66 protein-coding genes and 1 riboswitch (2 of these 67 only partly in view) are annotated in these 56887 nt (G+C 35.3%); of the genes, 15 read left to right on the forward strand and 51 right to left on the reverse strand.

Going from position 1 to position 56887, the window contains the following annotated elements; all coding sequences use genetic code 11:
* The 4 genes in view from ATE49_RS14815 to ATE49_RS14830 are tightly spaced (each overlapping or abutting the next) and all read right to left on the reverse strand, a layout consistent with a single transcriptional unit that may run on beyond the window.
* A protein-coding gene (locus tag ATE49_RS14815; protein WP_065082800.1) for a DUF4350 domain-containing protein crosses the window boundary here: on the reverse strand, positions 1–957 show its 5' portion. 210 nt of this gene lie to the left of the window's left edge; 957 of the gene's 1167 nt are visible here — the first part of the coding sequence; the start codon lies at positions 955–957; its stop codon lies beyond the left edge, outside the window.
* A complete protein-coding gene (locus ATE49_RS14820; protein ID WP_260256189.1) occupies positions 954–1742 on the reverse strand; it encodes a DUF4129 domain-containing protein in 789 nt (262 codons plus the stop codon). Before ATE49_RS14820 ends, ATE49_RS14815 begins: the two co-directional genes overlap by 4 nt.
* The gene (locus tag ATE49_RS14825) at positions 1735–2679 is read right to left on the reverse strand and encodes a hypothetical protein (RefSeq protein ID WP_065082802.1); all 945 of its coding nucleotides are present in this window, start codon (positions 2677–2679) and stop codon (positions 1735–1737) included. The genes ATE49_RS14820 and ATE49_RS14825 overlap by 8 nt, the downstream gene beginning before the upstream one ends.
* A complete protein-coding gene (locus tag ATE49_RS14830) occupies positions 2663–3637 on the reverse strand; it encodes a stage II sporulation protein M (RefSeq protein WP_059155883.1) in 975 nt (324 codons plus the stop codon). Before ATE49_RS14830 ends, ATE49_RS14825 begins: the two co-directional genes overlap by 17 nt.
* A 25-nt stretch (positions 3638–3662) precedes the next feature.
* Here ATE49_RS14830 and ATE49_RS14835 point away from each other — a divergent pair, with 25 nt between their 5' ends.
* The gene (locus ATE49_RS14835) at positions 3663–4397 is read left to right on the forward strand and encodes an RDD family protein (protein WP_065082803.1); all 735 of its coding nucleotides are present in this window, start codon (positions 3663–3665) and stop codon (positions 4395–4397) included.
* 29 nt (positions 4398–4426) lie between these two features.
* The gene (locus ATE49_RS14840; protein ID WP_059155885.1) at positions 4427–4723 is read left to right on the forward strand and encodes a GNAT family N-acetyltransferase; all 297 of its coding nucleotides are present in this window, start codon (positions 4427–4429) and stop codon (positions 4721–4723) included.
* A gap of 55 nt (positions 4724–4778) precedes the next feature.
* On the opposite strand, the gene ATE49_RS14845 is transcribed toward ATE49_RS14840, so the two are convergent.
* The 3 genes from ATE49_RS14845 to smpB form a co-directional block, all read right to left on the reverse strand.
* Positions 4779–5516 (reverse strand): YebC/PmpR family DNA-binding transcriptional regulator, encoded by a 738-nt coding sequence (locus ATE49_RS14845; protein WP_065082805.1) that lies wholly within the window; start codon positions 5514–5516, stop codon positions 4779–4781.
* A gap of 113 nt (positions 5517–5629) precedes the next feature.
* Positions 5630–7099, reverse strand: a complete 1470-nt coding sequence (locus ATE49_RS14850) for an OmpA family protein (protein WP_065082806.1) — start codon at positions 7097–7099, stop codon at positions 5630–5632.
* A 67-nt stretch (positions 7100–7166) separates the two neighbouring features.
* Entirely contained in the window at positions 7167–7625 is a 459-nt protein-coding gene (gene smpB, locus ATE49_RS14855) for an SsrA-binding protein SmpB (RefSeq protein WP_024565639.1), read from the reverse strand.
* 88 nt (positions 7626–7713) lie between these two features.
* Here smpB and ATE49_RS14860 point away from each other — a divergent pair, with 88 nt between their 5' ends.
* On the forward strand, positions 7714–9336 hold the full coding sequence (locus tag ATE49_RS14860) for an ABC-F family ATP-binding cassette domain-containing protein (RefSeq protein ID WP_065082807.1): 1623 nt from the start codon (positions 7714–7716) through the stop codon (positions 9334–9336).
* Positions 9337–9400: 64 nt separating this feature from the next.
* On the opposite strand, the gene ATE49_RS14865 is transcribed toward ATE49_RS14860, so the two are convergent.
* On the reverse strand, positions 9401–10213 hold the full coding sequence (locus tag ATE49_RS14865) for a M48 family metallopeptidase (RefSeq protein ID WP_065082808.1): 813 nt from the start codon (positions 10211–10213) through the stop codon (positions 9401–9403).
* 145 nt (positions 10214–10358) lie between these two features.
* Here ATE49_RS14865 and recJ point away from each other — a divergent pair, with 145 nt between their 5' ends.
* The 4 genes from recJ to ATE49_RS14885 all read left to right on the forward strand — a co-directional run bounded on the left by recJ (position 10359) and on the right by ATE49_RS14885 (position 15616).
* Entirely contained in the window at positions 10359–12068 is a 1710-nt protein-coding gene (gene recJ, locus ATE49_RS14870) for a single-stranded-DNA-specific exonuclease RecJ (protein WP_065082809.1), read from the forward strand.
* A gap of 19 nt (positions 12069–12087) precedes the next feature.
* The gene (gene nadD, locus ATE49_RS14875; RefSeq protein ID WP_065082810.1) at positions 12088–12672 is read left to right on the forward strand and encodes a nicotinate (nicotinamide) nucleotide adenylyltransferase; all 585 of its coding nucleotides are present in this window, start codon (positions 12088–12090) and stop codon (positions 12670–12672) included.
* A gap of 89 nt (positions 12673–12761) precedes the next feature.
* The gene (locus ATE49_RS14880; protein WP_035591022.1) at positions 12762–13106 is read left to right on the forward strand and encodes a DUF3817 domain-containing protein; all 345 of its coding nucleotides are present in this window, start codon (positions 12762–12764) and stop codon (positions 13104–13106) included.
* Positions 13107–13336: 230 nt separating this feature from the next.
* Positions 13337–15616: an outer membrane beta-barrel family protein gene (locus tag ATE49_RS14885; RefSeq protein ID WP_065082811.1), complete on the forward strand. Its 2280-nt coding sequence runs from the start codon at positions 13337–13339 to the stop codon at positions 15614–15616.
* A gap of 78 nt (positions 15617–15694) precedes the next feature.
* Here the strand turns inward: ATE49_RS14885 and ATE49_RS14890 are convergent, their stop codons facing one another.
* The 15 genes from ATE49_RS14890 to ATE49_RS14955 all read right to left on the reverse strand — a co-directional run bounded on the left by ATE49_RS14890 (position 15695) and on the right by ATE49_RS14955 (position 34019).
* Positions 15695–16717: a hypothetical protein gene (locus ATE49_RS14890; RefSeq protein ID WP_065082812.1), complete on the reverse strand. Its 1023-nt coding sequence runs from the start codon at positions 16715–16717 to the stop codon at positions 15695–15697.
* Positions 16714–18309 carry an FAD-dependent oxidoreductase gene (locus ATE49_RS14895; RefSeq protein WP_233174435.1) on the reverse strand — a complete coding sequence of 532 codons (1596 nt, stop codon included), beginning with the start codon at positions 18307–18309 and terminating at the stop codon, positions 16714–16716. The genes ATE49_RS14890 and ATE49_RS14895 overlap by 4 nt, the downstream gene beginning before the upstream one ends.
* Positions 18284–19798 (reverse strand): polyamine aminopropyltransferase, encoded by a 1515-nt coding sequence (locus ATE49_RS14900; RefSeq protein ID WP_065082813.1) that lies wholly within the window; start codon positions 19796–19798, stop codon positions 18284–18286. The genes ATE49_RS14895 and ATE49_RS14900 overlap by 26 nt, the downstream gene beginning before the upstream one ends.
* Complete coding sequence (locus ATE49_RS14905) at positions 19791–20006, reverse strand: DUF350 domain-containing protein (RefSeq protein ID WP_009087265.1); 216 nt, start codon at positions 20004–20006, stop codon at positions 19791–19793. Before ATE49_RS14905 ends, ATE49_RS14900 begins: the two co-directional genes overlap by 8 nt.
* An 11-nt stretch (positions 20007–20017) precedes the next feature.
* Positions 20018–20209, reverse strand: a complete 192-nt coding sequence (locus ATE49_RS20060) for a hypothetical protein (protein ID WP_078406370.1) — start codon at positions 20207–20209, stop codon at positions 20018–20020.
* Positions 20210–20219: 10 nt separating this feature from the next.
* Entirely contained in the window at positions 20220–21623 is a 1404-nt protein-coding gene (locus ATE49_RS14910) for a DUF4178 domain-containing protein (protein ID WP_065082814.1), read from the reverse strand.
* Position 21624: 1 nt separating this feature from the next.
* Entirely contained in the window at positions 21625–21984 is a 360-nt protein-coding gene (locus tag ATE49_RS14915) for an S-adenosylmethionine decarboxylase family protein (protein ID WP_065082815.1), read from the reverse strand.
* Between the two features lie 33 nt (positions 21985–22017).
* Positions 22018–22941 (reverse strand): citrulline utilization hydrolase CtlX, encoded by a 924-nt coding sequence (gene ctlX / locus ATE49_RS14920; RefSeq protein ID WP_065082816.1) that lies wholly within the window; start codon positions 22939–22941, stop codon positions 22018–22020.
* 86 nt (positions 22942–23027) lie between these two features.
* The gene (locus tag ATE49_RS14925; protein WP_065082817.1) at positions 23028–24314 is read right to left on the reverse strand and encodes an O-acetylhomoserine aminocarboxypropyltransferase/cysteine synthase family protein; all 1287 of its coding nucleotides are present in this window, start codon (positions 24312–24314) and stop codon (positions 23028–23030) included.
* 134 nt (positions 24315–24448) lie between these two features.
* Positions 24449–24546: riboswitch (SAM riboswitch) on the reverse strand.
* 65 nt (positions 24547–24611) lie between these two features.
* Positions 24612–25529, reverse strand: a complete 918-nt coding sequence (locus ATE49_RS14930) for a dimethylarginine dimethylaminohydrolase family protein (protein ID WP_065082818.1) — start codon at positions 25527–25529, stop codon at positions 24612–24614.
* 223 nt (positions 25530–25752) lie between these two features.
* Complete coding sequence (locus tag ATE49_RS14935; protein ID WP_081278492.1) at positions 25753–28104, reverse strand: TonB-dependent receptor domain-containing protein; 2352 nt, start codon at positions 28102–28104, stop codon at positions 25753–25755.
* A gap of 108 nt (positions 28105–28212) precedes the next feature.
* Positions 28213–29244 carry a helix-turn-helix domain-containing protein gene (locus ATE49_RS14940; protein ID WP_065082819.1) on the reverse strand — a complete coding sequence of 344 codons (1032 nt, stop codon included), beginning with the start codon at positions 29242–29244 and terminating at the stop codon, positions 28213–28215.
* Between the two features lie 144 nt (positions 29245–29388).
* Positions 29389–30675 carry a citrate synthase gene (locus ATE49_RS14945; protein WP_034871574.1) on the reverse strand — a complete coding sequence of 429 codons (1287 nt, stop codon included), beginning with the start codon at positions 30673–30675 and terminating at the stop codon, positions 29389–29391.
* Positions 30676–30745: 70 nt separating this feature from the next.
* Complete coding sequence (eno, locus tag ATE49_RS14950; protein WP_059155895.1) at positions 30746–32041, reverse strand: phosphopyruvate hydratase; 1296 nt, start codon at positions 32039–32041, stop codon at positions 30746–30748.
* Between the two features lie 91 nt (positions 32042–32132).
* The gene (locus ATE49_RS14955) at positions 32133–34019 is read right to left on the reverse strand and encodes a glycoside hydrolase family 35 protein (RefSeq protein ID WP_065082820.1); all 1887 of its coding nucleotides are present in this window, start codon (positions 34017–34019) and stop codon (positions 32133–32135) included.
* A gap of 218 nt (positions 34020–34237) precedes the next feature.
* Here ATE49_RS14955 and ATE49_RS20260 point away from each other — a divergent pair, with 218 nt between their 5' ends.
* Positions 34238–34408: a hypothetical protein gene (locus tag ATE49_RS20260; RefSeq protein ID WP_155759311.1), complete on the forward strand. Its 171-nt coding sequence runs from the start codon at positions 34238–34240 to the stop codon at positions 34406–34408.
* Positions 34409–34476: 68 nt separating this feature from the next.
* Here the strand turns inward: ATE49_RS20260 and rplQ are convergent, their stop codons facing one another.
* The 28 genes from rplQ to rplC form a co-directional block, all read right to left on the reverse strand.
* Complete coding sequence (rplQ, locus tag ATE49_RS14965) at positions 34477–34992, reverse strand: 50S ribosomal protein L17 (protein ID WP_059155897.1); 516 nt, start codon at positions 34990–34992, stop codon at positions 34477–34479.
* Positions 34993–35001: 9 nt separating this feature from the next.
* Entirely contained in the window at positions 35002–35997 is a 996-nt protein-coding gene (locus ATE49_RS14970) for a DNA-directed RNA polymerase subunit alpha (RefSeq protein WP_034871578.1), read from the reverse strand.
* 30 nt (positions 35998–36027) lie between these two features.
* Positions 36028–36633, reverse strand: coding sequence for a 30S ribosomal protein S4 (gene rpsD, locus ATE49_RS14975; protein ID WP_034871579.1), 606 nt, complete (start codon positions 36631–36633; stop codon positions 36028–36030).
* A gap of 24 nt (positions 36634–36657) precedes the next feature.
* On the reverse strand, positions 36658–37047 hold the full coding sequence (gene rpsK, locus ATE49_RS14980; protein ID WP_009087288.1) for a 30S ribosomal protein S11: 390 nt from the start codon (positions 37045–37047) through the stop codon (positions 36658–36660).
* Positions 37048–37058: 11 nt separating this feature from the next.
* A complete protein-coding gene (gene rpsM, locus ATE49_RS14985) occupies positions 37059–37436 on the reverse strand; it encodes a 30S ribosomal protein S13 (RefSeq protein WP_009087290.1) in 378 nt (125 codons plus the stop codon).
* Positions 37437–37449: 13 nt separating this feature from the next.
* Positions 37450–37566: a type B 50S ribosomal protein L36 gene (gene ykgO / locus ATE49_RS20065; protein ID WP_004917354.1), complete on the reverse strand. Its 117-nt coding sequence runs from the start codon at positions 37564–37566 to the stop codon at positions 37450–37452.
* A gap of 27 nt (positions 37567–37593) precedes the next feature.
* Complete coding sequence (infA, locus tag ATE49_RS14990; RefSeq protein WP_009087306.1) at positions 37594–37809, reverse strand: translation initiation factor IF-1; 216 nt, start codon at positions 37807–37809, stop codon at positions 37594–37596.
* 16 nt (positions 37810–37825) lie between these two features.
* Positions 37826–39205, reverse strand: coding sequence for a preprotein translocase subunit SecY (secY, locus tag ATE49_RS14995; protein WP_009094461.1), 1380 nt, complete (start codon positions 39203–39205; stop codon positions 37826–37828).
* Between the two features lie 8 nt (positions 39206–39213).
* The gene (gene rplO / locus ATE49_RS15000; RefSeq protein WP_034871580.1) at positions 39214–39663 is read right to left on the reverse strand and encodes a 50S ribosomal protein L15; all 450 of its coding nucleotides are present in this window, start codon (positions 39661–39663) and stop codon (positions 39214–39216) included.
* Positions 39664–39812: 149 nt separating this feature from the next.
* A complete protein-coding gene (gene rpmD, locus ATE49_RS15005; protein WP_034871581.1) occupies positions 39813–39992 on the reverse strand; it encodes a 50S ribosomal protein L30 in 180 nt (59 codons plus the stop codon).
* Between the two features lie 11 nt (positions 39993–40003).
* Complete coding sequence (gene rpsE, locus ATE49_RS15010) at positions 40004–40525, reverse strand: 30S ribosomal protein S5 (protein WP_034871582.1); 522 nt, start codon at positions 40523–40525, stop codon at positions 40004–40006.
* Between the two features lie 18 nt (positions 40526–40543).
* A complete protein-coding gene (gene rplR, locus ATE49_RS15015; protein ID WP_034871584.1) occupies positions 40544–40900 on the reverse strand; it encodes a 50S ribosomal protein L18 in 357 nt (118 codons plus the stop codon).
* An 11-nt stretch (positions 40901–40911) separates the two neighbouring features.
* Entirely contained in the window at positions 40912–41457 is a 546-nt protein-coding gene (rplF, locus tag ATE49_RS15020) for a 50S ribosomal protein L6 (protein ID WP_065082822.1), read from the reverse strand.
* 17 nt (positions 41458–41474) lie between these two features.
* On the reverse strand, positions 41475–41873 hold the full coding sequence (gene rpsH, locus ATE49_RS15025) for a 30S ribosomal protein S8 (RefSeq protein ID WP_034871586.1): 399 nt from the start codon (positions 41871–41873) through the stop codon (positions 41475–41477).
* Positions 41874–42030: 157 nt separating this feature from the next.
* The gene (rpsN, locus tag ATE49_RS15030; protein WP_009087322.1) at positions 42031–42300 is read right to left on the reverse strand and encodes a 30S ribosomal protein S14; all 270 of its coding nucleotides are present in this window, start codon (positions 42298–42300) and stop codon (positions 42031–42033) included.
* Between the two features lie 3 nt (positions 42301–42303).
* Complete coding sequence (rplE, locus tag ATE49_RS15035; RefSeq protein ID WP_059155898.1) at positions 42304–42855, reverse strand: 50S ribosomal protein L5; 552 nt, start codon at positions 42853–42855, stop codon at positions 42304–42306.
* Positions 42856–42869: 14 nt separating this feature from the next.
* A complete protein-coding gene (gene rplX / locus ATE49_RS15040) occupies positions 42870–43190 on the reverse strand; it encodes a 50S ribosomal protein L24 (RefSeq protein WP_034871587.1) in 321 nt (106 codons plus the stop codon).
* Positions 43191–43210: 20 nt separating this feature from the next.
* Entirely contained in the window at positions 43211–43579 is a 369-nt protein-coding gene (rplN, locus tag ATE49_RS15045) for a 50S ribosomal protein L14 (RefSeq protein WP_009087327.1), read from the reverse strand.
* Positions 43579–43833, reverse strand: a complete 255-nt coding sequence (rpsQ, locus tag ATE49_RS15050; protein WP_009087328.1) for a 30S ribosomal protein S17 — start codon at positions 43831–43833, stop codon at positions 43579–43581. Before rpsQ ends, rplN begins: the two co-directional genes overlap by 1 nt.
* 14 nt (positions 43834–43847) lie before the next feature.
* Positions 43848–44033, reverse strand: a complete 186-nt coding sequence (gene rpmC, locus ATE49_RS15055; RefSeq protein ID WP_009087330.1) for a 50S ribosomal protein L29 — start codon at positions 44031–44033, stop codon at positions 43848–43850.
* A gap of 15 nt (positions 44034–44048) precedes the next feature.
* Complete coding sequence (gene rplP / locus ATE49_RS15060; protein WP_034871588.1) at positions 44049–44474, reverse strand: 50S ribosomal protein L16; 426 nt, start codon at positions 44472–44474, stop codon at positions 44049–44051.
* An 85-nt stretch (positions 44475–44559) separates the two neighbouring features.
* Entirely contained in the window at positions 44560–45288 is a 729-nt protein-coding gene (gene rpsC, locus ATE49_RS15065; RefSeq protein ID WP_034871590.1) for a 30S ribosomal protein S3, read from the reverse strand.
* Positions 45289–45295: 7 nt separating this feature from the next.
* Positions 45296–45700, reverse strand: a complete 405-nt coding sequence (gene rplV, locus ATE49_RS15070; RefSeq protein ID WP_009094463.1) for a 50S ribosomal protein L22 — start codon at positions 45698–45700, stop codon at positions 45296–45298.
* Positions 45701–45711: 11 nt separating this feature from the next.
* A complete protein-coding gene (gene rpsS, locus ATE49_RS15075; RefSeq protein WP_009087336.1) occupies positions 45712–45990 on the reverse strand; it encodes a 30S ribosomal protein S19 in 279 nt (92 codons plus the stop codon).
* Positions 45991–45992: 2 nt separating this feature from the next.
* Positions 45993–46814: a 50S ribosomal protein L2 gene (rplB, locus tag ATE49_RS15080; RefSeq protein ID WP_034871592.1), complete on the reverse strand. Its 822-nt coding sequence runs from the start codon at positions 46812–46814 to the stop codon at positions 45993–45995.
* A 19-nt stretch (positions 46815–46833) separates the two neighbouring features.
* Entirely contained in the window at positions 46834–47124 is a 291-nt protein-coding gene (rplW, locus tag ATE49_RS15085; RefSeq protein WP_034871593.1) for a 50S ribosomal protein L23, read from the reverse strand.
* Between the two features lie 9 nt (positions 47125–47133).
* The gene (gene rplD / locus ATE49_RS15090) at positions 47134–47763 is read right to left on the reverse strand and encodes a 50S ribosomal protein L4 (protein ID WP_009087341.1); all 630 of its coding nucleotides are present in this window, start codon (positions 47761–47763) and stop codon (positions 47134–47136) included.
* Positions 47754–48380 carry a 50S ribosomal protein L3 gene (gene rplC, locus ATE49_RS15095; protein ID WP_034871595.1) on the reverse strand — a complete coding sequence of 209 codons (627 nt, stop codon included), beginning with the start codon at positions 48378–48380 and terminating at the stop codon, positions 47754–47756. The genes rplD and rplC overlap by 10 nt, the downstream gene beginning before the upstream one ends.
* 281 nt (positions 48381–48661) lie before the next feature.
* Here rplC and ATE49_RS15105 point away from each other — a divergent pair, with 281 nt between their 5' ends.
* From ATE49_RS15105 to ATE49_RS15135, 7 genes are all read left to right on the forward strand, one after another.
* Positions 48662–49945, forward strand: a complete 1284-nt coding sequence (locus ATE49_RS15105; protein ID WP_065082823.1) for a DUF3472 domain-containing protein — start codon at positions 48662–48664, stop codon at positions 49943–49945.
* Between the two features lie 122 nt (positions 49946–50067).
* A complete protein-coding gene (locus ATE49_RS15110) occupies positions 50068–50997 on the forward strand; it encodes a DUF3078 domain-containing protein (RefSeq protein WP_059325859.1) in 930 nt (309 codons plus the stop codon).
* Positions 50998–51253: 256 nt separating this feature from the next.
* Positions 51254–51940 carry a hypothetical protein gene (locus tag ATE49_RS15115; protein WP_065082824.1) on the forward strand — a complete coding sequence of 229 codons (687 nt, stop codon included), beginning with the start codon at positions 51254–51256 and terminating at the stop codon, positions 51938–51940.
* A 322-nt stretch (positions 51941–52262) separates the two neighbouring features.
* A complete protein-coding gene (locus ATE49_RS15120) occupies positions 52263–53732 on the forward strand; it encodes an ankyrin repeat domain-containing protein (RefSeq protein ID WP_065082825.1) in 1470 nt (489 codons plus the stop codon).
* Between the two features lie 72 nt (positions 53733–53804).
* The gene (locus ATE49_RS15125; protein ID WP_059346146.1) at positions 53805–54287 is read left to right on the forward strand and encodes a DUF2271 domain-containing protein; all 483 of its coding nucleotides are present in this window, start codon (positions 53805–53807) and stop codon (positions 54285–54287) included.
* Positions 54288–54302: 15 nt separating this feature from the next.
* Positions 54303–56498 carry a PepSY domain-containing protein gene (locus ATE49_RS15130; protein WP_065082826.1) on the forward strand — a complete coding sequence of 732 codons (2196 nt, stop codon included), beginning with the start codon at positions 54303–54305 and terminating at the stop codon, positions 56496–56498.
* Between the two features lie 5 nt (positions 56499–56503).
* A protein-coding gene (locus ATE49_RS15135) for an FAD:protein FMN transferase (RefSeq protein WP_179124256.1) crosses the window boundary here: on the forward strand, positions 56504–56887 show its 5' portion. It continues 588 nt past the right edge of the window; 384 of the gene's 972 nt are visible here — the first part of the coding sequence; its start codon is at positions 56504–56506; its stop codon lies off the right edge, out of view.

Raw genomic sequence — 56887 nt, forward strand, 5'->3', positions numbered from 1 at the left:
ATAGGTAACTTTCTTCTGCATCATATCTTTTGCGTCTCCTTCATTCAGATAAAGATTGCCTATACTTCTCACAAATTCTACAGAGGTATTTTCCAATGGCTTTATTATAGGAATAATACGCTGTTTTCTTTTAGCATGGAATATTATGAATACAAAAAAACCAACTAAAAATATATACCAGGCATAGCGTAATGGAGGATTTCTTAAGATAAAACGTAATGGTGATATAGATTGCAAATTTTGGTTTTCCATAAACCATAAAGTATCTCTGTCTTTCGGCAGATATGAGAACATTTCCTCCACATATTTTTCATTTCCTTTTTGTAAAAGGTAATAATTAGTCAAAACTAATGGCTCTGTGTGAATAAAAATATTTCCCTTACCTGTTTTTACCTTTACAAAGTTCGCATAGGATTGATTACGACCTTTCAAAAGGTTACTTCCAAGAATCTCTGTCGTTTTTATATCAATCATCGGGATCACATTTCCGTTTGGAAGTCTATTGAGTTTTATGCTTCCTTTGCGGTTTTTATCTGTAAATGTCAGATAATTTATAGTGTCAGAACTTAGAAGTCTTGTTGTGAGATTTAAAGTATCTACTAAATCATATGGTATATTTTCGGAAACAACCATCACATCACTTCCTCTTTTAGCCTGTTTCAGTATCTTAATCCATGATTGTTTATCCAGCTCTCTTTCAATAATCAATATATTATGCGGACGCTGAAGAGAGTCCTTAGTGTAGTAACGATAAGGCGACAGACCAATTTTTTTTAATTTCTTATTGAATAAAAGGTTAGCTTCCTGATTAAATATATATAAATCGAAAGGTTTTTTATCTATCACAGAATAAGTTTTCCGCCAGTCAATCAGCGGTTTTTTATTCACCTGTAATACTGCCAGAAGTCCTACAACCACAGCAAAAATAATAAGATATAACTTTAGTGTCTTATTCATATTTTTTGTTGTGTCTGTTGATATTGTCTTCTAAAAACAGCATACTCATGCTCGGTAATACTTCGCTCTCCATACCATACATTCTCGAATACGAAAGAAAGCTTCTGAAAATCCGATTGCAGAGCATTACCATTAAGCATACGGATATAATCCCTGTTTGTCTTTTCCGGATCCCATTCCAGCATATTCTTATCAGTCATAAGCTTCAGCAGGTAGAGGAACTGATATCTTATAGCAGATCTGTATTCCTTTTTTTCTTCATAGTTTTTAATTAAAGAAGGAATGTCCAATTCATGAATATTTTCTGTTATTGTTCTGTCTTCAGGATTTAGTTTTTTACTTTTCTTACTGAATACCCAATTACCATTTCGGGAAAGAACAAACTTCACAATAAGATACAATGCAAAACCGAGAAGAACTATAGCGACAATTCTTAACAAAATATATAAGGCATCATTAGCCCCCTGTAAACTTTTACTTTGGATCCAGTCACTCAATAACTCCCCCAACCATTTTTTGAATTTTTGCCATAAAGATTCTTTTGGCTTATTTAAAGAATAATCAAAATCACTTCCCCGGTATTTTTCTTTAAACTTTGCATCAAATGTTCCCGGATAGACAGCATTTTCAGTAGCATATCCTTTTCGGAGCAGAGAATCTGTTTTTAGCTGATCTTTACCTTTTATATTCTTCTCTAATACCTCAGCGGATACAATGGTATCTACTTGCTGCGCATGTACAGAAAGTGTAAAAAGAAAAATAATATAAAGGATTCTATTATTCACCAGACCCAATAGTATCAATTTCGGAAAAAGTAACATTGCGGTGTAAATCTGTTCTGCTGTCATAATACATAAAACCAGCATTCACATAAATCAGATTATTGAGTACAATAGTACAGGCAATTGATACAGCATACACAATGGCCATAAGTGTCATAAAAAATGAGGAATCTGATCCAAGTGCATCCGGAGTAGTTCTTACAGTGGTAAGAATATATCCATATAAAAACATCATAGGAATAAAAGCAAAAATACTTGTCACTACATTAATCAGTAAGTAAATGATAAAGGTAGAACCTATATATTTCCAGAAGCTTTTGGAAAACTGCATGCGAAATGCTTTACCAATGGACGCAAAAAAACCATCATTGGTATTGTACATATTGAACAGGGTGAAGTTTATAATATTAACCATTACCGGAATACAAGCCATAATCAACAAGAAACCGATAAGAATAATCATAAGAAAGGATGAAATAATAAATGCAAAAATAAATAATGGTGTCAGGATAAAAATAGAACCAATGAAGAAGACAAAAAACTTCTTCAGATTTTTTTTCATATCCTCGATCATTTCATTCATAGTCACTTTAGAATTACCTGTCTCGGCAAGTCGCTTCATGTAGAGCACAGGAAATGAATATGAAATTAGTGACAACAGAATAATTAATACAATTGAAAGTACCGAAGCCCCTATTAATAGACCTTGATTTTGTTGAAAATAATCCTGAAACAAATAGGCTTCACCGTTTATATTGGATCCGAAAGCCTGCTTAAAAAAATCACCAAAACCTATTACAATTACAACAACCAGTAGAATAATAATTCCACCGTTCAGTGTAAGGTAATTTTTGAAATAATTTTTCCCATATAGCTTGAAGAAATTAAGCGTATCTGATACCAGCGCTCCAAAATCTCTTTTTTTATAAAATTGCATCATGTTTTAGTTTTTTATGAACCCTGTAAGGGAAAATAGCGTAGTAAAAGATTATAAATCCTAGTGTTCCGAAGATAATTACCAGATCAATAATTAGCGGCATTTGCAGTGCGTATCTTGTTACAAAACCTTCTAAAATTCCGGCAAATATGGTAAACGGAATAGTACTTACAAATATTTTAAATGAATTCCTAAATCCTATTTTAAATGAATTCAACCTCGAATAAGTTTTTGGAAAAAGCAAAGAAGCACCAAGTATAAAACCTGCAGTAGCCTCTATCACCATTGCTGATATTTCAAAAGCACCGTGTATCCATATTCCACGCATACTGTCTCCTAGTACACCTTGCTGCTGAAAAAAATACTGAAAGGTCCCCAGCATAATACTATTCTGCATTAACACTAATAGTGTTCCAATACCACCGAAAATACCATAAGCATAAAGCTTGGCACCTACTTCTAGGTTATTCTGAATAATTCCAATGGCACTTCCCCAGTTAGATCCACTTCCGTAAATAGCAACAGCATTGCCTTTTTTAATATTCTCCAAGGTTTGATTGACATAATCTTCCCCTAATATCAATTTGACAAAATCCAGATCATAATGGGTAGAAGTAGCACCTATAGTAGTAAACATAGCAAAAACCAAAAAGGCAAGCAATAAATACTTTCTGTATTCATACATGATCAGAGGAACCTCTTTCATAAAAAATGCTTTTAGCCTGTTTTGCTGTATTCTTTTGGTTTTATAGATCTTTTGGAAAATCTGTGATGAGAGATAGTTAAGATATACCGTTGTTTTACTTTTGGGATAATAAGTCTGAGAAAAAGACAGATCATTAATCAGGTTAATATATAGCGAAGACAGGTCATCAGGATTTTTTTTAATTTTTCCTAATACCACCTGCTCTATATCCAGCCATTTTTCTTTATTTTGTTTGATGAAAGCGATTTCTCTCATATATTTGCTAATGTAACAAAAAATTATGAATTCAATAGATATAAATACATCACAAAATGTAAATATCAGTTTCGATCCTGCCAGTATTGGCGAGAGAATTCTTGCATTCATAATTGACAATATAATTAAAATTGCCTATTCCGTTATTATCTACATTATTATCGCTTATGTATTCGGGTTTAAACTTTTAAAAATAACCGATCAATGGTCATTGATAGCTATTTTTGCTATTATATCTCTTCCTGTAAATCTTTATACACTTTTGTTCGAAAGTTTTATGGAAGGGCAAACCCCGGGAAAAAGAATAATGAAAATAAAAGTTGTAAAAACGGATGGCTACCAAGCCAGTTTCGGCGATTATTTTATGCGGTGGTTTTTCAGGATTATTGATATTGGCATTATTGGTATTATAACGATAGTAGTCAATAAACACAATAAACGTTTGGGAGACCTGGCGGCTGGTACTGCTGTTATTACACTAAAAAGTAAATACAATATCAATCATACAATACTTGTAAATTTATCACAGGATTATATTGCAAGATATCCGCAGGTTATAGCCTTATCCGATAATGACATGCGGATTATTAAGGAAAATTATGTTAAAGCCAAGAATACCTTCGACCAAGGTATCATCAAAAAATTAGCTGAAAAAATACGCCAGACTACCGGCATTACATACAACACTCAGGAGATTACAGATCAACAGTTTATCACTATCGTTATTCAGGACTACAACTATTATACAGGTATACAATAATTTCGTATATTTAGTAAAACATGTTGTATATGGAAAATCTAAGATTTGAAAAGACACAAAGCCAGAACGGCGGATTCATCAGTGCCTTTAACCAGAATAATGAAGAAATAGGGAAATTAACATATACCATTCAGCCTGAAAAAAGTATTCTTATTATTTCCTATGTAATGGTATTTCCTAAGCATGAAGGAAATGGATATGGACAAATGCTCGTAGCTGAGGCCATAAGTTTTGCCAGAGAAAATAATTGGAAGATATATCCACATTGCAGCTTCTCACGAAGTGTATTGGTCAATATGAAAGATGTTAGTGATGTATATCCTTAGAAAAAACAAAAGAGCCTGAAAAATCAGGCTCTTTTTAGTTATATAAAATCACTTCTTAGCTCTGAAGTAATTCTTCTGTCATTTCCATGTTATGGTAAACGTTTTGTACATCATCATCCTCTTCAAAACGATCTAACATTTTCAGGTTAGCTAAGCCTTGCTCCAGGTTTACACCTTTATGCATGTTAGGAATTCTTTGCAATTCTGCATTCTGAACTTCTAATTTCATCTCTTCAAGCTTATGAGACATTGTACCAAAGTCTTCAAAAGCTGTTGTAACCATTACGATCTCTTCGTCCTGATCTATTTCTTCAGCTCCACCATCAATCATTTCCATTTCGAAATCATCCCACTCCATTTTGATCTGAGATTTTTCTATGGTAAAAATACCTTTTCTATCAAATAGAAAAGAAAGCTCTCCGTTCTTACCAAGATTACCATCAAACTTATTGAAGATAGCTCTTACATTGGCAACTGTCCTTGTAGGATTATTTGTTGTACATTCAATGAAGAAAGCCACACCTCCTTGTCCATATCCTTCATATGTGATTTCTTCATAGGTTTCTGCATCTGCACCAGAAGCTTTTTTAATAGCTCTTTCAACATTATCTTTCGGCATGTTAGCTCCTTTAGCATTCTGAATACACCTTCTTAATGCAGGGTTGGAATCCGGGTCAGTTCCTCCGGCTTTTACTGCCAAAGCAATATCTTTTCCTATTCTGGAAAATGTTTTTGCCATTTTATCCCATCTGGCCATCTTAGAGGCCTTTCTATATTCAAATGCTCTTCCCATTTCTGAATTTATTTACGTGCAAAAATATCACTAATCAGCAAATTATACAACGTACATACATAAAAAAACACCCCCACTAGGTGGAGGTGTTTATTATATTGAAAAAATTTTAATTATTTTTTCTTTTTGATAACTTTTTTAGAAGATTTTTTCACTCCTTTTTTTACTGGTTTAGCAACAGTAACGTCATCTTTTTTGTAAGTAGCCCATTCAGTATCAGCAGAGATAGCTCTTACTTCAACTTTTCTGTCTGCTTGTCTAGCCTCGTTAGAAGCAGTAGCTGGTACAGTAGCTTCTTTAGCACCTACACCTACAGATTTCAATTGAGATCCGTTTACACCTCTAGCTTCAAGAGCTTTAACTACAGAAGCAGCTCTTTCTCTTGATAGTTTCAAGTTGTAAGCAGCATTACCTTTAGCATCTGTGTGACCAGTTACTAAGAAGTTTTCAGCTTTAGCTCCTTTAATAATTGTAGCGGCAGCATCTACTTTAGATAGAGATCCAGACTGGATAGTAGCTTTGTTGAAATCGAATAAGATATCTTTAAGCTCAGCTTTTACTCTATCATCAGTTCTTGGACATCCGTTGTATTCTGGAAGACCTGGTACATCTGGACAAGCATCATCTTTATCAGGGATACCATCACCATCTCTATCTGGCCAAGGACAACCGTTGTTTTCTTTTGGACCTGGTACGTTAATACACTGATCGTCTTTGTCTAACACACCGTCACCATCTGTATCTGGCCAAGGACAACCTTTGTTTTCTTTTGGACCAGCGACCTCAGGGCAATTATCATCGATATCTGGAATACCATCACCGTCTGTATCTGGACATCCTTGGAACTCAGGTAATCCTGGAGTATCTGGACATCTGTCATCTTTATCAGGGATACCATCCTTATCTCTGTCTCTGTTACCAAATCTGAATAATAGAGATGCAGAAGCTTGCCAGAAGTTAGCAACGTTAGACTTGTTACCTGGAGTAGTTACATAATCTCCTTGGATACCAAGACCGAAGTTTTTAGTAATCCAGAAGTTAGATCCTAAACCTGTAGATAATGCAAAGAAATCTTTCTTCCCAGTTGCATCAGTACCATTATAACTTCCGTAATAGTTACCAAAAGCATCTGTTTTAGGGAAAGTTAATCCAGAATAATCATGTCTTAGGTAGTTAGCACCAACTCTTGCATATGGATCGAACCAAGACTCTTCATTCCATAAACTGTTGAATTTGAACTGAAGACCTAAACCAGCCATCAAGAAAAATTCTTTGTCCATGTCAAATCTCTTATTACCAACGTTACCTACAGAAGCCTGTAAATCAACAACTAAGTACTTGTTGATGTTTCTAGCAACAGTTAATTTAGATAATGGAGGAGTAATAGAGAAATTATTCAAATTGAATAACCTTTTAGTCAAATTTTGAGCTGAAAAGGTATTCGAGAAATTTGTAGATTGAGCTTTGTGGTTTTCACCATGTGCCCCCACACCGATTAACCACGGATTGCTCGTAGTCTGTGCGAACGCAGTAGTGGCTACCGTAAGTGCCAATGCTGTAATTCCTAGTTTTAAATTTTTCATAGAATTAAATGATTAAATAATTGATAATGCAAAATAAATATAAAAATACGTATTAAACAAAGTTTTTTTAAAAATTCTTTCGAATTCTGCTTAGATTTCTATCAGATTCACGTTTTTTAATAGATTCACGTTTGTCAAATAGTTTCTTTCCTCTTCCAAACCCAATAAGAAGTTTAGCTCTACCTTTATCATTTATATATAATTTTAAAGGTATTATTGTAAACCCTACATCTTTTACTTTTTTCTCCAAACGGGAAAGTTCTCCTTTATGTAGTAATAACTTCCGATCGCGTTTCGCCTTGTGATTATAAAATGATCCCATCTTATATTCATCTATCATCATATTGACTACCCAAAGCTCACCGTCTTTCATCTGGCAAAAGCTTTCAGCTATTGATGCTTTAGAAGAGCGCAATGACTTTATTTCTGTTCCGTATAAAACAATACCTGCTTCATATTCTTCAAGTATTTCATACTCGAAGCGAGCTCTTCTGTTTACAATATTAACAGTTCTTTCAATTTTCATACCAAAATTTAACAAAACACTAACATTTTTCCTCGAAGACATATAATCGGGAAATCTTTCGTATTTTTGCACAAATTTACAAAAGTATATGTTAACAGTTTCAAATTTATCTTTACAGTTCGGAAAAAGAGTACTTTTTGATGACGTCAATATAAAATTCACCAAAGGAAATTGCTATGGTATCATTGGTGCTAATGGTGCAGGTAAGTCTACTTTCCTGAAAATACTTAGTGGAAAGCAGGAAGCCACAACAGGTAATGTATCTCTGGAACCAGGGAAGAGAATGTCAGTTTTGGAGCAGGATCACTTTGCTTATGACAACTTCACTGTACTGGAAACTATCATGCGTGGAAACAAAAAGTTATTTGACATCAAAGAAGAAATGGATGCTTTATATGCTAAACCAGATTTCTCTGATGAAGACGGGATTAAAGCAGGAGAACTAGGTGTTATTTATGATGAAATGGGTGGTTGGACTGCAGAAACCGATGCACAAACCATGCTTTCTAATGTTGGGATTAAAGAAGACATGCATTATAAAATGATGTCTGAATTAGAAAACCAGGATAAAGTACGTGTTTTATTAGCACAAGCTCTTTTCGGAAACCCGGATGTGCTTATTCTGGATGAGCCTACCAATGATCTTGATATCGATACTATTGCATGGTTAGAAGATTTCTTAGCTGGTTATGAAAATACCGTTATCGTTGTATCTCATGACCGTCACTTCTTAGATGCAGTTTGTACACACATCGGAGATTTAGATTATTCTAAACTTAACCTTTATACAGGTAATTATAGCTTCTGGTATCAGGCATCACAATTAGCAACAAAGCAGAGAGCTCAGGCTAATAAGAAGGCTGAAGAGAAGAAAAAAGAATTACAGGACTTCATCGCCCGATTCAGTTCTAATGTGGCAAAAGCTAAGCAAGCTACAGCACGTAAGAAAATGATCGACAAGTTGAATATTGAAGATATTAAGCCTTCCTCCAGAAGATACCCTGCAATTATCTTTGAACAGGAAAGAGAAGCGGGAGATCAGATTCTTGAGGTAAAAGATCTTGAAAAAACGAAAGATGGTGAGTTATTATTCTCCGGAATTAACCTAAACTTAAAGAAAGGTGATAAAATTGCTGTTCTTTCAAGAAACTCTATGGCTATTACTGAGTTCATGGAGATTATTACCGGAAATGATACTGCAGATAAAGGTACATTCAACTGGGGCGTAACGACTAAGCAGAGTTATATGCCACTGGATAACACAGAATTCTTTAAAGAAAACATTAGCCTTGTAGACTGGTTACGTCAGTTCGTTCAAACCGATGAAGAAAGACATGAGGAATATGTAAGAGGGTTCTTAGGGAAAATGTTATTCTCTGGTGATGAAGCATTAAAATCATCTACTGTTCTTTCCGGAGGTGAAAAAATGCGTTGTATGTTTAGTAGAATGATGTTGCAGAAAGCAAACATCTTAGTTCTTGATGAACCTACCAACCACTTAGACCTTGAAAGTATTACAACATTGAACAACACTTTAGAAAACTTTAAAGGCACTGTTCTACTTTCATCTCATGACCACGAAATGCTTCAGACAGTCTGTAACCGTATTATTGAATTAACTCCGAAAGGAATTATTGACAGATACATGACTTATGATGAGTATCTTGAAGATAAAAAAGTTAAAGAACTGAGAGAGCAATACTACGCTTAATCAATTCTATCATAAGAGAAAAATTAAAAGGATGATCAGTTGATCATCCTTTTTTATTTCAAGTTTATTTTGTCAGTTTTGTTGTTGGAATTGTAACTGTTCCCGGATCTTTCCATAATCCATCTTTTTCAGCTTTTTTCTTAATCACATCAGCTCTCTTTACGCTATCAGGATGTGAGTTAAACATTTTCTGAAAACCACTTTGCTTATCTCCCTGCTCGGATAATAATGCTAATTTTTTGAATGCAGTATACTCTGCAACAACATTATAACCATTCTTTTTCATAAAATCATATGAATAAAGATCTGCTTCAGATTCCTGTTTTTTGCTATGGGCAGCATCCATCATCTCGTTGGCCATCTTTCCTAATTGGCTTTCATTTAAAGTTGCCACTGTTCTTGATGTTGCAGATGCAGCATCAAGAGCAGCAGCCTTCATGTATGCACTCTTCATAGCATCTTTAGTATCTTCATTCTTCACGTGCCCAATTTCATGACCTATCACTGCAAGAATTTCATCATCAGTCATAATATCCATTAGAGAAGAGAAAACTCTTACACTTCCGTCTGCACAGGCAAAAGCATTAATATCTTTTACTTTATAAACCTTATAGTTCAGGTTTAATCCGTCTTGTGTTTTATGTTTACCGAAAAGCTTATTCAACCTGATTGTATATGGATCTTTTGGTCCTGCTACTGCATTATTTTTATCCATCCATTCTACCGCTTCTTTGGAAAGATTAATAGCATCTGCATTACTAAAAGTTAGAGCTTTCAGTCCCTTTCCCGCAACATCTGTGATTTTACCCAAACTAATCTGAGCATTTGACATAGAAAAAGCGCCCAGTATTAATGCGCCTGCAATAATTTTTTTCATTTTATAGTATTTTTAAGTTATCCGGCGCAAGATACAATTTTTAAACACCACGCGGTGATTTAAATAAGCAGTTTTCTAATCCTCAAAATTAATTTTGGTAAAACTATTAAGACATACACTTTTTATTTCCTATATTTGTTACCCTATGATGCAACGATGGATCTACAAACCGACCCCTTCCGAAGACGTAATAGATAGTATCAGCTCTTCGCTGGGATTTGGTTATTTAGCATCCAAAATTCTGGTTATGCGGGGTGTAGATTCTTACCAGAAAGCCAGAGAATTCTTCAAGCCAAAAGCTTCTGATATTCACAATCCTTTTCTGATGGCAGATATGCAAAAAGCGGTGGAGAGAATTGCCACAGCTATCGAAAACGGAGAAAAAATATTAGTCTTTGGAGATTATGATGTAGACGGTACAACTGCCGTTGCATTAATGTACCTGTACCTTAGCAAAATCTGCGACAAAAAATATTTGGATTTTTATATTCCTGACAGAAATCTGGAGGGCTATGGTGTTTCCACTGAGGGGATTGATTATGCAAAAGAAAATGATTTCTCATTAATCATTGCATTAGACTGTGGGATAAAGTCTGCAGACAAAGTTGACTATGCCAATAGTCTGGGAGTTGACTTTATAATTTGTGACCATCACCTTCCCGGTGATGAGATTCCTAAAGCAGCAGCAGTCCTTGATCCCAAACGAAAAGACTGTGAATATCCTTATAAGGATCTTAGCGGCTGCGGTGTTGGTTATAAACTTTGCCAGGCACTGAATACCATTTATAAAATTTCGGATCACGAATTACAAGACTTAACCGATCTTTTGGCGATAAGTATTGCTGCAGATATTGTTCCTATCACTGGTGAAAACAGAGTGTTTGCCAAAATGGGGCTCAATAAACTGCGCAAAACAAAAAGACAAGGATTGAAGATTTTAATTCCTTATGAAAAGCTTCAAAATTTCACAATCTCGAATATTGTTTTTGAAATTGCTCCTAAAATAAATGCTGCTGGTAGAATTTCCCACGGGAAAGCAGCTGTAGAGCTGATGATTGCAGAAAATGCAAAACAGGCACACCTCATCGCTGATCAGATCGTTAATCTAAATGATGAAAGAAAAGAGTTGGACAGCAATATGACTCAGCAGGCGATAGATCAGGTTATTGAGACAAAACAAGAGAAAACATTCAGTACAATTGTTTATCAGTCTGAATGGAATAAAGGCGTAATTGGTATTGTTGCTTCTAGACTTATCGAATTATATTACAAACCAACATTGGTATTTACCGATGGAACCAACGGTGAAATGGTAGCTTCTGCTCGTTCTGTAGCAGACTTCGATCTTCACAATGCATTAGATGTATGTTCAGATTTATTTTTAAAATTTGGGGGACACCGTGCAGCAGCAGGGCTGTCTATGGAGAAAAAACATTTCGAAGCATTTAAAACAAAATTTGAAGAGACTGTAAAAAACTCTATAAAGGAACATCAGAAAACGCCAAGTATTGAAATTGATGCTGAAATTTCTCTGAATGATCTAACTAATGATTTTTTCCAGTTTCATCGATGGCTGGCTCCTTTTGGCCCTGAAAATATGAAACCTGTTTTGGTAGTCAAAAATGCCAGAGTAAGTGGTCATGTAAGGAAAATTGGAAAGCAAAGTTCCCATTTGAAATTCAATATTGTTCAGGATTCTTCCAGAAAAGGAATAGAATGCTTAGCCTTCAAAATGGGTGAACATGCCACCGATTTCAAAACCAAAACTTTTGATATTGCGTTTACTATTGAAGAGAATCATTGGAAAGATAATCTTACCTACTATCTCAATGTAAGAGATGTTATTTTCCATTAATTTTTTCTAAAATTGCATCATGAAAAAAGTAGGTTTATTTTTTGGCTCTTTTAATCCTATTCATATTGGGCATCTTATTTTATCCAATTATATACTGGAAAATACAGATCTGGAAGAAATATGGTTTGTTGTCAGCCCGCAGAATCCTTTTAAGTCTAAAACCAGTTTACTGGATGAATACAATCGTCTGGAAATGGTAAATCTTGCGGTACAAAGCTATCCAAAACTAAAGGCTTCGGATATTGAATTCAGCCTTCCCCGCCCGTCTTATACAATAGACACTTTAACTTATCTTCACGAAAAATATCCAGATCATGGATTTTGTCTTATTATGGGAGAAGACAATCTGGAGAGCCTTCCTAAATGGAAAAATTACGAACAATTAATCGCTAATCATGAATTAATTGTTTATCCTCGAGTGTTTGCAGAAAAGAAAAATACAGATCAGTATCTTCAGGATGTTAATATACACCTTGTAAAAGCTCCTATTGTAGAACTTTCTGCTACGGAAATAAGAGACATGATTAAGGCCGGTAAAAATGTACGCCCTATGCTACCACCAGAAGTTTTTGAATATCTGGAAGGAAGTAATTTTTATAAATAAATTAGAGCCGGAGCTATCTCTTCAATTACAAAGAAGCTAATAACAATCAGCTGCATATTCTGACAACTAATCATTATCTTTGCAGCAGAATGGAATTTATCAATCGCTATTTCAGTAAATACCCCGAGGAAACAATTATCAGATGGTTTAAAAACATTTGTATTGCAGAAGCTGTTTCATGTTTTCTGCTTTATTGTATAGCCATGGTATGGAAGCGTTATGATCCGGACGGATTATTATCCACAATTTTCATTATTGTTGTTGGTAACATTCACGGTCTATTTTTTACACTCTACTTACTCTTATGTCTTCCTTCCAGAAAAATTTATAACTGGGATGATGAGGATTTTGTTTTCGCACTTTTAGCTGCTCTATTCCCTTTCGCAACCATTTGGGTAGACAAATCTCTGGCGAAAAAAAACAGAGAAGAATAATTTTTTCACTTTAACATGTAACAATTTTAGCCTCTCAATTGTCTAATTGATAAAGAGGTAATTTTCCGTAATCAATTTTTATAACTGATAATCAACTAGTTAAATTCAGTATTAAAAATATTTTACTACTTTGTATTGCATAATACTAATTTATAATTATATCTTTGCCATGTAAAATATTAGATAATAAAAAATACTAAGCACTAATTAACACCTAAAATAAACTTGCTATGAAACGATTAATCTTCTCTATAGGAATTCTGGGGAGTATCCTGGTAACAGCACAGCAATCCAAAAAAGATACAGCCAGCACAAAAAAAATTGAGGAAGTAACACTTACAAAGAAAGTCTTTCAGAAAAAAACAGACAGATTTGTATACGACGTAGCAGCATCTCCTGTAGCAAAAGGAAATACAGCTTTTAATCTATTAAAAGAAACTCCTCTGATATCATCGACAGATGATAAAACACTAAGAATAGCTGGAAAATCTAATGCAGTAATCTATATCAACGGTAGAAAAACACAAATGGATGCTGATGGCCTTGTGGCTTTTCTTAAAAACACACCAGCAGAAAACATCCAGAAAATAGAGGTTATTACTATGCCTGGAAGTGAATTCCAGGTAGAATCTTCAGATGGAATTATAAACATTATACTAAAAAAAAGAACAGATAACGGACTGAATGGAAACCTGAGAATGGCTAATAATCAGGGGTATTATAATAATCCCAGCGCTGGTGTTTCAATTAACTATCGCAAAAATAAATTAGGTATAAGTTCCAGTATCAATACCAATGATTACACACAAAGACAATATTATATTCTAAGAAACGGAAATAGTACTTCCAACAATCAGTCCGAAGGAGGTATGTCAGATCCTAACAAAGGAATTGGTGGTTATCTTAATATTGATTATGCTCTGACTGAAAAAAGTAATCTTGCATTAAGTTATAATACCCGATATAATAAGAGTTTTAATTCTGTCTCAAACCTATTCAACACCTTAAAGGTCCAAGACAAAAACGGAGACTGGCAAACAGGCTACAACATGACAAAAAACCATGAAAATGCACAGTCATATAACAATTCGGTAAACCTGAATTACGAGTTAAAAACAGACTCTCTTGGTAGTAAACTTAATCTGAATGCGGCATATTTTAATTATCACAGAGGACAAAATAGTACCAATACAACTCTGGATGCAGATCAATACGGAAATACATATTCAACTTCTAAAAGAATCATACAGGCAACACCACAGATGATTAATAATTTCTCAGGTATGGTGGACTATATAAAAAAATTCAAAAATGATTTTACCTTTTCTGTAGGCGGTAACTACAGTAATACAAAAACAGATAATGATACAAAAACCACAACTTACAAAAGAGATCCTCTAGCCCCGACTAAGTATAATATAACAGATACTCCTAACCATTTCATATATACTGAGAATATATATGCAGTATATATGACTTTTGATAAAAAATTCTCGGATAAATTCAGTGGAAAGGTTGGAGCCCGCTATGAGATAACTAATAGCCTCGGCACATCAGACAATGCCCAGACGCCTGAATACAAAAGAATTGAAAGAAATTATAATAACCTTCTTCCATATCTTAGTTTAAATTATGCAATCAACAAAGATCATAATCTTTCTTATTCATTTTCCAGCAGAATGAGAAGACCATCATTTTGGGAACTCAATCCTGTAAAAGAGTATCTTACTGATTTTAATTATGTACAAAACAATCCATTCGTAAAGGCATCTTCTGTATATAATCAGGAACTTACCTATATGTATAAAAATTCGTATTTTATAATTATCGGGCACAAGTATATTAAAGATGTATTAAACCAAATTCCATTGCAAGGTTATCCTGTACATCCTGATGGAACAGTAGGAACTCAGAATGTTTTGCGGTATATCCGAACTAATTTTGGAGACAAACAAGAGCTTTCTGCAATGTTTGGCATTCAGAAATCTTTCTTTAATCAATACTGGACAACCAGCTTTAACATTGGAATGCAACGAAATATAAATAATGGAACTCTCTCTATAGATCCTACGACCGGAGATAGCTTTCAGGATGCTAAAAAAAAACCTATAACTTATGTTAACAATATAAAGTCTAACAGCTTACTCATCCAAACTAATAATACATTCCGTCTGGACAAAGCAAAAACATGGTATCTGGGGGTAAATTATTTCTTTGTAGACAAACAACAAATTGAATTAGGTCAGTTAAAAGCTTTGAGCAGTCTCGATGTCAATATCAAAAAACTTTGGAATGACTGGACTTTTGCTTTAGAAGTAAGAGATCTTCTGAGAACAAATAAAGTAGTTATTACTGATCCACAGTCTAACGGAAATTTTAATTATGTAAATCAAAATGGTTACCAACAACAACTAGAGCTTTCTATCACTTATAACTTCGGAAATAAAAAAGTAAAAAAAATGCGGGATATAGAATCTGCAAATGATGCTATAAAAAACAGAACGAAGTAAATCAAACCAATATCAAATTATATTTTTCACGAAACGCGCCGCAGGCAATGCCTGCGGCGCGTTTAATTTTTATATATTTTAAATTTTGTTTCTTCTCCATATAAATCCATCCAGTAGATAATGGGTAAGCTGTGGCACAACTAAAAGAGGAACAAGTATATAATAAATCCATGCAGGAAAACTGATCTCAGCAAAGTTAAAGTGTTCTTTCCAGACCATAACTTCCCAAAGCATTTCCTCAGAAAACGCAAATCCTGCTACAACAATAATAAAGAGAAGAATCCCAACACTACTCCTGAATATTTTAAGCTTATTAAGCTGTTCTTTATCTTTATGTCTGATCTCTTGAATATAGATTAAAGCCATGTATGGTATTCCATGTGAAATAACATTAAGCAATGTGAAAATCAAATCATTATTATAGTATACGATTCCGAAATACCAAGACATAAAAGTTCCGATAATCAACATATTTTTAGGAATATTAAAGACTTTATCTTTTATGAAGTAATAGGTTGTCTTCCCTATCCAGCATAATAAAATCAGAAAATACAGAATTCTAAACATTGGTAGTGCAGAACTAAAATCTGCCAGCCATGAAAACTCATCTTCAACAAACCACGTAAAGCTTCTGGGGGTACAAAACCAGAATAACATTGGATAAATAGTGGCTGTATAAATGGCAATTTTATCAATATACCCAGATACTCTATCTTTTTCAAAACGCGAATAAATCCTCGTAAACCCGTATTGCTGCCTTATAAAATGGAATACAGCAACCAAAGCAAGTGCAGACCAGAAAAACAGATCTCCTATCTGAAAAAAAATAATCCCAATAAGTAAGCTTAATAATGGTATTGTAATAAAAAGCTTTTTCCGCTTTATAAACTCATCTTTAATAAAATAAGTTTTAAATAATGTAGAATACACGTGTGCTACATCTATAAATACAATGAGAAATAACCATGTAAAAAAAGAATATTTGTTTTCTATGTTCTGTAGTTTTCCATGAAATAAAACAACAAAAGCTAAAACAAGAAACGGAGGCATTAGTATGCTCCAAAAATCAGTCTTAGCATTATGTATCCAAGGTTGCTTCATGATAATATTTGTTTTGCAGCATTGATTCCCTGATGGAAAGCTTCTTCAAATATAGAAATTCCAGATAAGTCTGAATGGGCAAAGAAAACTTTTCCATCTATATTTTCTTTTGCTTTTTGGGATTCTTCGCCAAAAATCTGATTAGGAACTGGAGAAATCATTGCGTGTCCTACCCTGTTGAATTCCATATCCAATACATAATCTTCTATTTCCGGGTGTGCTTTTTTAAGATCATTAAGAACCAGCTTTTTTAATTCATCTTCTGTCTGGCGCAATAATTTCTTTCGGGCAGCTTTGCAGTTATCTGTAGAAAAACTTCTGTAATAAGTAATAACTTTTGGCCCCGTATTTTGAGAAATATTCTGGTGTAAATCATCGATGTACCCCAGGCCATCTGAACCATAAATAACATTATCCCAGGCTAATTCTTCCTGACCCCCAAATTCATTTTTTAAAGTTATAGTTGTCAATAACCAGGGAACATAATTAAAGTTTTTAATTTTTCTGGTTTTAAGTATATAATTGTTGATAAACTGAGGTGTTGCAAACAGAACCTTATCAGCATTAATCTTTATTGATTTCTTGTTCACATCGTCATAAACTAAAACCTCAGCATTTTCACGTTTAATATCTAACTGATAAGCCAAATGTTTTTTCAATATCTTTCCTATTGAATATTTAGCTAGATACTGAGTAAGGCGGGCATTTCCCTCCGGCCATGTAAAAACCTGGTCGTTATGATCCACTGCCCAGTTATGTTTTCTTCCTGCAAAATAATGAATCCCAGCCCATGCAGAAACATAATCTATACCTAATCCATAATCATCTCTGCATGAGTAATCCAAATACCATAAAAGTTCTTCAGAAGAAAACTGATTATTGCTCAGCCATTTTTTAAAGGAATAAGTTTCTAATTCCCTAGCCTCTTCCGCAGAACTTGATTCCTGTACCGGTATCATAAACCAATATTTACCTGCAGAATCTTTCTTTTCTTTAAAATCTTTTGTTATTCTAAAAAAACGCATAAACTCTTCCTGGACTTCTTTAGAAACACCTTTTTGAGGAACAAGATCATTTTGCCAGGAATTTTTAAAAAACAGCCTTTCATTTTGTGGAAAAACAAGCTGATAGTCGTCTAAAATAGGTTTCCCGGATTCATTATCTCCCAGATACATCCCGGATTCTTTTAGAAATGAGATTACCTCAACATCTTCTTTGTTGGGAAGAGGCAGATAATGTGCGCCTCGTGGGTATTTTGAGAACTGGTTCTGTCCGGCAGAAGAATTTCCACCAATATATTGTTCCATTTCGCAAATCAGAAAATTATTTTTATCGTTTTGTGAAAGGTAACGTGCCGCAGATAATCCGGATACCCCACCTCCTACAATCAATATCTCTATATTTATTTCCTCTGTAATCTTTGGAAAGTCCTTTGCCCACAAACGATGTCCAAGAACATGATCAGATCCCGTAATCTTCAGCAAAAGGCTTTTTGATTTCTTTACACAAAACTGCAAAAAAGGAATAGCCATTCCAGCTAAAAAGGTTGTTTTCAGAAAACTTCTTCTATTGTACCCGCCCCCACTCTTCATCAAAATAGCGAACTAAAATTTGGTTATCCAAACGGTTAATTTCTACCTGATCTGTTTTCATATCCTTGTTGAAATATGCCATTTGGCTAAAGTTATAATCATAATATTTGAGTCCTTGAAGACGGTGGTTTATCTCACCATTAAGAGCTTGTCCCGAGGCTAAACAAAATCCCCATTCTCCAAACGAAGGAACATAGGTATGGTATGCTGAAACATGGTCAAAAACCTGAGCCAGCGTTTTCTGAATACACCAGAATGATTTAGGTGCAAAATACGGAGATGTTGTTTGCACAGAGATAAATGTCTCTGGATTTACAATTCTCTTTAGCTCCTTATAAAACTGTAGAGAATATAATTTTCCAAGACTATAATTAGATGGATCCGGAAAGTCTATAATAACAACATCAAATTTAGATTTAGCATTCTTCACCCATACATAGGCATCCTGATTAATGATACTAACTTTTGAATTGTTTAATGCATTATGATTCAAATCCCGCATTGTCTTATTTTCACGGAAAAACCTTGTCATTTCTGCATCCAAATCCACTAGTGTAACGTTTTTCACTTCTTTATACTTCAGGATTTCCCGAACAGCAAATCCATCACCGCCACCTAATATCAAGACATTAGAGATTACAGGTGCCATAGACATTGCCGGATGAATTAATGCTTCGTGGTATCTGTATTCATCTGCCGAAGAAAACTGCAAATTGTTGTTAAGATACAAACGAAAATCTTTATTATTTCTTGTTAATGCAATACGTTGATAAGGAGAATTATGAGTATAAATGATATTTTCTCCGTAAAGCTTCTCCTCAGATAATGCAAGAATCTTATCGGCAAAAATGAACAATACAACTAAAATTATAAATGAAAGTATAGATTTTAACTGAAGCCATCTTCTTTTTTTAAGTTCTTCTTTCAAATAAAAACTTAAAAAAATAGCCACAGAAATATTAATAAGTCCAAAAAAAAGTGGAGTTCTTAATATTCCGAGATTAGGAATCAGTACAAGAGGAAAAAGTATTGAGGCTAATAAAGCTCCTATATAATCGAATGCAAATACATTAGAAACTAAATCCCTGAATTTGACCCTGTCTTTCAAAATATTCATTAACAAAGGTATTTCAAGCCCTACCAGGCAGCCTGTAAGAAAAACAAAAAGGTAAAGTATCCACTCAAAATGACTAAAAGTATTGAATACAACGAATAGTACAACGGAACTAATTCCACCAATGACTCCTACCAGAATCTCGATTTCTATAAACCGGTCGATTAAATTTCTGTGAATATACTTTGCCAAATAGGAGCCTACTCCCATAGAAAAAAGATAAACTCCTATAATAAATGAGAATTGCTTAACTGAATCCCCAAGCAAGTAACTGGCTAAGGCTCCTGCTACCAATTCATAAATCAGACCGCATGTTGCAATAACAAAGACAGAAAAAAGTAAAAGTAATTCAAATGGAAGTTTTCTTCTATCCATGAATTGCAGCACTAATGATAATTGATATTCCTATTATGAATGCTCCTAGGATAATAGCTAAGGCAATGTTATTATTTTTGGAAATTTCATGCCATGTCTTTTCCGGTGTTATTTTTTCAATAATTAAGTAGCATACAAGTAGTATTGCTATTCCTAGGAATGAATAAAGAACAGAGTTAATTACTGGAAGAAAGTTTATTTTGTCCATAGCTGTTGTATTTATTTATGATAGAATCTGTATGATGAATGCCCTCTTGAAGAGGAGGATTTACCATCCTTATATTTTTCAGTTTTTACGCAATCGCAAAACTTATTTCCGGAGAAAGTAAGATAAACGAAACTCCCCAAAAACAATATACCAATGCTCAGTAGTATCCAGTTTATTTTAATGTAGTTCAGAATTTTTTCCATCTCTTATATTTTAAAATGGCGAATTTGAGCTGTTATTCCATTTTGCTCTGTCAAAATAATTTTTCCCATAATATAGCACAAGCCCTATGATAACAAGAATAATCATTATAATCCAAAAATTCCAGAAAGAAACAGGATACCATTTTGCAATAATCTTCAGGGTCGGAAGTTCTTTCAGCTCTATTTGTGCCTCTGTTTCTTTAATTTTGTTTATTACCTGTTTATGTCTGACTATGTCTGCAGAATCTGCACGATATCCATTTTTATCTTCATAATGAGTAACTTCATGATTTACGGTATCGTGCCCTCGAACACCTCCTTCGGGAAGATGTGTGACAGTAATATCTTTTATAGAAGGTGTAACCTCTGTTACTGGCTCTTCTTTTTCACCGGAAATCAGAAAATGATACTTTCCAGGTGCCACCCCACAAAAATTATAATCTACACTTGTGTTACCTTCCGCCCAGTTTTCTCCATCTTCATAGCCATGATAATATTCAATATCCTTGGTAGCTGTAATAACTTCGTTATTTTTTTCATTTACAAGACTTACATCGAAGGTTGCCCAGGAGTTATCTACATTAGAAAAAGCTTCTACATTTAAGGGAGCTGAACCTCCGGACAATTCAAAACTTTTACTTAGGTATTCCTTATCCTTAATATTTTTAAACTCAAGCTTTTCTTCAAAAACAGTATAATTCGTACGTGAGTTATAAACCCAATATTGAAATATACAAATGAGAAGAGCAGTTATCCCCAATATATTTACAACCTGCTTAACATTGAAATAATAGGGCTGCACAATTCCTATTCCATAATAGTAAGGCAGATAATCTGGTTTAAAACTTTTCTTAATATAGCTTTTAGAAATATGCCTTCCCCAAAAATATTCTGTTCCAATACCACCTTCTTCACGGGAAACCATCTCTGTCCCATTAACAAATTCTTTATAGCTAGCTACTTTAAAGCTTAGTTTATCTTCAAAAAAACCATAAGCTATATGAATTGTACTAGGTGTGGTTTCGTACCAACGGTATTTTTTTCCTTTAAATTCACAAAAATATTTAGCTTCTTTCAGGGGTTCCGTTTGTGGAAGCATAAAAACCCAATGTCCATCGCTTTCACTCAGGAATGCGGTATTTCCATTTTTATTCCTCAAATAATATTCTCTCCAGTAAGTAGAGCTTCCATATTTCCTCATCACAACTCCTGTGACAAAATATTCAACACCATCAATTATACCTTTTTTGGTTATATCCAGTACAATATTACTTGGTGAAGCATTGAAAACCTTTACAGATTTATTATTTTTTACGTCGATAAGATTTCGACAGGATATACATACATATTCTTCGATTTCAAAATCAAGAGCATGCTTATTTTCAGTGCTACAGACGGGACAAACAAATTGCATTTTATCTGTAGATTTTATCTTGTTGTATTATCCCCCCTTCAAAAAATGCAACAATACCAGCTGCAATGTTTTCAACTTTCAGCTGGTTATCCTGTTTGTAATTGCATAGAAATAAATCAAACTGTAATTGATTATATTCTGGCCAGGTATGAATACACAAATGGGATTCTTTAAGAATAACTGCTGCAGTAAAACTGTTATTATCAAATACGTGCGAAGATATCCCTACGACTTCCGTCTGGTTATCTCTAAGTAATTTTTCCGCAAAACTTATAAACTCCCTGTGTTGATACAACTTGATATCAGACGGGGTTTTCAGTGTTATAAGTATATGTAAACCTTTGTTAAGAGTAGATTTCAATAATAGTTGTGAATTTCTCCAAATATAATAAAATTATGCTTTTGGAAGAAAAACTTCAGCCATCATACAACGGGCACTTCCACCGCCATTTTTTTCTATGGTATGAAGGTCGGAGTATAATATTTCGGCATGTGCTTCTATAGTTTGAATTTGCTTCGAGGTAAGGCTCTTATATGCACATTCACTCATTACCAAAAATTTATGCCCTTCATTATTTCTTACTTCAAGCATATTACCTGCAAAGTTTTGCATTTGCTCTTCAGTAATTTCAATGACTTCCTTATGGCTTTCTGTAAGTGTTTTTTCTACCTGCTCTCTTTCCATAGCATCATCAATTGTATCCAGACAGATTACAGCATAGTCACTTCCCACACACATCATTACATTGGTGTGATAGATCGGAAGTCTCTCTCCGTTTACAGATTGGAAAGAGTGGAATACTACAGGCTTATAACCCAATTCTGCACACCATTTTTTGAAAACTTCTTCATCAAGACGTAATGAAACAGCTCCGTAAGCAATCTTATTCTCACGGTCAAGAATCATACTTCCTGTTCCTTCCAAAAATTTATTTTCTGCTTCGAATACCGAATAATCTTTAACTGTAGCAATGCTAAGTCCTTTTCCGGACAATTCGTCTAAAATATCATTTCTGCGTTCAAGCCTTCTGTTCTCTGCAAACATCGGATATAAAATGACAGTACCATCCTGATGGAAGCTTACCCAGTTATTTGGAAAAATAGAGTCTGGTGTATGTGGATCCAAGGTATCTTTTACGGTAATTACATTCACACCTTTGCTTCTAAGCTTATCTACAAAAGCATTAAACTCTCTCAGCGCTTCAGATTGTGTCTCTTTGGATTCATCATTTACCTGAAAATAATTATTTACTGCCGTTTGTGCATTAAATCCAAATGCAACAGGTTCTATCATTAAAATCGTATCAGTTGACTGCATAATATTTATTATACAGCAAAAATAAAAAAGTTCCGTCGAATCTCTTCAACGGAACTGTTAATAAAGTAAAGTAAGTAAGAATATTTTTAGAACGCCTGTGCAAAATCGGCTATAATATCATCTATATGCTCGATTCCGACACTTATACGTATTTGTCCGGGTCTAATTCCTGCTGCTTCCTGCTGTTCATTACTTAACTGTTCATGGGTCGTAGACGCTGGGTTAATCACCAATGTCTTTGCATCGCCTACATTTGCCAGGTGACTGGCCAATTTCAGAGAATTAATTAATTTTACAGCTGCCTCCTTTCCGCCTTTTACCTCAAAGTTCAGGACACCACCAAAACCTCTCTTAAGATATTTATCTGCATTAGCCCTGTCTGTAAAGTTGGGAAGTCCCGGATAAATTACACTTTCAACATCCGGATGCTGCTCCAGATATTCAGCCAGTTTTTGCGCATTCTGAACAATTCGTTCCAGTCTTAAGGATAATGTTTCCAACCCCTGAATCAACTGAAAAGAATTAAATGGTGATAATGCAGGACCAAAATCACGAAGCCCTTCTACTCTTGCCTTAATAATAAAGGCAATATTTCCGAAAGGTGAATTCTTACCAAAAGCATCTGTAAACACCAGGTCATGATATCCTGGAGATGGTTCTGATAATAACGGAAATTTCCCGTTTGTCCAATCGAATTTACCACTGTCAACTATTATTCCTCCAACGCTGCTACCATGTCCGCCAATCCATTTGGTCGCAGACTCTACAATAACAGATGCTCCATATTCGAAAGGATTGAAAAGAAAACCACCGGCACCAAAAGTATTGTCGACAATTAATGGAATTTGATGTTTCTCAGCTACTTTAGCAATAGCTTCAAAGTCGGCAACATTCAACGTTGGATTACCGATGGTTTCAATATATAGAGCTTTAGTGTTTTCATCGATTAATGCTTCAAAATCTTCAGGATTATCATCTTTTGCAATTCGTGCATCAATACCCAGTTTTTTGAAACTTACGGTAAACTGATTGTAACTGCCACCATACAGATAGGGTGAGCTTACAAAGTTATCTCCCTGCTGAAGGATATTGGTTATAGCAATAAATTGTGCTGCATGTCCCGAAGAAACTGCCAGAGCTCCTGCCCCACCGTATAAAGCGGCGATTCTTTTTTCAAAGACATCAGTAGTAGGATTCATAATCCGGGTATAGATATTTCCAAAAGCTTTCAGACCAAAAAGGTCTGCTGCATGTTGGGCATCATTAAAAGTATAGGATGTTGTCTGATAAAGCGGAACTGCACGGCTGTTAGTATCTTTATCCACTTCGTGTCCTGCATGTACCTGTAACGTTTCGAATCTGTAGTTACTCATAATATCTTGTCTTTTAGTTATCTGTTATTTCAGACTTATCCACAAGATGAGTAAATGCCGGAGAATAAAAAAACTCTTCCGACAAGTCGAAAGAGTTTTGAGTATTTTAATGTAAAAATTTCAAACTTTTTTCAGACTTATCTTTCCCTTTTGGGGGTTGAATGTGGCACCTTACCTTTGCAGGTTGCCAAGACTTCACCGGGTCAATTCCCTCTGTCTTTCTGGATAAGTAAATTGGATTTCTATATAAATCCTCGACAAAAGTAGTAGATATTATTTATATCTGCAAATAAAATTTTATTTTTCTCTAACCAAAGGCATTGTGGAACAACGTAAAAGCCCTCCCATCTTAGAAACTTCTCTGTACGGAATTTCTTCCACCGTAATGTTCCATTGTTCTCTGAGATGCTGATTCAGCCTAGTAAAAGATCCGTCAGTTACAACAATATTGTGATCTATTGAGAAAATATTAGGTACCATGGCTACCATTTCTTCGTTATTAATGACAAAGCAGTTTTCCTCACCAAAAATATCCAATAGTAACTGGTAATCGCTTTCTTCTACAAAACCGTCTTTATAGATAATACATTTATCTTTCCCTACAGGATTAAATGTACAATCTAGATGCAAAATTCCTTTCTTCGGGTTTTTATCATCTTTCTTCAGGTCAAGATCTATAATTCTTTTATGTGGAAAGTATTCTTTTAGTATTTCTATCGCGTATTCGTTGGTACGTGCCGTTTTAAAACTTCTGTAGTCTTGACTGTAACAGGTTCCTACAAACAGAAAGTCATTCCATACAATAACATCACCACCTTCTATATGAGCGCTTTCCGGCAGATTGATAATATTCCTCCATGGAACTTTTTCAAATATTTTTCTGTAAGCTTCCTGCTCATCTGCTCTGTCTTCAATGATATTGGAGATAATCATTTTATCGTCGATAACAAAAGCAACGTCTCTGGAAAAAACCTGGTTGTAGTCTTTAATAATTTCAGGGCGGAAAACTTCTACATTATATTTGTGGAGTACTTTTTCAAAAGCATTCATCTCTGATATAATGTCCTTTTCTACTGGGTAAATTTCTTTTTTGATGCTCTGATATGACTTAGCATCATAAGAGTCTTTTAACTCCGGAGTATCACCCATTGACTGAGGTTGTCCCAGAACAACACTTTTCAGTCTCCCTGTTTCATTTTTAATGTTTAGCTTCATAAATAAAAACTAGAAGCGCAAAGCTAAACAAATCAAAAATCTTCTACAAATGGAGTACTTTAAGACAATAATTAACTTTTAGAGTTATATTTTATACTAAAAATGCTACTTATACAAACCAAATCATGTTTTAAACAAAACAAAAGATATTTTATCTGAATTTAGATCAAATTTTAACTTTATATGAATTTTTTATCCATAAAAATACTTTTTACTGAGCATTTTATCGTGCTCTGTTTTCTTCTTCACTTCTTTTAAGTTCTTTAGCTTCATATCTTGAAGATCCAAAATTATAACTTAATGCAAAAACTATTTTCCGGAGATCATTCCAATGCTGCAGTTGATTATTCATAATCTGTTTGTGTCGGAAAATTAATGTCTGGGCAAAACTGTCAAAGATATTATTGAAACTTAGCTTCATATTTAGCTTATTATCAAACCAACTTTTCTGTATCGACAGATCAACTGTATAACGGGATTTATAAATGTAAAGGCTGTTCCCTGACTGAGATTCAAAATATGAAAAAATATTAGCTGTATATCCTTTAGGAAGAGTAAACGTCTGATTAATTTTAAAGGTATAAGAATAAATACTTTTTGTAAAGACAGTATCTAAATAAGGTCTGTATTCGTAATTATAATTACCTGTCCATTGTGTATTAATATTCCACCATTTTGTAAGTTTCACCGGAAATGAAATTTCCAGAGCTGCAAAATCCTGATAAGGTAAGTTTGTTCCCAGATATTCTAAAATATTGGTCTCCGGATGATATATCGGATATCTTACAATAACATCACTTTCTCTTCCAACAATCAGGGAACCTATAAAATTTTTCTTACGGAATGTTGCCTTTAGCTGGCTGGTTATAGAGGGAAGTAAATATGGGTTTCCAATCCAGTAATTAAGTGGACTAAAATATACCCGAAAAGGATTGAGCTGTGAAAATGGAGGTCTTGTCATTCTCCTGCTGTACGATAAAGACAATTCAGATGAGTTATTTATAGTATAGTCTAAATTAATTGACGGAAGCCACTTGGTATAACTTCTATTAACAACCGAATCCATAGTTACAGCATTAGAAATACTATTCGTATGCTCAGCCCTTAAACCTCCATTAATGCTAAATTTCCCGAATTTATGGCTGTAAGAAATATAGCCTGCATAAATTTTTTCTTTGTATAAAAAGAAATTACTCCTTCCAGGATCATATTCAAATTTTTGGCTGGAAGAAAGTGTATCATAGCGTATATTATTATGTGTCTCTGAGGAACTGAACTTTAATCCCGCTTCTATACCAGCCTGTCCTATCTTTTTGGAAAGATCGGTTTGCAAAGTCAGTATATTTACTTTATTAAGCAAGTCTGATTTCCAATGAGATAACTTCACACCTGTCATCTTATTTCTGTCAATAAAATCATCATTCTGATTGTTTTTCACTGACAGGTAATTCCCTATTACATTGAATTCAAAATTATTTTTACTGAAAGAATAATCCAGAACTGCACCTGTATTATTCTGATGATAATTAATAGGATTTTCGCTTCCTGTATAGGAAACTACATCAACATCATCTTTTTTTCGGGTCAATAATTCACCAATCCTGTTTCTTTCGTCATAGCGGTCATTCTGCCTAAATGTTAACCCAATTTTGTTGTAATCATTGATTCTAAAATCTAATCCGGCCTGCAAGCTATATACCCGCCAAAACATTCTCTGGTAAATATCGGTTCTCATGATATTGGTATTTGCCAATTGTTGTAATGCATTATACCTATAGGTATTGATTCCGTTATTATAACCCATTATTAATTTATAAGCAACTCTGTTTGTGTTATAAGAAATATCCAGATTATTTTCAACAAATACTGTTCTGTTTAGCTGAAGGTTTCCCGAATAATTTCCCCGTAAACCAAGCTGGTTATTCTTTTTAAGTTTAATGTTTACAATTCCTTTTATTTCTGCATCATATCTGGAAGAAGGATTTGCTATTATTTCAACAGCCTTAACCATATCAGGCATCAATGTCTTCAAATAGTTTTGCAGCTCCTGAGCACTCATTACTAACGGCTTTCCGTCTACAAAAATACTCGCTGTATTTCTCCCTATCATTACAGCGCTATCTTCCCCCAGGCTAACTCCTGGAGTCTTCCGCAGAACATCGATAAGATTAAGAGAAGTTTTTAAATCTTTATTTCTGGAGACTGAATATTCCGGATTTCCATTATTTATTTGTACATTTCGTCTACCCCGGATTGTTACTTCAGAGATTGTAGCAGTAGCAGGGTGAAGTAAAATATTCTGGTTATTTACAAAATTATTAATCCTCGTCTCATCAAATCCTGCAGCAGTAATCATAAGTTGAAAAGCAGAAGTACTACCTGATGAAAAACTAAATATTCCCAGCGAATCTGTATTTGTTTTTTGGACAGGCAGATCTGAAGATGTGAATATTCTAACTTCAGCATTTGTCACTGGTCTTCCGGTTTCTGCATGAATAATTTTTCCCCGAATAGATTGTGCGGTAAAACTTACTGATAGAAGAAGTAAGATAATGCTCCAAAATTTTGTCGTCATAGTTCTTATTTTAATGACTCAAAAATACCGGAGCGGGATATGGGGGCAGACCTGGATTTTAAATATTGAAGTCCTGAATTATAATTTCGGAATTATCAATACCTATTTTCAGTCCATTGCAGAGTTTCTGTAAAGTTGCGGTGTGGCGTTTTTAATTTTTTTGAAAGTTGAGAAAAAGGTCGATTTCGAATTAAAACCTACTTCATATCCTATCTCTTCAATTTTAAGAAAAGAATCGGAAGTAATTATTCTACACGCTTCTTCTATTCTGTATTCATTAACATAAATAGAAAAACTTTTACCCAGGTTATCGTTGAGGAGTTGTGAGAGCTGATGCGCAGAAATATTCATTTTCGAAGCCAAATCACTTAGCTTAAGGTTAGGATTTTTATACAACTCTTCTGCATACATCAACTGATCTAACCTAGTAACAAAATTATCTGCTTTCTCTTCACATATTTTTTTGTTAGAATATTTACCTGCTTCCTTCAAACCTTCAGAATGGTATTTGCGGTTAAATAAAATAAGAAAATTAACATACAGAATAAATGAAAACACTATACTTCCGCTCAGGCAATAAATTTCTACGATTTCAACAGAAATCAGTTCATATACGGAGAAAATAATAACATTACTTACCAAGACCGGAAGTATATATCTGTTCAGGTTCTTGGAATATTTTTTTGAGAGAATATAATACTGATAGACTGACAGCAAAACAAAAGTCATCCATACTCCATAAATAAAGGCTCCAAAATATTGCATCCAGGTAATCGGAAAGATAAGATATAAAAAGCCAACAATTCCTAAAACAATTGTTAAGGTGCTAAAGCTCTTTTTACATTTCCTAATATTGAACTGCTCTTGTTGAATGGAAGACAATACAAAATAATATAATGCAGGTCCTACGAAATAAAGTGCAGCAAGTCCCAAATGTGGTATAATCCGAGGCCAGTCCTGATCAAAATAAAAGCATACAGATATCCCTACTCTGGTACTCAGCATCAGCAAAAGAAGTCCCAAAAAGAAATCCGGGATATATTTTAACTTTCTTACAAACAAAAGATAGCCTCCTAACAGTAAACCATTAAAAGCACCTATTCCGCTAAAGAAGAATAAAACCTGTTGTCCTAAAGTCATTGTTTGTGAGATTATTAACTCTTATAAAAATACTAATTATTTATATTCGATCTTTAATATTCTGTTTTTTATGTTCAGGGTATAAATAAAAAGAATCCCAAAATAAATTTTGGGATTCTGATTTATGATATTCTTTGAGGAATATTATCTGTTTTCCATAGGAACATAGTTTCTTTCCTTTGCTCCTTGATAAACTTGTCTTGGTCTTCCGATTGGATCTCCTTTCAGTCTCATTTCTTTCCACTGAGCAATCCATCCTGGTAGTCTTCCTAATGCAAACATTACTGTAAACATTTCTGTAGGAATTCCTAAAGCTCTGTAAATGATACCTGAGTAGAAATCTACGTTTGGATATAGTTTTCTTTCTACGAAGTAATCGTCTTCCAAAGCTACTTTTTCTAATTGCATTGCAATATCTAAAGCTTTGTCCTGGATTCCTAATTTACCCAGGATATCATCAGCTGCTTTTTTAATGATCTTAGCTCTTGGGTCAAAGTTTTTGTAAACTCTGTGTCCGAAGCCCATTAAACGGAAGTTATCATTTTTATCTTTAGCTTTTGCTACATACTTGGATACATCACCACCATCTTTGTCAATCATTTCAAGCATTTCGATTACTGCCTGGTTAGCCCCTCCGTGAAGAGGTCCCCAAAGTGCAGAAACACCAGCAGAAATAGAAGCAAAAAGACCAGTATGAGCAGAACCTACCATTCTTACTGTAGAAGTAGAACAGTTTTGTTCGTGATCAGCATGAAGAATTAATAACTTATCTAATGCACCTACTACAACAGGATCTAATTCAAATTCCTCATTTGGTAATCTGAATGCCATTTTGTAGAAGTTTTCAACATAGTTAAGCTTGTTGTCCCCATGATTCAATGGTAATCCCTGAGTTTTTCTGTAAGTCCAAGCACAAAGGTGAGCAAACTTAGCAATCATTAGTTCAGCAGCATGGTCAAGATCTTCTTTAGAACTTACATCTACAGCCTTCGGGTTGAATGCTGTCAATGCAGAAGTTAAGGAAGATAATACGCCCATAGGGTGAGCTGAACGAGGGAAAACATCGATAATTTTCTTCATCTCGTCAGCAATGAAGTTATACTTCTTTATGTTGCTTTCAAAACCACTGAATTGTTCTTTGTTTGGTAATTCGCCATTTAATAGCAAATACATTACTTCAGTGAAATTAGATTTCTCAGCAATTTGATCAATCGGATAGCCTCTGTAGAACAATTCTCCCTGATCACCATCTAGGTAAGTAATTTCGCTAATTGTAGCTCCTGTATTTTTATAACCTAAATCTAAAGTGATAAGACCAGTCTGGTCTCTTAGCTTGGAGATGTCGATTCCTCTATCTCCCAGAGTGCTTTCTACGATCGGATACTCATAAGCCTGTCCATCATAGTTTAGAACAACTTTATTGTCTGACATATTATTTTGATTTATTTGTCTAAAAATACTCTATTTTGCAGAATACTGCAAGGAGAGATACTTTTAATTGTTATTTTCTATTGATCTTGAAGGCATCAAAACCTGGATAGATTGCAGTCTCTCCAAGAGCTTCTTCAATTCTAAGAAGTTGGTTGTACTTCGCCATTCTATCTGAACGTGAAGCAGATCCTGTTTTAATTTGTCCACAGTTTTGTGCTACAGCAAGGTCTGCAATAGTAGCATCTTCAGTTTCACCTGAACGGTGAGACATTACTGTTGTATAGCGGTTATTTTGTGCCATTTGTACAGCTGCCATTGTTTCAGAAAGAGAACCAATTTGGTTTACTTTTACCAGGATAGAGTTTGCAATACCTTCGTCGATTCCTTTTTTCAAACGTTTTACATTGGTTACAAAAAGGTCATCTCCTACCAATTGTACTCTGTCTCCGATTTTGTCAGTAAGCAATTTCCAACCTTCCCAGTCATCTTCCTGCATACCATCTTCGATAGAGATAATCGGATATTTGTTACATAATTCTGCTAAGTAAGACACCTGCTCTTCACGTGTTCTGTGCGCTCCTTTATCTCCTTCGAATTTTCTGTAATCATAGATACCATCTTTGTAGAATTCTGAAGAAGCACAGTCTAGCGCCAACATAATATCTACACCTGGCTTATATCCAGCTTTTTCAATTGCCTGAAGTAATGTATCCAAACCATCTTCTGTACCGTTGAAAGTCGGTGCAAAACCACCTTCATCTCCTACAGCTGTAGAAAGATTTCTTCCTTTAAGGATAGATTTAAGGCTGTGGAAAATCTCAGTCCCTTTTCTCAATGCATGAGAGAAAGAGTCAGCTTCAACCGGCATAACCATAAATTCCTGGAATGCGATTGGCGCATCAGAGTGCGAACCTCCGTTGATAACGTTCATCATCGGAACAGGAAGCGTATTAGCATTAACACCTCCTACATATTTATAAAGTGGCATTCTTAGTTCTGCCGCTGCAGCTTTAGCAGCAGCAAGAGATACTCCAAGAATAGCATTTGCACCAAGTTTTGCTTTATTAGAAGTACCGTCGATATCTATCATCACGGCATCTAGTAAGTTTTGTTCAAACACCGATAATCCTACTAATTCAGGTGCAAGAATTTCTCTAACATTTTCAACTGCTTTTAATACTCCTTTTCCAAGGAATTCTGCGCCGCCATCACGTAATTCAACAGCCTCATGTTCTCCTGTAGAAGCACCGGAAGGAACTGCTGCTCTTCCCATTGCTCCGCTTTCGGTAAACACATCCACTTCAATTGTCGGGTTGCCGCGAGAATCCAAAATCTGTCTGGCATCGATGTAAGAAATATAACTCATTTTTAGTTTTTTTTAAGTCTAACAAATTTATTAAAAACAAAATGGATAAGGAAAAATCTTATCCATTATTTTATGTGTAAAACAATAATATTTATGGTTTTACTAACTGATCCAGTATAGGTGTTTTAACAGTTGAAACAGTACTTTGTACCTTTTGATTTAACTGATCAAAAATGATAATTTCATTCTTTCCCTTCTTCAGCCATACTCCCGGAATGTAAAGTGTTTGTTGTGGTCCAACTTTCCAGAAACGTCCAATATTTCTTCCGTTTACGAAAATGACTCCTTTACCCCAGTTTTGCATATCGATAAAAGTATCCCCAGCTTCAGTCAGTTCAAATTCACCTTGATACAATACAGGAATATCTTTCAGCTGTGCCTGCTTACTGCCTTCAACTGGTTTTGCCTTGATTGTCGACGCGAACTGATCAGGGAAAGGTAATTTCGTCATTTCCCAATTGCCTGTAATTTCTGTATCTCCAATCTTAACTGCAGAGATAATTCCTTTTGTATTTTCGTTAATACGGGAACCATAGTTAATTCTTCCCCAGTTTTCCACTAAGATCTCTAATGTAGAGTTAAATGGGATATCAATTGGCATTGTATACTGGTTATAATATCTGTTCAGTTCACCTACTTTTTCTCCGTTAATATAAATTGTTGCATAATCACGAAGCCCTTTTAAGTCAAGAGTACCACTAATAGGTTGGTTAAAATGGCGGCGGTAAAGCACATATCCATGTCCCTGATTAAGTTCTTCAAAGGAAAGAGGCTTGTCACCTTTTATTACTTGCTGTCCTTCTGCATAGTTGAAGAAGTTATATAGCTTGCTTAGTTTGATATTTTTAATATCGATTACTTTTATTGGAGCCGGTACTTCCGGAAGCTTAGCTTTTGTATGCTTGGAAATAACTGCACGCAATGAATCATATTTAGGAGTTCTCCAACCCGCTTCCGTAATAGGAGCATCATAATCATAAGATGTTAAGTCCGGTTGGATATCATGATTCTTGTCGTAGTTGGCACCATTAGTAAATCCAAAGTTAGTTCCACCGTGTACCATATAGTAGTTGAAGGAAACATCATTTTTAAGATATTTATCCGTCTGACGAGCTACAGTACTCGCATCTACTCTTGGGAATTTTTCTGCCCAATGCCCCAACCATCCAGGATAAAATTCAGCAACCATATAAGGTCCCTGATTATTATTATACTGGTTCACAACTTTTTTAAGGTTTTCAATATTATCCTCACCATTAGCAGTTGGTAAAGCTCCTACAACACTACCACCTTCAAATAGCCACGATCCGTCGGAAGTAAACATAGGCACACTAAATCCTACATCTTTAAGCTGTTTTACAATCTTTGCATTGTAGGTACGGTGACTGGCTAAAGGAATATCTTTACGCTGTGACACAAATGAGCCAAACTCGTTCTCTGCCTGTACCATAATCACAGGTCCCCCATTAGTGATTTGAAGGTCCTTTACCTGATTGTATAATTGTGTAATATATTTCTGGGTTTCTGCAAGAAACTGATCGTTGTCTTCACGAATCTTTAATCCTTTAATATTTTGCAGCCACCATGGGTAACCTCCAAATTCCCATTCAGCACATACATATGGACCAGGTCTTATAATTACATATAATCCAACTTCCTGTGCAGTTTTTATAAATTTCTTCAGGTCTTTTTCTCCAGACCAGTTCCATTTCCCTGGGCTTTCTTCATGGTAATTCCAGAAAACATAAGTTGTAACAGCATTTAGTCCCATTGCTTTCATCATTTGAAGGCGATGCTTCCAATATTCTTGTGGGATTCGGGGATAATGCATTTCTCCGGAGTGAATGGAGAAGGGTTTCCCATTTAATAAAAAATGTCCGTTTTTAATCTCAAATGTACTTTTTTTGGATTGAGAAAATATAAGCACATTACATGCAAATAAAACAAACAGGACTAAAAGTCTTTGCAGGTTCTTCATAGGTTAAAAAGTTTTGGCTAAGTTATGGAAATGAAAGGACATAAAAAACACCACCCGGAGATAGTATTTTTATAATTATGGATTTGTACCCCTATTCTAATATTCACTTTTCACATACGAATATTTGTTAAAATAGTATAAAGATTAAATTACAGCACCAACATCTAAATATTTTATTTAAATTCAGCAAACCAACCAATTAATTCAAAAGTATTATTATGAAAAAATTATCAAAAACAGACCTGAAACAAATTCAGGGAGCAGCGGCTCCACCAATGGGAGGAAAATGTCCTGAAGGTTATTGTCAGTATTACAGCCAATATGGAGCATGCCTTCCGATTGATCCGGATAAATGTAATCACTTCCCGGTTCCGCCACCTCAATTTTAGAGGTTTTTGTAAAAACAAAAAAACCGTTCAGAAATCTGAACGGTTTTATTTTTATATCTGAAAGAATATTATTCTTCAGTTTTTTCTTCAGTTGCATCAGCAACCGGAGCTTCAGTTTCTTCAACTTTAGCTTCAGCAACCGGAGCAGCTTCAGCTTTTTTAGTAGTTGTAGCTCTTCTGCTTCTTCTTGTAGTTTTCTTCTCAGCTTCGTTTGGATTGTAAAGCTCGTTGAAGTCAACTAGTTCGATAAGTGCAGTATCTGCAGCATCACCAGGTCTGAAACCAGTTTTGATGATTCTTGTATAACCACCGTTTCTGTTAGCGATTTTAGGTGCTACTGTTCTGAATAGTTCGCTTACTACTTCTTTGTTTTGTAGGTAAGAGAAAACTACTCTTCTATTGTGAGTAGAATCTTCCTTAGATTTTGTAAGGATAGGCTCTACGAATACTCTCAGTGCTTTAGCTTTAGCAACTGTAGTATGGATTCTTTTATGTTCAATTAGGGAACATGCCATGTTTGAAAGCATAGCACTTCTGTGAGAAGCTGTTCTACCTAAGTGGTTGAATTTTTTACCGTGTCTCATTGTTTAGGATTATTTATCAGCGTCCAACTTATATTTACTTACGTCAAAACCAAAGTTAAGTCCTTTGGCATGAACTAGCTCTTCCAGTTCAGTAAGGGATTTCTTACCGAAGTTTCTAAATTTCATTAGATCCGACTTGCTGAAAGAAACTAACTCACCTAATGTTTCAACTTCAGCTGCTTTAAGGCAGTTAAGTGCTCTTACAGATAAATCCATATCTGCAAGTTTAGACTTAAGAAGTTGTCTTGTGTGAAGCGTTTCCTCATCGTACTGAGCGGAAGCTTTAACGGCTTCAGTCTCAAGAGTGATACGCTCATCAGAGAACAACATGAAGTGGTAAATTAATATTTTAGATGCTTCAGTTAAAGCGTTCTGAGGAGTGATAGACCCATCAGTTTCGATATCAAGAATAAGTTTCTCGTAGTCAGTTTTCTGCTCAACACGATAGTTTTCGATGCTATATTGTACCTTTTTGATTGGGGTAAAAATAGAGTCGATCGCTATAGTGCCTATCGGTGCATTGTTAGATTTATTTTGATCTGACGGAACATAACCTCTACCTTTCTCAATATTGAAAGTTATCTCAAAGTTAACATCCTTATTAAGAGTACAGATCACTAAATCCGGGTTTAATACTTCAAAGCCACTAATAGCTGAAGCAAAGTCACCAGCAGTAATTTCCTCTTTACCCGTCACTTTTACAGAAACCTGCTCTGCCGTAGCACCTTCGGTTTTTGCTTTTAGACGAAGTTGTTTAAGGTTAAGGATGATTTCTGTTACATCTTCAATAACACCAGGGATAGTAGAAAATTCATGCTCTACACCTTCAATTTTGATAGATGAAATAGCAAACCCTTCTAGAGAAGAAAGTAAAACTCTTCTCAATGCATTCCCGATTGTTAAACCGAAACCTGGCTCCAACGGTCTGAATTCGAATTGACCTCTGAAGTCTGTTGAGTTAAGAAGGATTACTTTATCGGGTTTAATAAAAGATAATATTGCCATAATGATTGGTTGAGCAAATTTTCAAAAAGATTATTTAGAATATAATTCGACGATTAACTGTTCTTTGATTTCTTCTGGGATCTGAATTCTCTCAGGAGCACTTACAAAAGTACCAGTTTTGGTTTCGTCATTGTATTGTAACCAGTCGTAGCTAGCCTTAGAAGCTAAAGCGTCAGTGATTACTTCAAGAGATTTAGATTTCTCTCTTACAGCAATTACATCACCAGCTTTAAGCTGATAAGAAGGAATGTTAACTAATTCTCCGTTCACAGTGATGTGTCTGTGAGAAACTAATTGTCTTGCTCCTGCTCTGGTTTTAGCAAATCCTAATCTGTAAACTACGTTATCTAATCTGGATTCACAAAGTTGAAGAAGTACTTCACCAGTTACCCCTTTAGATCTTTGCGCTTTGTCATATAGATTAGCGAATTGTCTTTCAAGGATACCGTAAGTATATTTTGCTTTTTGTTTTTCAGCTAACTGAACTGCATATTCAGATTTCTTAGCACCTCTTCTTTTGTTTGGTCCGTGTTGTCCTGGTGGGAATTTTCTTTTTTCAAAGTTTTTATCGTCACCATAGATTGCCTGACCGAATTTTCTTGCAATTTTGGTTTTTGGTCCTATATATCTTGCCATTGTCTTAGATTTGTGAGATTAAAATTATACTCTTCTTCTTTTTGGAGGTCTACAACCGTTGTGCGGCATTGGAGTGATATCAACGATTTCACTTACTTCAATTCCTGAGTTGTGGATAGTTCTGATAGCAGATTCTCTACCAGCACCAGGACCTTTTACAAAAACTTTAACTCTTCTAAGACCTGCTTCATAAGCTACCTGAGAACAATTTTCAGCTGCCATTTGTGCTGCAAATGGTGTATTCTTTTTAGAACCTCTGAAGCCCATTTTACCTGCAGATGCCCAAGAGATTACCTCTCCGTTTTTATTTGTCAAAGAAATAATAATATTGTTGAAAGAAGCTTGGATATGTGCCTCGCCTATTGCTTCAACTTTTACTTTTCTTTTTTTAACTACTTTAGTTTGTTTTGCCATGATTCTAACGATTATTTACTTGCCTTCTTCTTGTTAGCAACAGTTTTTCTCTTTCCTTTACGGGTTCTAGAATTATTTTTCGTTCTTTGGCCTCTTAAAGGTAATCCAAGTCTGTGACGTATTCCTCGTTGGCATCCAATGTCCATCAATCTTTTGATGTTCAATTGCTTTTCAGATCTTAATTCTCCTTCAACTTTAATGTTTTCAGAGATGAAGTTTCTGATCGCTGCCAATTCATCGTCATTCCATTCATTGACTTTCTTATCTTCGCTGATACCAGCGCTCTTAAGAATATCAGAAGCTGTGCTTCTTCCTACTCCGTAGATGTAAGTAAGTCCAATTACTCCTCTTTTGTTTTTAGGTAAATCTACCCCTGCAATTCTTGCCATAATTTAATTGCTATTAACCTTGTCTTTGTTTAAATTTTGGGTTCTTCTTGTTAATGATATAAAGACGTCCTTTACGTCTTACAATCTTACAGTCCGCACTCCTTTTCTTAATTGATGCTCTAACTTTCATATTTATTGCTTTGCGCTATAAGCTTTATTAATACCTGAATGTTATTCTCCCTTTTGATAAATCGTAAGGAGATAACTCTAATCTTACTTTGTCTCCTGGTAAAAGTTTGATATAATGCATTCTCATCTTACCGGAAATATGAGCGATAAGAATATGCCCATTTTCCAACTCCACACGAAACATGGCGTTAGATAGTGCTTCCACTATCACGCCATCCTGTTCTATATGCTTTTGTTTTGCCATAAAAAATTCAATACTTCTATAAGTTGGGGTTTCTTGATAATTTAGACTGCATTAATCCATCATAGTGATGATTCAACAAATATGTATTAATTTGCTGAACAGTATCCAAGACAACACCAACCAAAATCAACAATGATGTACCACCGAAGAATAGAGCAAACCTGTCAGTTTGCACAACAGTTCCATGTACTATTGCTGGAAGGACTGCAAAGATAGACAAAAAAATCGCACCCGGCAAGGTTATTTTGGATAAAATATCATCCAGATAATCTGCCGTCTCTTTTCCAGGTCTTACTTTAGGGATTAACCCCCCATTCCTTTTAAGGTCATCAGCCATCTGATTTACCGGAATGGTAATAGCAGTGTAGAAGAATGAAAAGATTATAATCAGTATCGCAAACAATACATTGTACTGCCAGCTGAAAACATTTTTAAAGCCTGCAAGGAATGTATTGGTCTCATCTACTTTTGTTAGTAACCCCGGAACAAACATTAATGCTTGAGCAAAAATGATTGGCATTACTCCGGCAGCGTTTACTTTTAAAGGTATCCACTGTCTGGCACCTTCCATTAAGTTTCTGGAAACTCCTCCTCTTGCCTGAGCTCGGCTTACATACTGAATTGGGATTTTTCTTACAGCAACTGATAATATAATTGCTAAAAGGATTACCAATAACCAGAACAGAACTTCTACTAAGATAATGATAGTACCTAAACCACCTTTACCAGTCTGAGTCTGAAACTCGTGAATGAAAGCCATAGGAAGGTCTGCAAGGATCCCCACCATAATAAGAATAGAGATACCATTACCGATTCCTTTATCAGTAATCTTCTCTCCAAGCCACATGGCGAAAACAGATCCTGTCACCAAAATAACAATACTTGGTAACCAGAACATAATAGAATTAGGATCTATATAATAAGCAGAACTGAACTGCGTATAAGGCAGGAACAATCCTGTAATAGAACCTAAATATGAAGGCGCTTGAACCAAACATACCGCGATGGTTAACCAACGCGTAATCTGGTTAAGGGTTTTTCTGCCACTTTCACCATCTTTCTGCAATTTCTGAAGATAAGGAATAGCCATCCCCATCAACTGAACGATAATAGATGCCGAAATGTAAGGCATAATCCCTAATGCCATAATAGATGCACGGCTAAATGCACCTCCGGTGAACGAAGAAAGTAAGCCTAAAAGCCCAGAAGCTTGTTTGCTTCCTCCTTGGTTCTGGTATACTTGCAAAAGATTCCCTACCTCTGCCATATTAATGGCCGGTAGGGAAATATAAGATGCGAATCTATACACCAAGATGAGCGTGAACGTAAAAACTAACTTGTTCCTAAGTTCTTCTAAACTCCAAATGTTTTTAAGTGTCTGTATAAATCCTTTCATTGTAATGATTAAAGAGTAATTGCTTTACCTCCTGCTTTGTTAATTGCTTCTTCAGCTGATTTAGTAAACTTGTCAGCAGAGATTGAAATGTTAGATTTCAATTCTCCTCTTCCTAAGATTTTTACTAAGTCGTTTTTAGAAACTAAGTTGTTCTCTACTAAAACATCTTTAGTGATATCACCAGTGATTCCTTTAGTATCGATAAGCAATTGGATAGTATCCAAGTTGATACCTTTGAACTCTTTTCTGTTAACGTTTTTGAAACCGAATTTAGGTAGTCTCCTTTGTAAAGGCATCTGACCCCCTTCGAAACCGATTTTCTGAGAGTAACCAGCTCTAGCCTTTTGACCTTTGTGACCTTTTGTAGCAGTACCTCCTTTACCGCTACCTTGCCCTCTACCAATTCTTTTGGAATTGTGAGTAGAACCTGAAGCCGGTTGTATGTTATTTAAATTCATAATTCTGATAGATTTTAGATTTACTCACGAATCTTTATTTCTAAAGCTGTTCGTGAAAAATACGTTTTTCAGATTTTATATAATCCGGAGAATTTTTGGAAAATTCGGGTGTGAAGATAACAAATATTCTCCGAATATTAAAATTCTTACTATTTTTCCTGAACTTCAACTAAGTGGCTTACGGTTGCTACCATTCCTAAGATAGATGGAGTAGCCTCATGTTCTACAACTTGTTGTAATTTCTTCAAGCCTAATGCTTCTAGTGTTAGCTTTTGGTTTTTTGTTCTACCAATAGCACTTCTTACTTGTTTGATTGCGATTTTTGCCATTGTTTTTAATATTAACCGTTAAACACTTTTGTTAATGAAACACCTCTCATTCTAGCAATTTCCTCAGGTCTTCTGATTTCTAATAAAGCTTTGAAAGTAGCTTTTACCACGTTGTGTGGGTTAGAAGATCCTTTAGATTTTGAAAGTACATCATGTACCCCAGCTGATTCTAGTACTGCACGTACCGCACCACCTGCGATAAGTCCTGTACCGTGAGATGCAGGTCTTAAGAAGATGTCTGCTCCACCGTATCTAGCTGTAGTTTGGTGAGGGATTGTATGGTTAACTACCGGTACTTTTACTAAGTTTTTCTTAGCATCCTCAACAGCTTTAGAAATTGCAGAAGCAACTTCTTTAGACTTACCAAGGCCATAACCGATAACGCCGTCTTCATTACCTACCACTACGATAGCTGAAAATCCAAACGCACGTCCACCTTTAGTTACTTTAGTTACTCTGTTAACAGCCACGAGGCGATCTGTCAATTCTAATCCTCCGGGTTTTACTCTTTCGATATTATCTAGTCCTAACATATTGTCCGATTTTTAAAATTAGAATTTAAGTCCACCTTCTCTAGCACCATCAGCAAGAGCTTTTACTCTACCATGATACACGAAACCATTTCTATCAAACACAACTGAACCAATACCTGCAGCGACAGCTTTTTCAGCGATCTTTTTACCAACAAGTGTGGAGATTTCAGTTTTAGTACCCTTTTCGTTAGCAAGATCTTTCTCACGAGAAGAAGCTGCTACTAAAGTTTTCCCACTTTTATCATCTACTAATTGAGCGTAGATTTCTTTATTACTTTTGAATACAGATAATCTTGGTAATTCAGCAGATCCGGAAATTTTGCCTCTTACTCTTCTTTTGATTCTGATTCTTTTTTCAACTTTTGTTAATGCCATTTTCTTAAATTTTAAGCAGATTTACCGGCTTTACGTCTAACATTTTCTCCTACGAATCTAACACCTTTACCTTTGTATGGTTCAGGCTTTCTGAATGAACGGATTTTAGCCGCTACCATCCCTAATAATTGCTTATCGTAAGAAGACAAAGTAATAATAGGGTTTTTACCTTTCTCAGTTAGCGTTTCTACTGCTACTTCACCTGGAAGATCTAACACGATACCGTGAGAGAAACCTAATGCTAACTCTAGTTTCTGACCTTGGTTAGAAGCTCTGTAACCTACCCCTACCAACTCTAGTTTTTTTGTAAAGCCTTCAGATGTACCTACAATCATGTTATTGATTAAGGCTCTGTAAAGACCGTGAAGGGCTTTGTGCTGCTTAGAATCTGATGGACGGTTAACGTTAAGTTTACCTTCATTTTGTTCTAAAGTGATCCCGCTTGTAAGCTCTTGAGTTAACTCGCCTTTAGGCCCTTTTACTGTAACGAAACCGTCTTTTTCAGTAATGGTTACCCCAGCAGGAATTTCTATAATTGCATGACCAATTCTTGACATTTTCCTTTAATTAAAAATTAATAAACATAGCAAATTACTTCCCCTCCTACTTTCTCTTGTCTTGCTTTTTTATCTGTCATTACTCCTTTAGAAGTAGAGATAATAGCAATACCAAGTCCGTTCAATACTCTTGGAAGTTCCTCAGAACCTTTGTATTGTCTTAGACCTGGACGAGAAGCTCTCTGAATAGACTTGATAGCAGGTTTGTTAGTTTGCTTATCGTATTTTAAAGCGATCTTGATATTCCCTTGAACAGCGCTATCTTCAAACTTGAAGTTTAAAATATAACCTTGGTCAAAAAGGATTTTAGTGATCTCTTTTTTGATTTTCGATGCAGGAATTTCCACCACTTTGTGGCCTGCGCTTTGTGCGTTCCTTACTCTTGTTAGGAAATCTGAAATTGGATCTGTTACCATTTCTTTGTTTTAAATTATTGGTTAATAACTGCTAGTTTTGACTTTCGACGTCAGATTTCAGATGTCAGATTTCAGACAAATGGTATGTCTGCAATCTGACATCGTCCATCTTATATCTTGTAAAGCCAACTTGGCAATCTCGATTAGTTAATAATAATTACCAACTTGCTTTTTTAACTCCAGGGATAAGGCCTTGGTTAGCCATTTCTCTGAAAGTTACTCTGGAGATACCAAAAGTTCTCATGTAACCTCTTGGTCTTCCTGTAAGTTTACATCTGTTGTGTAGTCTTACCGGAGAAGCATTTTTAGGTAATTTTTGTAATGCTTCGTAATCACCAGCTTCTTTTAAAGCTTGTCTTTTAGCAGCATATTTAGCTACTAAAGCTTCTCTTTTGCGCTCACGCGCTTTCATTGATTCTTTAGCCATTTCTTAGTTCTTTTTGAAAGGTAAACCGAAGTGAGTTAAAAGCGCTTTAGCTTCTTTATCTGTAGCAGCAGATGTTACGAAAGTAATATCCATACCTTGGATTTTTTTCACTTTGTCAATCACGATCTCTGGGAAGATGATTTGTTCAGTGATACCCAAGTTGTAGTTACCTCTACCATCAAAACCGTCAGCTTTAATTCCGTTGAAATCTCTGATACGAGGTAGTGCAGAAGAAGTAAGTCTATCTAAGAATTCATACATCATGTCTGCTCTTAGTGTTACTCTTGCTCCGATTGGCATACCTTTTCTTAATTTGAATGAAGCCTCATCCTTTTTAGAAATGGTTCCAACTGCTTTTTGACCAGTGATTGCGGTTAGCTCTTCTACAGCGTAGTCAACAATTTTCTTGTCAGCTGTCGCTGCTCCTAAACCTTGGCTCACTACAATTTTAAGTAATTTAGGTACCTGCATAACAGATTTGTACCCAAACTCTTCCATCATTGCAGGAACAATTTTCTCTTTATATAATTTTTTAGGTCTTACTATGTATTCCATGTTCTGTCTAAATATTATAAAGTTTCACCGGATTTCTTAGCAATTCTTACCTTCTTGTCACCCTCGATCTTGTAACCAACTTTAGTTGCTTTACCAGTTTTAGGGTCAACAATCGCTAGGTTAGAAATGTGGATAGAAGCTTCTCTTTCCACGATTCCTCCCTGAGGATTCTGTGCAGATGGTTTAACGTGTTTTTTAACGATGTTAAGACCTGCTACTACGGCTCTGTTCTTATCTTTGATAATTTCGATAACCTCTCCTACTTTACCTTTAATTTCTTTACGGCCTGTAGTTACGATTACATTATCTCCTCTTTTGATTTTTAACTTTGTCATTTTCTGTAAAATTTTAAAAATTAAAGAACTTCAGGAGCTAATGAAATTACCTTCATATATTCTTTATCTCTCAATTCACGAGCTACTGGCCCGAAAACACGAGTACCTCTCATTTCTCCTGCAGCGTTTAGTAATACACAAGCGTTGTCTTCGAAAGAGATGTAAGATCCATCTTTTCTTCTAACAGCTTTCTTAGTTCTTACTACTACTGCTTTAGATACTTGTCCTTTTTTAGCATTTCCTGATGGTGTAGAATCTTTGATAGTTACTACGATCTTATCACCAACTGAAGCATATCTTCTTCTGGTACCTCCCAGAACTCTGATTACTAGTACTTCTTTAGCACCAGTGTTATCAGCTACTTTTAATCTTGATTCTGTTTGTAACATTACTTAGCTTTTTCAATGATTCTTACTAATCTCCATCTCTTGCTCTTGCTTAAAGGTCTAGTTTCTTGGATTAAAACTGTATCGCCTTCGTTGCATTCGTTATTCTCGTCGTGAGCAGTATATTTTTTCGTCTTTAAAACGAATTTTCCATACATCGGGTGTTTCATTCTCATTGTTTCACTAACAACAATGGTTTTTTCCATTTTATTGCTGGAAACAACTCCGATTCTTTCTTTTCTTAAATTTCTTTCCATTGTAAGATGAAATATTATTGTTTGTTAGTTAATTCAGTTTGAAGTCTTGCGATGTTTCTTCTTAAATCTCTAATCTGAATTGGATTTTCGATAGGGCTAATTTTATGAGCCAATTTCATTTTGGTATAGTTAGCCTGAGCTTCTGCCAATTGGCTTTTTAGCTCCTCTGCGCTTAAATTTTTGATGTCAGCGTTTTTCATAATTCTTTAATTAGATTAAGAAGGTTGAACAAAATCGTTAGCAACTACGAACTTAGTTGTCACAGGTAATTTCTGAGCAGCTAATCTAAGAGCTTCTTTAGCGATATCGTAAGGAACTCCACCGATTTCGAACATGATTTTACCTGGTTTTACTACAGCTACCCAATATTCCACAGCACCTTTACCTTTACCCATCCTTACTTCGGCTGGTTTCTTAGTAATTGGCTTATCCGGGAAGATTTTGATCCATAGTTGACCTTCTCTTTTCATATATCTGGTTGCAGCAATACGCGCAGCTTCGATCTGTCTAGCAGTAATCCAAGCTCCTTCCATTGCTTTTACACCAAAAGTACCGTATGCAAGTTGACTACCTCTGTGAGCGTCACCTTTCATTTTCATCTTATGAACTTTACGGAACTTCGTTCTTCTTGGTTGTAACATAATTTAAATTTTAGATTTTAGATTTTAGATTTTGGATTTTAAAAAAGTAACGGTAATTTAAAATTTAATGGTCTAAAATTTTTAATTATTTTTTATCTCTTGAAGGTCTTCTGTTTTCTCTGTCGCCTCTGTTACCTCCACCTGAAGGTCCTTTCTTAGGTTGACCAACTAATGGAGATAATTCTCTCTTACCGTAAACTTCACCTTTCATGATCCAAACTTTAACACCTAGTCTACCATAAGTAGTGTGTGCTTCAGCCCAGTGGTAGTCAATATCTGCACGGAATGTAGATAATGGAATTCTACCCTCTTTGAAAGACTCGCTTCTCGCCATTTCAGCACCGTTCAATCTACCAGAGATTTGAACTTTGATACCTTCAGCTCCCATTCTCATTGTAGAAGAAATAGCCATTTTCACAGCTCTTCTATAAGAAATACGGTTTTCGATTTGCTTAGAGATGCTCTCTGCTACCAAGATAGCATCTAGCTCAGGTCTCTTAATTTCGAAGATGTTGATTTGAATATCTTTCTTCGTAATTTTCTTAAGCTCTTCTTTTAATTTATCTACTTCCTGACCTCCCTTACCAATGATAAGACCTGGTCTTGCAGTAGTGATAGTTACAGTAACTAATTTAAGAGTTCTCTCGATATAAATTCTAGAGATACCTCCTTTTGCTAATCTTGCCTCAAGGTATCTTCTGATTTTATAATCTTCAGCGATTTTATCACCAAAATCTTTACCTCCAAACCAGTTAGAATCCCATCCTCTGATGATCCCTAATCTGTTACCTATTGGATTTGTCTTTTGTCCCATACCTTGATTATTGATTATCTGTTTTGTTACCTAAAATTAAAGTTACGTGGTTAGATCTCTTACGAATTCTGTAACCTCTTCCTTGCGGAGCTGGACGTAATCTCTTTAATTGTCTTGCGCTATCAACGAAAATCTCTTTTACAAAAAGATTTGCTTCTTCAATATCCTGCCCTTCGTTTTTCACTTGCCAGTTAGCAATTGCAGAAAGAAGTAATTTCTCTAACTTGTTAGAAGCTTCTTTCTTAGAATATTTAAGGATATATAAAGCTTTATCTACTTGCTCACCTCTGATGATGTCAGCAACTAATCTCATTTTTCTAGGAGATGAAGGGCAATCGTTTAATGATGCCTTTACAACGTCCATATTTGCAGCTTTTCTTGCTAAAGCACTATCTTGTTTTCTTTTTCCCATGATTTCTGCTCTTATCTGCTTCCTTTGTTTTTATTACCACCGTGGCCTCTGAATGAGCGTGTTGGTGAAAACTCTCCTAATTTGTGTCCTACCATGTTCTCAGTAACATAAACAGGGATAAATTGTTTCCCGTTGTGTACTGCGATAGTTTGACCTACCATGTCTGGAGAAATCATAGATGCTCTAGACCAAGTTTTAATTACAGTCTTTTTATTAGACTCTATATTTGCCTGAACTTTCTTCTCTAATGTATGATGAATGAAAGGCCCTTTCTTAAGTGATCTTGCCATAATTATTTTCTTTTAGATACGATGTAACGGTTAGACACTTTGTTTTTCTTTCTGGTCTTGTAACCTTTAGCCGGCATACCGTTTCTAGATCTTGGGTGACCACCTGAAGAACGTCCTTCACCACCACCCATTGGGTGATCTACTGGGTTCATTACTACAGCTCTAGTTCTAGGTCTTCTACCTAACCATCTGCTTCTACCCGCTTTACCAGATACGGTAAGTTGGTGGTCAGAGTTAGATACAGATCCGATCATCGCCATACATTCCACTAAGATCATTCTTGATTCCCCTGAAGGTAATTTAATGATAGCATATTTACCATCTCTGGAAGTCAATTGTGCAGAAGATCCTGCGCTTCTAGCTAAGATAGCTCCTTGACCAGGACGCATTTCTACGCAAGAGATAACAGTACCTAAAGGAATGTTTTTCAACTTCATTGCATTTCCAACTTCTGGAGCAACGTTCTCACCAGATACTACTTTCTGATCTACTTTAATACCATTCGGAGCAACGATATATCTCTTTTCTCCGTCTGTGTACTCTAATAGAGCGATAAATGCAGTTCTGTTTGGATCGTACTCTACAGATTTTACCGTAGCTTCAACGTCGAATTTGTTTCTCTTGAAGTCGATAACTCTGTACTTTTTCTTGTGTCCACCGCCAGTGTAACGCATGGTCATTTTACCTGTGTTGTTACGTCCACCTGACTTTTTAATACCAACTGTTAGAGATTTCTCTGGTTTGTTGGTAGTAATTTCCTCAAAATTGTTTACAATTCTGAATCTCTGTCCTGGGGTGATAGGTTTTAATTTTCTAACAGACATTACTATTATTTATAATTAATTAATTCGTTGCGAAAATATCGATAGTTTCACCTTCTACTAACTGAACTAAAGCTTTCTTCAGTTTGTTGGTTTTACCTACCTGTAATCCTTTTTTAGTGTATTTAGAAGAAACTTTAGGCGCATAAATCATTGTGCGTACGTCTGCTACTTTTACACCATATGCTTCTTCGATAGCTAGTTTAACTTGGATTTTATTAGCCTTAGTATCTACTAAGAATGTATAAAGCCCACTAAGATCAGCTTGTGAAGTTGCTTTCTCTGATATAATTGGTTTAATAATTACTGACATAGCTCTTGATTATTTCTTTAAGTTTTCCTGAAATTTTTCTACAGCACCTTCTAAGAATACAATCTCACCAGCATTTACTAAGTCGTAAGAACTAATTTCGTTATAGTTCAATACTCTAGTTTTAGGTAAGTTTCTTGAAGATAAATAAACATTCTTGTTAGCTTCAGGAATGATAAATAACGACTTTTTACCGTTTAATTCTAAAGCATTCAACAAGTTGATGAATTCTTTAGTTTTAGGAGCGTCGAAACTTAAATTCTCTAAAACTTTAATGCTGTTATCTCTCATTTTCTGAGAAAGAACAGATTTCTTAGCTAATCTTTTGATAGCTTTATTTAACTTGAAACGGTAGTCTCTTGGTTTTGGACCGAATACTCTACCCCCTCCTTTGAAAGTTGGAGATTTAATATCACCATAACGTGCAGAACCAGATCCTTTTTGCTTCTTAAGTTTTCTTGTAGAAGCAGTAATTTCGCTTCTTTCTTTTGATTTATGAGTACCTTGTCTTTGTGCAGCAAGATATTGCTTAACCTCTAAGTAAACCGCGTGTTGGTTAGGCTCGATTCCGAATACTGTTTCGTCGAACGCTACTGTTCTTCCGGTTTCTTTTCCTGATGTATTTAATACTACTAGTTCCATTTTCTGATAATTACATAAGAATTTTTAGCCCCCGGAATAGCACCTTTTACTACTAAAAGATTTTGCTCTTCATCTACTTTTAACACCTGAAGGTTTTGTACAGTTACCTGCTTACCTCCCATTCTTCCAGCCATACGCATACCCTTGAATACTCTTGAAGGGTCAGATCCAGCACCGATAGAACCCGGAGCTCTTAATCTGTTATGCTGACCGTGTGAAGCCTGCATTACACCACCAAAGTTGTGTCTTTTAACAACACCCTGGAAGCCTTTACCTTTAGACGTACCTGTTACGTCTACATACTCTCCTTCTGCAAATAAATTTACAGTTACTTCTTCTCCTACTTTTACTTCATCAACGAATTCTCTGTAGAATTCAACCAACTTAGCTTTAGGAGTTGAACCAGCCTTTTTAAAATGACCAGCTAACGCTTTAGAAACGTTCTTCTCACTCTTGTCATCGAAACCTAACTGAACAGATTTGTATCCGTCCTTTTCAATGGTTCTGACCTGTAAAACCGAACATGGACCAGCTTGAATAACTGTACAAGGAATATTTTTTCCTTCTTCGTTAAACAAAGATGTCATTCCGATTTTTTTACCGATAATACCTGACATTATTAAATTATATATCTATTATTTTGTTTAAAACTCAACATTTTAGAGGGTTTAGTTATGTACTATGTTTGAAATAGGCATACTTCTTCCCTAAAATGAGTGTGCAAATGTAGGAATATTTTTCCAATCTGCAAATAAATTTTAAAAGAAATTGTTTGATTTTTTGCGAGTTATAAATTTTAACACCCAAAAGTTTCAACTCGTTTTTTACATGCTCAAAAAAATAATATTGAAAGAAAACTTCAGGAATTATTCTTAACATTGTAAAAACTATAACAATCATGATAACAAAACTTACCCAATTAATCATTTCGGGCTGTTTGCTCCATGCAGGATTAACTTCTGCGCAAACATTAGAGATTCCCCTGGCCGGAAATGCATTCATCACACAAAAAGCTCCTGATGCCACAACGACAATCTCAAGAGAGGGATTAACCAAATGGAATAGTACAGGAAGTATCGCAAGCACCTATTTCAGAGTAGACCGCCCCGGACAAATCATATTAGGCATTAAAGCCAAATCCGGAACATCTGACAACAGTACTTTAAAAGTAAGTCTTAATGGTATTTCAAAAAATGTAACAGTCAACTCTTCTGGCTTTTCAGACTACAGCGTAGGTACATTTAATATCAGCAAACCTGGGTATATAAAGGTAGATATCCAAGGTATTACGAAAAACAATAATACATTTGGTGAAATTTCGAACATCACCGCCACAGGAGATGCTGTTTCCGGCAAAACTATATTCAGCAATGACCCTGCTTATTACTATTGGTCGCGAAGAGGCCCTTCCTGCCATTTAGGATATACCCTACCCACTAACGAAGACATCAGCTATTTTTATAACGAAGTAACTATCCCGAAAGGCGAAGATAAAATTGGTTCTTATTTTATGGCTAATGGTTTTGGCGAAGGTTATTTTGGAATGCAGGTGAACTCTGAGAACGAAAGAAGAATTCTTTTCTCTGTATGGAGCCCTTTCAAAACAGACAATCCAAAAGAAATACCGGATGATCATAAAATAACATTAAATAAAGTTGGACAGCAAGTAAAGACAGGAGAATTTGGAAACGAAGGCTCCGGAGGACAGAGCTATATGAAGTATAACTGGAGTGCGGGCAAGATTTATAAATTCCTACTCAAGGGTCAGCCAGACAGCAAAGGAAATACAGATTACACAGCATGGTTCTTTGCCCCTGAAAGTAAAGAATGGAAACTTGTTGCAAGCTGGAAAAGACCACAAACCAATACTTATCTGAAGGGCTTCTATAGCTTTGTAGAAAACTTTAATCCCGAAAATGGCTATATGCACCGCAAAGCAGAATTCCATAATCAATGGGTAAGAACAGCTTCAGGAAAATGGCTGCCGGTATCCTCAGCCAAATTTACAGTAGACGCTACTTATAAAGCTCAGCAGCGTATAGATGCTATGGGTGGAACAAATGGAAAATCCTTCTTCCTTGCCAATGGTGGATTCTTCAATACAATTATTACTCCTGGTACGCTGTTCTCTGTACAGACACCTAAACAGTCACCCGTAATCGATTTTGAAAAACTTCCATAGAAATTCAGAAATCAGTTTTCAACATCAATAGATAACAATTCAAATATTGTATTTGGTAAACTTCAGCAGTCAACAGGTTTATTAAAAGATTAATATATTTATCGCTTCAAATCTTAACTATTATGAAAAATAATTTATTGTTGGCTGCAGCTATTTGTTTAGGAGCTACAGCTCTTAGTGCTCAGGAAAAAACCGCTGAAGCACCAAAAAACGATACTGTAAAGGCATGGTCTGTTACCGGACAAAACACTTTATTGCTAAATCAAGCTGCTTTCTCCAACTGGGTTGGTGGTGGCGCCAATAATGTTGGATGGATTGCCGGGGTCAACTACAACTTCACTTATGAGAAAGGTAAAGATCTTTGGGAAAACAATGTGATCCTAGGATACGGGCAAAATAATACCAAAGGAACCGGAAACCGAAAAACACAAGACATCCTAAACCTTAATACCAACTATGGCCGTGAATTTGCTAAAAACTGGTACATCTCCGGAGGTATAGGTTTTCAGTCACAATTTGCTGCCGGATATGAAAATGGAAATGATCCGAGTGCAAAAAAGATTTCCAACTTCATGGCACCAGGTTACCTTAATATAGGTGCAGGTGTTACTTACAGACCTAACGACAATTTTACTATGACTTTGCGTCCTGCAAATGGCCGTTGGACTTTTGTAACTGATAAAGATCTTCAAAAGGCAGGAAATTACGGATTGAAGAACGACGGAGATTCTTCTCTTTTCCAGTTCGGATTCCTGGGTACTGCAACTTATAAAGTGAAGCTAATGGAAAACATTACCTTAATTAACACTGCTTCTGTATTCTCTAATTATCTTGACCATCCGGACAGATTGGTTTTAGGCTATGGTGGAATTCTAAATTTGAAGGTCAACAAATATATTTCTGCTAATGTTACTCTGGATCTGTTATATGACCACAACCAGATACAGAAAACTCAGCTGAAGCAAACTCTTGGTGTTGGTTTAGCCTATAATATAGACAATGGTGTAAAGCGCAGTGAAAACAAACGCAACCAGGAATGGCAGAAAAAATAATCATCTGATTATTTACTTAAAACATAAAAAAGAAAAGCTCCTACTTTGTAAGGAGCTTTTTCTCTTTTATAAACATCATACCTATATATTATAGAACCCTATATATTATAGAACTATCTAAAGATTTGTAATTTGTTATAATACTTACTAAACTATAAAATAACATGGATTAAAAACCCCTGTTATCGGGGATATATTTTACTTATAATATTAAATACTTTTGTTTTATTATTTGAACAACTTCAATAAAACGATTATGAAAATTAAATTCATCTTAACTCTTGTTTGTACTTTAATCATACAACTCTTTATTGCACAAACTGAAGTTAAAAAGCCCGAAGAAGCATTCGGGTTGTATTTTGGTGCATTTCTAAAAAATGATGAAGGCATTCAAAAAGCATTAAACGATTATATGCGTCCAACCGTCGAAGGACAAGACATGTATAATTTCCATAATGATCTTAAAGACCAAATGAAAGAAAACATAGTTAAGTCATATGTCTCTATGCTTTCCAAGGCTACAGCACAAGCCAACAAAGCAGAAATTGAAGCCTTCTTTGATATATTGATAGCGAATTTTAGAAATTCAAAATACAAGATCAAAAGTGTAAATCTCGTAGATAACGAATATCAGGAAGGTGAAAAAATAGCTGAATTGGTTTATGATGTTACATTTAAAATCCCTGAAAAATCCGTACAGGAAGAACTTAAGGATGCTTCATTTATCAATAAACCATTGAAAGGTTTAAAACCTGAGGAATTAAAAAAGATATTGACAGTCTCACTTCAAAACCTAAAAAATGCGACAAAAGAAATCACGACAGAACAGACTTTCAGTCTTTACACCTTAAATCAGGATAATAAAATTTATTACAACAACGGTAATCCAAGCGAAATTGTAACAAATCTCACAGACTTCTATTTTGATAATGTCAAATTCTAAGCACTAAAATTGCCCCATTGAATTTCACGCTGTAAAAGATCAAATTATTATAAAAATCATTTCTTCAAATGTATCACTTATAATAGCCACAACTTTATCACACGATTAGTGGTTAAAAATAACTACTGCCCAATATTGTCCTTACTTTCAAAAGTAAGGATTTTTACTTTATACAACTTCTGTATTATATTATGCTACTGAACAAATAAATCATTGTATCTGGATTTAATATGAAGAAATTCATAGTAAAAAGCTTTCTCCAGTCAAAATGAAGTAGTACTTTTGCGCAATACAATATTTAGAATAAATAAAAATAATAAAAATGAAAAAGATACTTTACTCATCTTTATTTCTGTTTTCTTTATTTTTCAATGCTCAGCAAAATACTCTACTGAATGCAGACTTCTGGAAATCTAAACCAGATGTGGAAAAGGTAAAAGCAGAAATCTCTAAAGGAAATAATCCTACAGAATTCAACGGATCAACATTCGATCCGGTTGCCTTAGCCATCAATAATGGAGCTCCATTAAGTACTATTAAATTCCTTACAGAACAGAAAGGAAATTCCGTAGATAAATTGACTCATGACGGAAGGCTTTATCTTCACTGGGCAGCAATGACCGGAAACAAAGAGGTTATTGAATATTTTATTTCTAAGGGATCTGACGTAAACAAATTAGATACAAAAGGACTTACACCACTTTCTTTTGCAGCATATTTTGGATTAGACAATCCGGAAATATATGATATGTTCTTTAAGGCGGGTGTTAATCCGAAACATAAATATAAAGATGGTGCAAACATTCTTTTACTGGCAATCGGAAACGATAAGGATGGTTCTTTAGTAAAACTTTTCACATCAAAAGGATTGGCATTAACTGATACTGATGATAAAGGTTATACTGCTTTCGATTATGCAACAAGCTTTGGAAACCTAGACCTATTGAAGTCTTTGAAAGCTAAAAATATTAAAGCTAATGATATTGCTTTGATTAATGCTGCACAAGGAACAAGAAAACAGGTGAATGGTATCGATCTATACAAATATCTTATTGAAGATGTAAAACTAAAACCTACAGCAATGAGTGCAGATGGTTCTACAGCTTTACAAATTGTTGCAAGAAAACCTAACCAGACCGAGATCATCAATTACCTTATTGGAAAGGGAGCAGATGCTAATAAAGCAGATAACGAAGGAAACAATGCATTGATGGCAGCAGCTTCCGGTAAAGATCTTAATAATGTAAAAGCTATTCTTCCGAAGGTTAAGAATATTAATGCTGTAAATGCAAATGGTGAATCTGCACTAACACATGCAGTAAGATATGGCTCCCCTGAGATTGTAGCTTACTTATTGGATAACAAAGCCGATGTAAAAGTTGCAGACATTAAAGGAAATAATCTTGCCTACTATCTAGTACAATCTTACAGACCTGGTCCAAAAGATGAGTTTACTGAAAAGTTGGGATTACTGAAAGCTAAAGGTTTCGATGTTACTACTCCACAAAAAGATGGCACTACCCTTCTTCACCTTGCAGTAGCCAAAAGTAATCTGGATCTTCTGAAGAAACTGGCTCCGCTGAATATAGATGTTAATGCAGTAGACAAAGAACAGATGACTGCTTTGCACAAAGCGGCACTTATTGCTAAGGATGATACAATTCTAAAGTATCTTGTATCTTTGGGAGCTAAAAAGGATCTGAAAACCGAGTTTGAAGAAACTGCTTACAATCTGGCTTCTGAAAATGAAACGTTGAAAGGTAACAAGGTAGCATTAGACTTTTTAAAATAATCTGTAAAGATATAGGCTATTTAAAAACTATAGCAGACTAAACAGATCATTAAACAATAATAAAATAAACAGATGAAATCATTTTTCAAAATACAGCTGGTAGGAATCCTGACTTTACTTTGTGCAGGCTTTGCTACAGCGCAGGTATCCAAATATAAATGTATGCTTCAGATGGTAAACTACACCGGAGAGAAAGCTTACATAGTAGTATCATTAATCAACCCTAAAGGACAATATGAAAAAACCCTTTATATGATGGGGCCAGACAAAAAATGGTATGATACACTAAAGGAGTGGCACAAGTCACAAGGAAAAAGCAATGTAAAGCTTAATGCCATTACCGGAGCATCTGTTGCTGGTGGTGACAGAAGTATTACCACTTTTGCAATAGAAGATAAATTCCTAAATAAAGGATACAAAATTCGTTTCGAGTCAGCAGTAGAAGATCAGAAATATTATGTAAGCGACATAGAAATTCCATTAACTTCTGCAGAAGTTACAGCTAAAGCTGAAGGTAAAGGATACATTAGATATGTTAAACTAAATAAGTTATAATAAAGAAATCCAAAGATGACATTATCTATTTGGAGGTATGCACACTTAGCCTTAGCTATTCTTACATTTTCTTTTTTAATCGTAGCCTCCTCTACAGGAGTAATATTAGCTTACGATGCAGCTCAGGAAAAAGTGCAACCTTATCGGGTGGATGATTTCAGCGAAATAAATCTTGCGCAATCCCTACCGGAATTGCGCAAAGTTTTTCCGGAAATCACCGAAATTACTGTAGACCAAAATCAGTTTGTTACCCTGGAAGGCTTCGATCAGGACGGAAAGGAGGTTCAAGCTTATATTAATCCCAAAACCGGAAAGATCCTGGGCAAACCTGTTGAGAAAGGTGAATTCATCAATTGGGTAACATCTCTTCACCGTTCCCTGTTTTTAAAAGAAACCGGGCGTTTTACTGTAGGTGTAATTTCTTTTCTTTTAATGCTGATCAGTATTTCCGGATCAATCCTAATTATAAAAAGACAACAGGGTGTAAAGCACTTTTTTGACAAGATCAAGAAAGATTTCTTTTCACAGTATTTTCATGTTGTATCTGGAAGACTTCTCCTTATTCCTGTTTTAGTTATTGCCATCACCGGAACTTATCTGTTCATGATCCGTTTCGAGTTTATCCCTAAAGGAAAAAATGAGAATGTCGTTATTAAAAAGAGCAATGATGAGTCTGAAAAGAAATTGGCAGATTTCCCAATCTTTAAGGAAACTAAGTTCAGTAGTGTCAAGAAAATAGAATTTCCGTTTATCGAAGACGAACCTGAAGAATACTTTGTTCTAAAGCTTAAAGACCGCGAGATTTCAGTAAATCAGATCAACGGTAATATTGTTAAAGAAGAAAAATATCCTCTAACTACTATTTACGACAACCTCAGCCTTAGTCTGCATACAGGTCGTGGCAGTGTTACATGGGCTATTATCCTGGGACTGGCTTCTCTTAATATTCTCATGTTTATTTATTCCGGTTTTGTTATTACTTTTAAAAGAACAAGGAATAAAATCAGAAACAAATATAAAGCAGAAGATGCGGAGATTGTTATTCTGGTAGGTTCGGAAAATGGTTCTACTTTAGGCTTTGCAAGCCATATCCATTCGCAATTTAATTCGGCTGGCAAGAAATCCTTCCTTACTGAGCTAAATCAATACAAAGCTTTTCCAAAAGCACAGCATATACTGGTATTTACTTCAACCTATGGTTTGGGGGATGCTCCAACCAATGCTAAGCATTTTAAAAGCCTCCTGGCCAAATTTCCGCAAAACCAAAAAGTAAAATATTCTGTCGTAGGCTTTGGATCCAAGGCTTATGAAGACTTCTGCGGTTATGCTATTGAAATAGATCAGCTTCTGAGTGAACAAAATTGGGCTGAACCACAATTAGCACTACATACCGTTAATGATCGTTCTACAATTGAATTTGCAGAATGGGCCAAGCAATGGAGTTATGAAACAATGATTGCTTTAGCATCCGCCCCTTCATTATACAACCAGAAGACACCTCCTCTGAAACCGATGAAGGTAGTTGGTAAAAGTGAGATTGTGGAAGAAGTAACAACGTTCAAAATACTTCTGAAACCTGGACGTACGCTAAGTTTTAAATCTGGTGACCTTTTAGCGATCTATCCGGATAATGATCATAAAGAACGCTTCTATTCTATAGGAAAAGTAGACGGTGCTATACAGCTTGTTGTAAAGCTTTATGAAAACGGATTAGGTTCCGGCTTCCTTTACAAACTGAAAGAAGGTCAGGAAATAAAAGCCCGCATTGTTAAAAACTCTGAATTCCATTTACCTAAGAAGGCAAACAAAGTGGCTATGATTGCTAACGGAACCGGAATTGCTCCTTTTCTGGGAATGATTGAGGAAAACTCTAAAGAAACGGAAGCCCACCTTTACTGTGGATTCCGCAGATCCAGCAAGCTCACCAAAAGCTATGAAGACTTTGCTGCAGAAAACATACAGAAAGGTAAACTGGCTAAACTAAATCTTGCTTATTCAAGAGAAAAGCAGTCTCAGTATGTTATGGATCTTGTAAAAAGAGATTCTGCATTCTTTATGGACTTGCTAGCCCAAGGCGGATATATCATGATTTGTGGTGCATTAAAAATGCAGCATGATCTGGAAGATCTTCTGAGAGACTTGTGTGCACAACAAAATAAAAATTACGAAGATTATAAAGCCAACGGACAAATATTGACCGATTGTTATTAAACCACATGAACAGAACTGATCTCTTTATCAGAATTACATTACTACTTTGTACTATCAGTATCTCTGCACAAGTACAGAGGAGCAGACTCGTTACTTTAATGGGCAGTAGGTTTCAGATAACCCTGGTAGATAAAGATTCTATTTCTGCAGAACGGAATATTGATAAAGCTATAGCTGAAATTACCAGAATCGAGAATCTTATTTCCGAATGGAGACCCGAAACACAAATTTCTCAGGTAAACCAAAATGCAGGAATAAAACCGATAAAAGTAGATAAGGAAGTATTTGACCTGACAAAAAAAGGTTTATACTTTTCTAAACTTACAGACGGAGCTTTCGATATCAGTATTGTTGCTATGGACAAAATCTGGAAATTCGATGATTCTATG

It is taken from the genome of Elizabethkingia miricola (assembly GCF_001675285.1).
GTDB lineage: Bacteria > Bacteroidota > Bacteroidia > Flavobacteriales > Weeksellaceae > Elizabethkingia > Elizabethkingia miricola.

Bases quoted from the DNA above. Each gene is read 5' to 3' on its own strand.
- ATE49_RS14825 (WP_065082802.1), bottom strand. From the start codon at position 2,679: ATGATGCAATTTTATAAAAAAAGAGATTTTGGAGCGCTGGTATCAGAT.
- ATE49_RS14830 (WP_059155883.1), bottom strand. From the start codon at position 3,637: ATGAGAGAAATCGCTTTCATCAAACAAAATAAAGAAAAATGGCTGGAT.
- ATE49_RS14835 (WP_065082803.1), top strand. From the start codon at position 3,663: ATGAATTCAATAGATATAAATACATCACAAAATGTAAATATCAGTTTC.
- ATE49_RS14840 (WP_059155885.1), top strand. From the start codon at position 4,427: ATGGAAAATCTAAGATTTGAAAAGACACAAAGCCAGAACGGCGGATTC.
- ATE49_RS14845 (WP_065082805.1), bottom strand. From the start codon at position 5,516: ATGGGAAGAGCATTTGAATATAGAAAGGCCTCTAAGATGGCCAGATGG.
- ATE49_RS14850 (WP_065082806.1), bottom strand. From the start codon at position 7,099: ATGAAAAATTTAAAACTAGGAATTACAGCATTGGCACTTACGGTAGCC.
- smpB (WP_024565639.1), bottom strand. From the start codon at position 7,625: ATGAAAATTGAAAGAACTGTTAATATTGTAAACAGAAGAGCTCGCTTC.
- ATE49_RS14860 (WP_065082807.1), top strand. From the start codon at position 7,714: ATGTTAACAGTTTCAAATTTATCTTTACAGTTCGGAAAAAGAGTACTT.
- ATE49_RS14865 (WP_065082808.1), bottom strand. From the start codon at position 10,213: ATGAAAAAAATTATTGCAGGCGCATTAATACTGGGCGCTTTTTCTATG.
- recJ (WP_065082809.1), top strand. From the start codon at position 10,359: ATGATGCAACGATGGATCTACAAACCGACCCCTTCCGAAGACGTAATA.
- nadD (WP_065082810.1), top strand. From the start codon at position 12,088: ATGAAAAAAGTAGGTTTATTTTTTGGCTCTTTTAATCCTATTCATATT.
- ATE49_RS14880 (WP_035591022.1), top strand. From the start codon at position 12,762: ATGGAATTTATCAATCGCTATTTCAGTAAATACCCCGAGGAAACAATT.
- ATE49_RS14885 (WP_065082811.1), top strand. From the start codon at position 13,337: ATGAAACGATTAATCTTCTCTATAGGAATTCTGGGGAGTATCCTGGTA.
- ATE49_RS14890 (WP_065082812.1), bottom strand. From the start codon at position 16,717: ATGAAGCAACCTTGGATACATAATGCTAAGACTGATTTTTGGAGCATA.
- ATE49_RS14895 (WP_233174435.1), bottom strand. From the start codon at position 18,309: ATGAAGAGTGGGGGCGGGTACAATAGAAGAAGTTTTCTGAAAACAACC.
- ATE49_RS14900 (WP_065082813.1), bottom strand. From the start codon at position 19,798: ATGGATAGAAGAAAACTTCCATTTGAATTACTTTTACTTTTTTCTGTC.
- ATE49_RS14905 (WP_009087265.1), bottom strand. From the start codon at position 20,006: ATGGACAAAATAAACTTTCTTCCAGTAATTAACTCTGTTCTTTATTCA.
- ATE49_RS20060 (WP_078406370.1), bottom strand. From the start codon at position 20,209: ATGGAAAAAATTCTGAACTACATTAAAATAAACTGGATACTACTGAGC.
- ATE49_RS14910 (WP_065082814.1), bottom strand. From the start codon at position 21,623: ATGCAATTTGTTTGTCCCGTCTGTAGCACTGAAAATAAGCATGCTCTT.
- ctlX (WP_065082816.1), bottom strand. From the start codon at position 22,941: ATGCAGTCAACTGATACGATTTTAATGATAGAACCTGTTGCATTTGGA.
- ATE49_RS14925 (WP_065082817.1), bottom strand. From the start codon at position 24,314: ATGAGTAACTACAGATTCGAAACGTTACAGGTACATGCAGGACACGAA.
- ATE49_RS14930 (WP_065082818.1), bottom strand. From the start codon at position 25,529: ATGAAGCTAAACATTAAAAATGAAACAGGGAGACTGAAAAGTGTTGTT.
- ATE49_RS14935 (WP_081278492.1), bottom strand. From the start codon at position 28,104: ATGACGACAAAATTTTGGAGCATTATCTTACTTCTTCTATCAGTAAGT.
- ATE49_RS14940 (WP_065082819.1), bottom strand. From the start codon at position 29,244: ATGACTTTAGGACAACAGGTTTTATTCTTCTTTAGCGGAATAGGTGCT.
- ATE49_RS14945 (WP_034871574.1), bottom strand. From the start codon at position 30,675: ATGTCAGACAATAAAGTTGTTCTAAACTATGATGGACAGGCTTATGAG.
- eno (WP_059155895.1), bottom strand. From the start codon at position 32,041: ATGAGTTATATTTCTTACATCGATGCCAGACAGATTTTGGATTCTCGC.
- ATE49_RS14955 (WP_065082820.1), bottom strand. From the start codon at position 34,019: ATGAAGAACCTGCAAAGACTTTTAGTCCTGTTTGTTTTATTTGCATGT.
- ATE49_RS20260 (WP_155759311.1), top strand. From the start codon at position 34,238: ATGAAAAAATTATCAAAAACAGACCTGAAACAAATTCAGGGAGCAGCG.
- rplQ (WP_059155897.1), bottom strand. From the start codon at position 34,992: ATGAGACACGGTAAAAAATTCAACCACTTAGGTAGAACAGCTTCTCAC.
- ATE49_RS14970 (WP_034871578.1), bottom strand. From the start codon at position 35,997: ATGGCAATATTATCTTTTATTAAACCCGATAAAGTAATCCTTCTTAAC.
- rpsD (WP_034871579.1), bottom strand. From the start codon at position 36,633: ATGGCAAGATATATAGGACCAAAAACCAAAATTGCAAGAAAATTCGGT.
- rpsK (WP_009087288.1), bottom strand. From the start codon at position 37,047: ATGGCAAAACAAACTAAAGTAGTTAAAAAAAGAAAAGTAAAAGTTGAA.
- rpsM (WP_009087290.1), bottom strand. From the start codon at position 37,436: ATGGCAAGAATTGCAGGGGTAGATTTACCTAAAAACAAAAGAGGAGTA.
- ykgO (WP_004917354.1), bottom strand. From the start codon at position 37,566: ATGAAAGTTAGAGCATCAATTAAGAAAAGGAGTGCGGACTGTAAGATT.
- infA (WP_009087306.1), bottom strand. From the start codon at position 37,809: ATGGCAAAACAAAAGCATATAGAACAGGATGGCGTGATAGTGGAAGCA.
- secY (WP_009094461.1), bottom strand. From the start codon at position 39,205: ATGAAAGGATTTATACAGACACTTAAAAACATTTGGAGTTTAGAAGAA.
- rplO (WP_034871580.1), bottom strand. From the start codon at position 39,663: ATGAATTTAAATAACATACAACCGGCTTCAGGTTCTACTCACAATTCC.
- rpmD (WP_034871581.1), bottom strand. From the start codon at position 39,992: ATGGCAAAAATCGCAATCAAACAAGTAAGAAGTGCTATTGGTAGAACA.
- rpsE (WP_034871582.1), bottom strand. From the start codon at position 40,525: ATGTTAGGACTAGATAATATCGAAAGAGTAAAACCCGGAGGATTAGAA.
- rplR (WP_034871584.1), bottom strand. From the start codon at position 40,900: ATGGCATTAACAAAAGTTGAAAAAAGAATCAGAATCAAAAGAAGAGTA.
- rplF (WP_065082822.1), bottom strand. From the start codon at position 41,457: ATGTCAAGAATTGGTCATGCAATTATAGAAATTCCTGCTGGGGTAACC.
- rpsH (WP_034871586.1), bottom strand. From the start codon at position 41,873: ATGGTAACAGATCCAATTTCAGATTTCCTAACAAGAGTAAGGAACGCA.
- rpsN (WP_009087322.1), bottom strand. From the start codon at position 42,300: ATGGCTAAAGAATCAATGAAAGCGCGTGAGCGCAAAAGAGAAGCTTTA.
- rplE (WP_059155898.1), bottom strand. From the start codon at position 42,855: ATGGAATACATAGTAAGACCTAAAAAATTATATAAAGAGAAAATTGTT.
- rplX (WP_034871587.1), bottom strand. From the start codon at position 43,190: ATGACAAAGTTAAAAATCAAAAGAGGAGATAATGTAATCGTAACTACA.
- rplN (WP_009087327.1), bottom strand. From the start codon at position 43,579: ATGTTACAAACAGAATCAAGATTAAAAGTAGCTGATAACACTGGTGCT.
- rpsQ (WP_009087328.1), bottom strand. From the start codon at position 43,833: ATGGAAAGAAATTTAAGAAAAGAAAGAATCGGAGTTGTTTCCAGCAAT.
- rpmC (WP_009087330.1), bottom strand. From the start codon at position 44,033: ATGAAAAACGCTGACATCAAAAATTTAAGCGCAGAGGAGCTAAAAAGC.
- rplP (WP_034871588.1), bottom strand. From the start codon at position 44,474: ATGTTACAACCAAGAAGAACGAAGTTCCGTAAAGTTCATAAGATGAAA.
- rpsC (WP_034871590.1), bottom strand. From the start codon at position 45,288: ATGGGACAAAAGACAAATCCAATAGGTAACAGATTAGGGATCATCAGA.
- rplV (WP_009094463.1), bottom strand. From the start codon at position 45,700: ATGGGAAAAAGAAAACAAGATAGTGCTTTAGCAAGAAAAGCTGCAAAT.
- rpsS (WP_009087336.1), bottom strand. From the start codon at position 45,990: ATGGCAAGATCACTTAAGAAAGGGCCTTTCATTCATCATACATTAGAG.
- rplB (WP_034871592.1), bottom strand. From the start codon at position 46,814: ATGTCTGTTAGAAAATTAAAACCTATCACCCCAGGACAGAGATTCAGA.
- rplW (WP_034871593.1), bottom strand. From the start codon at position 47,124: ATGTCAGTAATTATTAAACCAATTATATCAGAGAAAGCAACTTCACAA.
- rplD (WP_009087341.1), bottom strand. From the start codon at position 47,763: ATGGAACTAGTAGTATTAAATACATCAGGAAAAGAAACCGGAAGAACA.
- rplC (WP_034871595.1), bottom strand. From the start codon at position 48,380: ATGTCAGGTATTATCGGTAAAAAAATCGGAATGACATCTTTGTTTAAC.
- ATE49_RS15105 (WP_065082823.1), top strand. From the start codon at position 48,662: ATGATAACAAAACTTACCCAATTAATCATTTCGGGCTGTTTGCTCCAT.
- ATE49_RS15110 (WP_059325859.1), top strand. From the start codon at position 50,068: ATGAAAAATAATTTATTGTTGGCTGCAGCTATTTGTTTAGGAGCTACA.
- ATE49_RS15115 (WP_065082824.1), top strand. From the start codon at position 51,254: ATGAAAATTAAATTCATCTTAACTCTTGTTTGTACTTTAATCATACAA.
- ATE49_RS15120 (WP_065082825.1), top strand. From the start codon at position 52,263: ATGAAAAAGATACTTTACTCATCTTTATTTCTGTTTTCTTTATTTTTC.
- ATE49_RS15125 (WP_059346146.1), top strand. From the start codon at position 53,805: ATGAAATCATTTTTCAAAATACAGCTGGTAGGAATCCTGACTTTACTT.
- ATE49_RS15130 (WP_065082826.1), top strand. From the start codon at position 54,303: ATGACATTATCTATTTGGAGGTATGCACACTTAGCCTTAGCTATTCTT.